Here is a 55,354-nt window from a genome sequence, read left to right as displayed (position 1 = left end):
GCGACAACGAGGGCAACGCCGACGAGTTCGTCCGCAAGGTCAAGAACAAGGAGCCGGGCGTCCGGCTCATGGGCTTCGGCCACCGCGTCTACAAGAACTACGACCCCCGCGCGGCGATCGTCCGCGACACCGCGCGCGGGATCATCGAGAAGCTCGGCGGCGGCGACGAGATGCTCGACATCGCCATGCGCCTCGAGGAGTTCGCGCTGCACGACGACTACTTCGTCGAGCGCAAGCTCTACCCGAACGTCGACTTCTACACCGGCCTGATCTACCAGGCCATGGGCTTCCCGACCGAGATGTTCACGGTGCTCTTCGCCATCGGCCGCCTCCCGGGCTGGATCGCCCACTGGCGCGAGATGATCGACGACCCGGACACCCGCATCGGCCGCCCGCGCCAGGTCTACACGGGCCCGACCGAGCGCTCCTACGTGGGCCTCGACCAGCGCTGAGGGGCTGCAGCGCGTTGCAGCGAACGTGCTGTTCGCTGCTTCTACGCGCACGGAGTCCCCGTTCGCTCGCCCGGTCCGGTGCGCTCACCGCGCCGGGCGGGCGACGGGGGCGTAGTCCCCGGAGGCCGGGGTAGCCGTCCGACATGAGCGACTCCCGCGACCGCGACGACACCGCGATCGTCTGGTTCCGCCGCGACCTGCGGGTCCACGACCAGCCGGTCTTCGAGGCCGCCGCGGCGCGGGCGCGCCGTGCGCTGGCGGTGTTCGTGCTGGACGAGAAGCTGCTCGGGCCGTCCGGCGCCGCGCGGCGGACCTTCCTCTTCCGCAGCCTGCGCGACCTCGACGCGTCCCTGGGCGGGCGGCTGCTCGTCGTGCGCGGCGACCCGGCCGAGGCGATCCCGAAGCTGGCGGGCGCGGTGAAGGCCGGGAGCGTGCACATCGCCGCCGACTTCGGGCCCTACGGCCGCGAGCGCGACGAGGCCGTCGAGAAGGCGCTGGGGGAGCGGGACGTCGACCTCGTGCGCACCGGGTCGCCCTACGCCGTCGAGCCCGGGAAGATCACGAAGTCCGACGGCGAGCCGTACCGGGTCTACACGCCGTTCAGCCGTGAGTGGGCCAAGCGGGAGAAGGGGGCGCCGGCCGACACCGACGCCGCGACCGTCGACTGGATGGACCCGTCGGAGAAGGACGGCGGCCCCCGCGCCGTGACGATCCCCGGCGACGAGTCCGTCGAGGCCGAGCTGCCCGAGGCCGGCGAGCGGGCCGCCCGCGAGCACTGGGAGGCGTTCGTCGACGAGCACCTCGCCGACTACGACGACCTACGCGACCGCCCCGACAAGCCCGCGACCTCGCGGATGTCGGTGTACCTGAAGTACGGCGTGATCCACCCGCGCACGCTGCTCGGCGGCATCGGCACCAGCGGCAAGGGCGCGCAGTCCTACCGCAACGAGCTGTGCTTCCGCGACTTCTACGCCGCGGTGCTGTGGTTCTACCCCCGCTCGGCCCGCGAGAACTTCGACCCCAAGTTCGACCGCATGCCCTACGACACCGGCAAGGAGGCCGAGGAGCGCTTCCGCGCCTGGCAGGAGGGCCGCACCGGCTTCCCGGCCATCGACGCCGCGATGCGCCAGCTGCGCGGCGAGGCGTGGATGCACAACCGCATGCGGATGGCGGTCGCGTCGTTCCTCGTCAAGGACCTGCACCTGCCGTGGTGGCGGGGCGCGCGGCACTTCCTGCAGCTGCTCGTCGACGGCGACCTCCCGTCGAACCAGCACGGCTGGCAGTGGGCCGCGGGCACGGGCACCGACGCCGCCCCGTACTTCCGGGTCTTCAACCCCGTGACCCAGGGCGAGCGCTTCGACCCGCAGGGCGACTACGTCCGCCGCTGGGTGCCCGAGCTGGCCGGGATCGAGGGCAAGAAGGTCCACCAGCCCTGGACACTCGCCGAGCCGCCGGCGGACTACCCGGCCCCGATCGTCGACCACAAGGCCGAGCGCGCCGAGGCCCTGGACCGCTTCAACCGCCTCTGAGACCCTTGACGAGCGAAGGGCACCTCCGCTCGATCTAGTCGAGCGGAGGTGCCCTTCGGTCAGCAGGGGGCGGGTGTCACTGCTGGCCGATGAGGCCCTGCTGCGTCAGGAACTCGCGGGCGACCTGGTCGGCGTCGCGGCCCTGGGACGAGATCTGCCCGTTGAGGTTGAGCATGACGTCGTCGGTCAGGCGCGGCGCGATCTGGTTGAACACCTCGACGACCTGCGGGTTCCGGTCGACGACGTTCTTGCGGATGGTGTTCGACGCGTTGTACTTCGGGAAGAAGTTGCGGTCGTCGGCGAGCGACACGAGGTTCAGCGCCGGGATGCGACCGTCGGTGGTGAACACCTCGCCGAAGAAGCAGGGGTTCGCGTTGGCCGTGGCCTGGTAGATCGCGCCGGTGTCGAGCACGGTCAGCGCCGGCGGGGAGTCGTAGGGCCGGGTGACCCCGTAGGTCTTGAGCAGGTTGGGCAGGCCGTCGTTGCGGCTCGCGAACTCGGCCTCGACGCAGGTGGTGGCCCGCGGGTCGCCGCTGTTGATGAAGTTCGCCCAGTCCGTCGTGGTGCGCAGGTTGTTCTGGTCGGCGAAGGCCCGGGTGGTGGCGATCGCGTAGGTGTTGTTGAACGGCGTCGGGTTGGTCCAGACGATCTGGTTGCGCTCCAGGTCCTGGTCGCGCGTCGCGATGTACTGCTGCTGCGAGTCGGGGATCGGCGTGGTGTTGCCGAGGTTCGCGATCCAGCCGGTGCCGGTGTACGACCAGCCCATGTCGATCTCGCCGGAGAGCAGCGCCTGGCGGGCCGCGGCGGAGCCGGTGATGTTGCAGCGGTCGTTGACGGTCGCGCCGACCGACTGCAGGGAGGCGACGCTCATCTTGCAGAGCAGCAGCTGCTCGTCGAACTCCTGCCCACCGACCGTGTAGGTCTGCCCGGCGAGGTTGATACCGCTGGCGGCGAGGCTGCCGCCCTGGGCCTGGGGCTGACCGGAGCCGGAGAGGCCGCCGCAGCCGGCGAGGACGAACGCGAGCACGGCGATGGTCGCGCCGACCATCCGCCCCGTGGACCGTGTGAGCATCGCGAGATCGTTGCACCACCGGCGGGAGAAGGCGAGGGGGGAGACGATCTCGACCGCTTCGCGTCGCCGGCGGACGCCCCGTCAGCTCCGGGCCCGCCCCAGGGCCTCACGCAGCGACACGCGCGCACCCGTGCGCAGCACCGAGTTCGCGTAGATCCGCCCCCCGAGGGCCAGCACGACGCCCGTGAACGCGATCGTCAGCGCGAAGGCGAGCACGACCTGGCCCACCGGCGCGACCCCCAGCGCCACGCGGGCGGGCATGAACAGCGGGCTGAACGGCGGCAGCAGCGAGAGCACGGTGATCCCGGTGCCGCGCGGGTCGGAGGTCAGCAGGTTGAAGCCGACGACGAACCCGAGCAGCACCGTGATCGTCACCGGCGAGAGCACGCTCTGCGTGTCCTCCTGGCGCGACACCAGCGACCCGGCGGCGGCGAACACCGTCGCGTAGAGCGCGAACCCGAGCAGGTACCAGACGACCACCGACACCAGCGTCGTCACGAGCCCGGGGCCCACGACGAGCACGCCCGCCACCCCGGCGACGGCGAGCCCGGCACCCCCGAGGATCACGAGCTGCAGCAGCCCCACCGCGCCGAGCCCGAGCACCTTGCCCAGCAGCAGCTGCCACGGCCGCACCGACGACAGCACGATCTCGACGACGCGGCTCGCCTTCTCCTCCACGACGCCCTGGGCGACCATCGCGCCGTAGGACTGGATGGAGAAGAACAGCAGGAACGCGCCCGCCAGCCCCAGGCCCAGCCGCGGCCCGGCCTGCGGGTCGGGCGGCTCGACGGCCACGAACACCGGCCCCGACTCGGCCAGCGCCGCGTCCAGCGCCCCCGGGGCCACCCCGCGGCCGGTGAGGAACGCGTCGCGGGCGACGACGGTCGTGGCGTCGTCCAGCACCCGTTCCAGGTCGGCCGGGGGCTCCGACTCGACGAACACCCGTGGTCGCGCGGGCTCACCGCCGACGAGGGCGTCGAGGTCGCCGGCGCGGACCGCGGCCTCGCCCGCCGCGACGTCGGGCTGCGGGATGACCGTGAGCGTGACGCCCTCGGTGGGGGCCGCGCGCTGCAACGGGCCGGCGAGGACGGTCGCGGGGCCCGTGACGCCGACCCGCGCGGTGTCCTCGCCCGCGGTGATGGTGGCGAGCACCGCCGCGTAGGCGCCGAGCAGCACCAGGACGGCGAGGGTGCCGAAGACGAACGCGCGCCCCCGGACCCGCGCGGCGAACTCCCGCCGGGCGATGAGCGCGACGGGGCGCAGGCGTCCGGTCACGCCGCGGCGCCGGGCCGCGGGCGGGCGTCCGGGTGGTGGTCGGCGACGGCGTCGCGGTAGATCTCGGCGAGAGTCGGGCGGCGGCGCCGGAACTCGTGTACCGGGCCCGTGCGCCGCGCCGCGTCGAGCACCGTGCCCAGCGTCGCGTCGGAGGCGTCGGCCAGCGTCAGCACGGTGCCCTCCGCGGTCGTGCGGACCGCGGCGACGCCGGGCAGGACGTCGGCCCACCCCGTCGCCGCCCGCGGGGCGTCGACGACGACCTCGGTCGCCGAGGCCTCGCGCAGCTCCGCGACCGTGCCCTCGGCGACGAGGCGCCCCGCGCGCACGATCCCGACCCGGTCGCAGAGCCGCTCGACGAGCTCGAGCTGGTGCGACGAGAAGACCACCGGCGCGCCCGCGTCCCGGCGCTCGCGCAGGACCTCGCTCATGACGTCGACGGCCATCGGGTCGAGGCCCGAGAAGGGCTCGTCGAGCACGAGGACGTCGGGGTCGGCGACGAGCGCGGCGGCGAGCTGGACGCGCTGCTGGTTGCCCAGGCTCAGGCGCTGGACCTCGTCGGCGCGGCGATCGGCGATCCCCAGGCGCTCGGTCCAGCGCTCGGTGGCCGCCCGCGCCTCGGCGGCCGAGCGCCCGCGCAGCTCGGCCAGGTACCGCAGCTGGGTGCCGACGGCCATGCGCGGGTAGAGGCCGCGCTCCTCGGGCATGTAGCCGATCCGCCGCCGCGATGAGGCGTCGAGCGGGCGGTCGTCCAGGCGCACCTCCCCGGCGTCGGCGGCGAGCACGCCGAGCGCGATCCGCATCGTCGTCGTCTTGCCCGCGCCGTTGGCGCCGACGAAGCCGTAGAGCTCCCCGGGCCGCACCGTGAAGGTCATGCCGTCCAGCGCCACCGTGGACCCGAACCGCTTGGAGATCCCGTCGATCTCGAGCATCGCTCCCCACCTCCGAGCCGGCGGTCAGGATGTCGGAGTCCCCCGATCGCGTCCACCGGGGGACGACCCGCCGACCGGGACCGCATCGTGACCCCGTTCGGGGTAACGAGCCCTGGTGGACCGTGCGACCTCCGGTGGAGGCTGGAGATCCGGCGGGAGGGGGCGGCGTGCGCATCGCGGTGGTGGCGACGGTGACGATGATCCTGCTCCTGGGCGCCGTGCCGCTCGCTGTGCCCGGGGTCCCGCGGCTGCACGGCGTGCCGTCGTTCGTCGCGCTCGGTGTGCTCGTCCTGGCGGGCGTCGCGCTCCTCGTGGGGACGGTGCTCCTCGCGCTCGGACGCCACGCCCACCGGCGCGACGAGGACGCCGCCACGGGTCCGACGCCGGAGGCGGCGCCGCGCCCGGTCTCCCCGGCGGCACCCGCGGCGCCCGGCTGGGTCACCGTCCGCACGCGCTGGTAGCCCTCAGCCCACCGGCCAGGGGTCGGTCAGCGGCGCGCCGGACACCGGGCCGGGCCAGGTCCACACCCATACCGGCAGGCGCCCGCCGGCGGTGTGCGCGACGGCGCGCTGGCGGCGGTACTCGGGCCCCTCGTAGGCGTCGAGCGCCGGCAGTGCGGCCGGCGGGTCGGCGAGCGTCAGCACGGCCCCGTGCGCCCGTCCCGGACCGCCACGGACGAGGGCCGGGTAGCCGCGCCCGGTGTCGTGCACCCGGCCCGGCAGCCACGCCTCGACGGGCGCGCCCGTGACGTGCGGCGCCATCAGCCGCCAGGCGCGCCGGCCCGGCATCAGGGTGCCGTAGACGAACACGCGGTCGGGCCACGACGACGGGTCGGGGGTGCCGTGCTCGACGCTGACGACGTCCCGGACGGGCGGGGCCGGCTCGCCCACGAGGTCCCGGGCGGCGGCCTGGTCGACATCGACGACCGGCACCGGCGCCCCGTCGACGAGCAGCGGGGCCCGCGACGCGGACGGGTCCGGCTCCGCGGCGCGGCGTGGCCCCGGGGCGCCCGCCCAGTAGGTCCAGACGCCGTCGAGGCGCGCGCCGTCCTCGGTCTCCACGTGGCCCGTACGCAGCCGCACGAGGTCGTAGCGCTCGCCCCGTCCCTCGCAGCGGTCGAGCACGGCGACCTGGTCCGGCGTCGCCATCCACACCGCGTGGGTCTCGACCGCGCCCGCCGCCACGGCGAGCGTCGCCGGCCGCGCCCCGTCCCGCGCCCGCAGCCCCGCGGCCCACACCGCGGCCAGGCCCTCCACCCGCGCGCGCAGGACCACCACCGGCCCCGCGAGGCCCAGGTGCTCGCGCAGCCACGTCAGCTTGCCCGGACTGCGGTTGGACCCGAAGGCGAGCACCGGGACCCTCGCCGCCATCGGCGCGGCCCCGTGCCCGGCGAGCCACCGGTCGAGGTCGTCGCCGTCCACGGTCCACCCGGCCGCGGCCCGGTCGGAGGGCTCGAGCCGGTGGCTCGCCCGATGCAGGTGCACGAACGAGAAACCCGGCGCGACCCCGGGATAGGGGTCGGCCGGGTACTCGTCGTCCGGAGAGGGGGTCAAGCCCGCGTCAGTAGCCCCGCTCGCGGTACTCCTCGAGGCGCGAGGCCTCGTCCCCGACCTTCGTCGTGTCGCCGTGCCCGGTGCGCACGATGGTGTCCCCGGGCAGTGAGAAGACCTTCTCCGCCAGCGACTCGATGATCACGTTGAAGTCCGAGTACGACGGCCCCGTCGCACCGGGCCCGCCGTTGAACAGGGTGTCCCCGGAGAACAGCGTGCCGAGGTCGGGCGCGTAGAACACCGTCGACCCGGGGGAGTGCCCCGGCGTGTGGATCGCCCGGAGGTCGATCCCGCCGATGGTGAACGTCTCGCCGTCGTGGATCTCGCCGTCGGGCTCGCGGTCCGGGTAGGTGAGGTTCCAGACCACCCGGTCGTCCGGGTTGAGCAGGATCGGCGCGTCGAACGCCGACGCGATCGCCGGCGCCGCGTTGACGTGGTCGTTGTGCGAGTGCGTGCACAGGATGGCCACGACGTTGCGGTCGCCGATCGCCTTCTTGATCGCCTCCGCGTCGTGCGGGGCGTCGAGGAGGACGACCTCGGACGAGTCGCCGACGATCCAGACGTTGTTGTCGACGTCGAACGAGTTCCCGTCGATCTGGAACTGGCCGGACGTGGTGAGGTGCTCGACGCCCTCGCTCACCTTCTCGGCGGTCACAGGATCACCACCGAACGCAGCACGTCACCGTGGTGCATCTTCTCGAAGGACTGCTCGACGTCGTCGAGGGAGATCCGCTCGGTGACGAACTTGTCGAGCGGAAAACGGCCCTGCAGGGCGAGGTCGACCAGCATGGGGAAGTCGCGGCTGGGCAGGCAGTCGCCGTACCAGGACGCCCGCAGCGACCCGCCGTGGGAGAAGAACGGCTGGAAGTCGGCCTCGAGCTTCATGTCCGGCGACGGCACGCCGACGAGCACCAGCCGGCCGGCGAGGTCGCGGGCCTCGAACGCCTGCTTCCACGTGGCCGGGATGCCGACCGCGTCGACGACGACGTCGGCGCCGAAGCCGCCGGTGAGGTCGCGGATGCCCTGCACCGGGTCGGTGTTCTTCGCGTTGATGGTGTGGGTGGCGCCGAAGCCCTTGGCCCACTCCAGCTTCCGGTCCTCGGTGTCGACCGCGATGATCGTCGTGGCCCCGGCCAGCGCCGCGCCGGCGATCGCCGCGTCGCCCACCCCGCCGCAGCCGATGACCGCCACGGTCTCACCGCGCTTGACCTCGCCGGTGTTGATGGCGGCGCCCGCGCCGGCCATGATCCCGCAGCCGATGAGCCCGGCCTGGGCCGGATCGATGTCGGGGTTGACCTTCGTGCACTGGCCGGAGTGCACCAGCGTCTTCTCCGCGAACGCGCCGATGCCCAGGGCCGGCTTGAGCTCCTCGCCGGTCTCCTTGAGCGTCATCGCCTGGGCAGCGTTGTGGGTGTCGAAGCACAGGTGGTGCTGGCCCTTGCGGCACGCGCGACAGACCCCGCACACGGCACGCCAGTTGAGGATGACGTAGTCGCCGACCTCGAGCCCCTCGACGCCCTCGCCGAGCGCCTCCACCACGCCTGCGGCCTCGTGGCCGAGCAGGAACGGGTAGGCGTCCTCGATGTTGCCCTCGCGGTAGTGCAGGTCGGTGTGGCAGACCCCGCAGGCCTGGACCTTCACCACGGCCTCGCCCGGACCGGGATCGGGGATGACGATCGTCTCGACCGTCACCGGCTTGCCCTTCTCCCGGGACACGACGCCCCGGACCTCCTGCGGCATGTGCTCGCCTCCGTGTTCTCAGGGTGTGGTTCTCAGGGTGTGCTCCGGGTCACCTGTGCCCGGGCGCCCACCTTGGCATGCGCACCCGACCATGGTCACCGCCGTGAGCATGATCGATCCACAGCCTGGTCGTCCGGACGGGGCCGCGCCGGCTCCTCCCACCGGGCGCGGCCCCGCACCCGGGTTCGACGCAGCGAGCCCGGCGCCGGTTCCCGCAGGCACGACGGCGCGGCGGCCACCTCGCGAGAGGTGACCGCCGCGCCGTGGGGGTCGTGCGTCAGGCGTGGAAGATCAGCGCCGAGCCCTGGCCGCCGCCGCCGCAGAGGCTGGCGACCGCGTAGCCGCCGCCACGGCGGCGCAGCTCGTGGGCGGCGTGCACCGCGAGCCGGTTGCCGGTGGCGCCGATGGGGTGGCCCAGGGCGATGGCGCCGCCGTCGGTGTTGACCTGGTCGGAGTTCAGACCCAGCTCGCGGGCCGACTGGATCGCGACGGCCGCGAACGCCTCGTTGATCTCCCACAGGGAGACGTCCGAGGGGTCGATGCCCTCGCGGCGCAGCGCCTTGAACGCGGCGTTCGACGGCTGCGAGAGCAGCGAGTTGTCCGGGCCGGCGACCCAGCCGTGGCTGCGGATCTCGCACAGCGGCTCGAGGCCCAGCTCCTGGGCCTTCTTCGCCGACATGACGACCGTGGCCGACGCGCCGTCGGAGACCTGCGAGCTGCTGCCCGCGGTGATCGCGCCCTCCTTGGAGAACGCCGGCTTGAGCTTGCCGAGGCCCTCCGCGGTGGTGTCGCCGCGGACGCCCTCGTCCTCGGTGACGCTGATCGGGTCGCCCTTGCGCTGCGGCACCTGGACGGCGGTGATCTCGGCCTCGAAACGGCCGTTCTTGGCGGCGTCGGCGGCGCGCTGGTGGGACGCGGCCGAGACCTCGTCCATCTCCTGGCGCGACAGCCCGATCGACGAGGCGAAGCGCTCGGTCGAGGCGCCCATCGACTCGTGGTCGTAGACGTCGGTGAGACCGTCGTGCTCGGTGGCGTCGACGAGCGTGCCCGAGCCGTACTTGTAGCCCGAGCGCGCCTTCGGGAGCATGTGCGGCCCCTGCGTCATCGACTCCATGCCGCCGGCGACGACGATGTCGTACTCACCGGCCTGGATCATCTGGTCGGCGAGGGCGACGGTGTCGAGGCCGGACAGACAGACCTTGTTCAGCGTGAACGAGGGCGTCGACATCGGGATGCCGGCGTCGGTGGACGCCTTGCGGGCCGGGTTCTGGCCGTTCCCGGCCTGGATCACCTGACCCATGATCACGTACTCGACCTGCTCTCCGGTGATGCCGGCGGCCTCGAGCGCGGCCTTGATCGCCGTGGTGCCCAGGTCGCCGGCCGTCATGCCGGCGAACGCGCCGGAGAGCTTGCCGATGGGAGTGCGCTTGCCGGAGACGATGACGGAGCCGGGCATGCGGTGGACCCTCCTGGTCGATGGGTGGCGCGGCGGTGCGCCGGGGACGACCGACCACCCGGGCGGTCGAAGTGGGTGGTCACGGTGCGCGGTGCCCTCGTCACACGAGGGCCGGACGTCTGAACGTACCCGCGGGCCGGGGCCGTCACCCAGGCCCGCGGGCGGAGGATCACCGCAGGATCTGCGGGATCGTTCCAGGTCGAGCGGTCACGGACGCGAGTGCTCCGCGACGGCGGCCAGGAGCGGCGGCCACTCGTGGCGCAGCGCCTGGTTGCCCATGAACAGCCCGAGGTGGCCACCGGGCGCGGTCCGCGTGGTGACCTGGTCGGCCGGCGTGGACACGTGGTCCGCGGCGGCGAAGACCTGCACCGGCGGCGTGATGTGGTCGGTCGCGCCGCCGAGCAGGAACAGCGGGCAGGAGATCCGCCGCATGTCGACGCGCTCCCCGCCGACCACGAGGTCGCCGTGGACGAGCTCGTTGCCCGCGAAGAGGTGCTCGACCAGCCACAGGTAGAACGTGCCGGGCACGTCCTGCGTGTGCTTGAACCAGTCCTCGAACGCCTCGTAGCGCCCGATGGCCACCGGGTCGTCGAGGTTGCGCAGCAGGTCGACGTGCTTGGCGATCTCCGCGTCGGGCCGGATCGCGATGAAGCCGCCCAGCACGAACGCGCCCGGCATGTTGCCGCCGCCCGCCGCGACCATCGCCCGGTAGGGCAGCTGGCCGAAGCGCTGGGTGAACACGCGCGACGACGCCCCGATCGGGGTCTCGCCGGCGTGGAAGTCGATCGGCGCGCCCGCGAGGGTCAGCGTGTTGACCTTGTCCGGGTGGATCGCGGCGTAGATGGTCGCGAGCCACCCGCCCTGGCAGTCGCCGATGAGGTTGACCTTGCCGCCGGCGTGCTCGACGGCCCGGTCCACCACCGCGATGTAGTCCTCGATCGTCGTCCCCGAGGTCGCGCGGGTGGCGCCGACCCAGTCGAGGGTGAACGCGCGGGTCAGCCCGGCCTCGCGGATGACCATCATCTGCGACTGGCGCGGCTGGAAGTCGACGATGCACGAGTCGTGCCCGGCCTGGGGCGGCAGCACGAGGGCGGGCACGACGTCGTCGGTCGAGCCCTGCGAGAAGTCGCGCAGGCGCGCGATGGGCGTCTCGAAGACGATCTCGTGCTCGTTGTGCCACTGCGGGCGCCGGCGGGTGAGCACGTGGCGCCACCAGCGCTGCGCGTCCCGCGTGTTGCGGCCGGGGGTCAGCGCCTGGCGCAGCGCCCGGCGGGCCACGTAGCCCGCGCCCTTGGTCATCTCCGCCACGCCGCGCACGGCGGCCGTCGCGTGGTAGCCGCGCAGATAGGCGGCGGGATCGGGTGAGGGGGCCTCGGTCTGGGCCGCCGTGGGGTCGGCGTCCAGCACGTCGTCGGTGGACTCGAGGTCGTCGGCGAGGGCCGTCATGGCGCACCTCCTCGCGCCCACGCAGGGTGAGCGCTCGATCGCACCCGGCTCTGGGTGCTGCGTGGACCGTACGGGTGCTTGGGATGGTTCGCAACGAGCGTCTACCGCACGGTAGGACCGTTCGGGGCTTCCCCACGGCCCGATCCGCCCAGTTCGATGGCATCGGATCGTGTGGTCCGGCCCACGGCGTGGGTACACGGACCGCCGACAGCGCTGTCCACGACGCAGGGGAGCACGCATGGGAGACATGACCGGACAGGTGGCCATCGTGACCGGCGGCGCCCGGGGCATCGGGCGCGCGATCAGCGAGCGGATGGCCCGGCGCGGCATGAAGGTCGGCGTCGGCTACTCGTCGAACCCGGACTCGGCCGAGGAGCTCAAGGCCGAGTTCCCGGACCAGATCACCATCCACCAGGGCAACATCGGCAACCGCGCCGACTGCGAGCGCGTGTTCGACGAGGTGCTCCAGGCCCACGGCCGCGTGGACGTCCTGGTCAACAACGCCGGCATCACCGCGGACAAGATGGTGGCGAAGATGGAGGTCGACGACTGGGACCGCGTCGTCCAGGTCAACCTCTCGGGCACGTTCTACATGTCGCAGCTCGCGTACCTGCACATGGCCGAGCGGGGCATGGGCCGCATCGTCAACATCAGCTCGGTCATCGGCGAGAAGGGCAACGCCGGGCAGGTCAACTACGCGGCGACCAAGTCCGGGCTCTTCGGCATGACGATGTCGATGGCCCAGGAGGGCGCGCGCAAGGGCGTCACGGTCAACTGCGTGGCGCCGGGCTACGTCGAGACCGACATGGTGGCCGCCGTGCCCGAGCAGGCCCTGGAGAAGATCGTGTCGGGGATCCCGCTCAAGCGCCTGGGCCAGCCGGACGAGATCGCCCGCGTGGTCGAGTTCCTGTCCGACCCCGAGTCGGGGTACATCACGGGCCAGGTCTACTCGGTCAACGGCGGCCTGCACATGGACGCCTGACCAGGCTCTACGCCAGGCGCGCGGTCAGCTCGGCGCACACGTCGTCGAGCGCCGTCGCCGAGGCCCGGCAGACGCCGGGGAACGACAGGAAGCCGTGCACGGCACGGGCGTGGTCGGTGTGCCGGACGGGCACGCCGGCCGCGCCCAGCCGGGCGGCGTAGTCGACGCCGTCGTCGTGCAGCGGGTCGATCCCGGCCGTGATCACGAGAGCCGGGGGCAGGTCGGACACGTCCGGCGCGAGCAGCGGCGAGCAGAGCGGGTCGCCCGGGTCGGCGTGGTCGGCGGGGCCGCCCAGGTAGTGGCGCCGGAACACCTCCATGTCCGCGCGCGTGAGCACCGGCCCGCCCGCGAAGCGCTCCACCGACGGCCGCGTGAAGGTCAGGTCGAGCACGGGGTAGAGCAGGACCTGGGCGTCGATCACCGGCCCGGCCTCGCGGGCCAGCAGGCAGACGACGGCGGCGAGGTTGCCGCCGGCGCTGTCGCCCATGACCGCCAGGCGGTCGGGACGCGCCCCGAGTGACGCCGCCTCGCGCGCCACCCACGACACCGCCGCGTACCCGTCCTCGCGCCCCGCCGGGTAGGGGTGCTCGGGGGCGAGGCGGTAGTCGACCGACACCACGAGCGCGCCGACCCGCGCGGCGACGTGCGCGCACAGCCAGTCGGACTGGTCGAGGTTGCCCAGCGTCCCGCCGCCGCCGTGGAAGTTGACGACGACGGGCAGCGCGCGGGCCGTGTGCGGGCGGTACAGGCGCACGGGGCGCGGCCCGACGGCGGTGTCGGCGACACGGTCGGTGACGAGCACGCCCCGCGGCATCGGACCGAAGACCCGCGAGGTGACGAGGTTGTGCGACAGCCGTCGCGCGCGGGCGCGGGTGATCTCCTCGGGGCCCATGCGGCTGACCGCGACGGCTCCCGACACGTCGGCGAACCACGTGAACACGCGCAGCCGGACGTCGATGTCCATGGCGCCCCCTCCCGGCGACCCTGCTGGAAGCTCGCGCCCCGCCGCGTGGCGGTGATCAGCCGGTGATCACCCCCGACCCGGTGGGAGGCCGACAGCGTGCCCGATCAGCGGCGCCGGGTGCTCCCCGAACGGCCCATCGATCGGGGGCCGTCGGTGACCGGTTCCTGGTCCACGGGGACGAGCGGGTGAGACGCGTGTCGCAGCGACGACACTCCGCGCGGCACCGGCGGGCGGTTGCTCCGGTCGTCGGAACCCGCGCTGACGGGAGCGCGACGACGCGGCCCGTAGCGTCGGGTGGGTGAGCACGCCGCCACCGACGTCGAGCAGCGATCGGCCCGACGCCCGGCAGCTCGAAACCCTCCTCGCCGCGGCCGTCGTGCTCGTCCTGCTCGTCACCGCAGCGGTCGCGGGCGTGGTCGCGGTGACCCGCCGGGGCCCCGACGCCGCGCCGACCTACGCGCAGCCGGTCGCCGCGCCGGTGCCCGCCGACGCCGGTGCGCGGGACACCTGGGCGGCGGACGCGGCCGGGCGCAGCGGCGTGCCCGGCCGCGCGCTCCTCGCCTACGCCGGTGCGGAGGCCGCCGCGCGCGACGAGCTCGCCGACTGCGGGCTGTCCTGGGTGACGCTCGCCGGGCTGGGGCGGGTCGAGTCGGACCACGGCCGGTTCGGGGACACCGCGCTCGACGACGCCGGCCGCCCGCTCGACCCGATCCGGGGCCCCGAGCTCGACGGCACCGGCGGCAACCGGACCATCCGCGACACCGACGGCGGGCGGCTCGACGGCGACACCACGTACGACCGCGCGGTCGGCCCGCTCCAGTTCATCCCGACGACCTGGGACCTCTACGGCGCCGACGGTGACGGCGACGGCGTGCGCAGTCCCGACGACCTCGACGACGCCGCCCTGGCCGCCGCCCGCTACCTCTGCGCCGACGACCGCGACCTGCGCCGCGGCGACGACTGGCGCGCCGCGGTGCTCGCCTACAACCGCTCGAACGCCTACGTCGACCGCGTGCGGCGCGAGGCCCGGGGCGCCGCGGACGCCACGTCCTGAGCGGCCGGTGCCGGGCTCACCGCCGGGCTCACCGCCGGGCGAGCCGCCGCTCGCCGAGCGACCCGGTGCGGTACTCGAGCCCGTAGTGGCCGAAGACGCCCGGCTCGTCCTCGGCGCGCAGCTCGCCGTCGGTGTCGATCGACGGCGCCTCGCGCACGAGCTCCCGGCCGAAGGCGATCTTCACGTGGTCGGGGGTGACGACGGCGCCCTTGAGCGGGGCGAAGGCGAGCCGCGTGCCCCCGAACAGCGAGGAGATCTTCACCGTCGCGAACACCGGCTCGTCGCCCAGGGTGTCGACGTAGACCGCGTCCAGGGTCCCGATCTTCGAACCGTCCGGGTCGACCACCGGGCGATTGCGCCAGTCGCGGATGTTCTCGGCCGGGATCACGGGCCCGAGCCTAGGGCTTCCTCAGGCCGCGAGGGCCCGGCGCACCGACCGCTCGACGAGGATCGGGAGGACGGCGCTGACCCGCGCGCCCGCGAGGCGCTCCCGGGGCGCCGAGACGAGCCGGTACTCACCCGGACCGACGACGTCACACCGGTCGCCTCAGACCGCCGCGGTCACGCCCCGCGCAGCGCCGGCTGCTCCGCGGTGTCCGGGCGGGTGCCGAGCAGCGTCTCGTCGGTGGTCGGCAGCTCGGCGCGGGAGATCCGCCCGCCCCGGGCCAGCGCGCGGCCGATCGGGTAGGCGAGCGCCGACGGCGGCAGGGCGCCCTCCTCGCCGCCGAGGTGCACGCGGACATCGGCGGGCCCGGCGGTCGGGTCCTCGGGCAGGCCGAGGCGGCGCAGCGCCTGCCCGGCGACGGCGCGCGAGCTGTCGTGCAGCCCGGTGCCCGGCGGCAGCGCGGCGAGGATCTCCTCGACGACGAGCGGGTAGTGGGTGCAGCCGAGGACGACCGAGCGGGCCCGGGCGGGCGTGCGCGCCGCGGCGTAGGCGACCGCCTCCCGCACGGCGTCGGCGTCGGCGTGCTCGACGGCGGTGGCGAGCCCGGGACAGGCGACGGACTCGGCCTGGCCGGGCGCGGCGAAGCGCGCGAGGAGGTCGGCCTGGTACTCGCTGCCGGTGGTGCGCTCGGTGGCCCACACGGCGAAGGGCAGCCCGGTGGCGCCCGCGGGCTTGACCGCCGGCACCGTCGCGACCACCGGCCGGTCGGGCTCGAGCGCCTCGCGCAGCGGCACCACCGCGGTCACCGACGCCGTGTTGCACGGCACGACGATCGCGTCGGCGCCCCGCTCGACGGCGAGCCGGCCGGTGTCGAGCACCCGGTCGACGATCCACGACGACGCCTTCGACCCCCACGGCATGCCCTCGGGGTCGAGGTAGAGGTCGAGCGCGAGGTCCGGGCGCAGGTGGCGCAGCCACCCGGCGGTGGGCAGCAGGCCGCATCCCGAGTCGAGGAGCGCGACCCGCGGGGGACGCTGGGGCTGGCCGGCCATCGGCCCCGAGTCTAGGACCCCGCGATCTCAGACCATCGCGGCGCTGCCCACGTCCGGGTGCTCGCGGTGGTAGGCCACCATCGCGCCGACGTGCTCGGCGAACGACGGGCACCGCACGCCGACCTCGTCGAGCAGCGCGGTGGTGGCGGTGACGTCGTAGACCGTGGGGTGGGTCAGGTAGTCCAGGGTCGACGAGGGCAGCTTGAACAGGCGCCCGACGCCCGGCAGGTGGTCGATCGAGAAGCGCGAGAGCGTCGTCGGCACCGGCACCACCTTGAGCCGCTTGCCGGTGTGGGCCGCGAACGCCTCGCACATCTCCAGCACCGAGGGCGGGCGCGGCGCGGCCAGCGCCACCGTCCGGTTCTCCGCCCCGGGGTGGGGCGCGAGCGCGGCGACCGCGTCGACGACGAAGTCGCTCGGCACCAGGTTGAACTGCACCCGCGACGGGTCGCCGGGCAGCGGCATGACCGCGACCCGGCCCTGGCGGGCGATGAGCTGCAGGGCGTAGTAGGGCCCGTCGTACTTCTGGGTCTCGCCGGTCCGGCTGTCGCCGACGACCACCGACGGCCGGTAGATCGTCACCGGCATCCCGGCGTCCCGGGCCTTGGCGACGACCCGCTCCGCCTCGTGCTTGGTGTGCTCGTAGTGGTTGGAGAAGGACTGGCCGAGCTCGAGGTCGTCCTCGGCGAAGATGCCGGGGTAGCGCCCGGAGACGTAGCAGGTGCTGACGTACTGCAGCCGTACGAGCTCGTCGGCGCCGCGGGCGAGGTCGACGACGTGGCGCGTGCCCTCGACGTTGACCGCCCACGCGAGCTCCGGGGCGACCGACAGGTCGTAGACCGCGGCGAGGTGGAAGATCTCCAGCGGCCCGCGGCGCAGCGCCGCGGTCTCCTCCGCGTCGAGGCCGAGGCCCGGGCGGGTGATGTCGCCGACGACGAGGCGAGTGCGTCCGGCGATGGCGGGCTCGGCGGCCTCGAGGCGCTCGAGGGTCCGGCGCGCCTGGTCGAGCCAGCGCTCCTGCACGAGGGCGACGGCCTGCGCGTCGGGGGAGCGGCGCAGCGTCCGGGGCAGGAGCGCGGTGCCCAGGAAGCCGGGGAAGCCGGTGTAGAGCACGGTCGTCGCCAACTCAGGCCTCCGGGATCCCTCGGCGTCAGGGTGCGGGGAGTGGACCACGACGGCGCCGCTCGTGCCGGGCGACCGGCGCACGACCGGCTGTGAGCGCGGTCATGCGCCCCGACGTGTCGGCCCGGGAAGGTGTCGCCGTCGCCGCACCCGGGGAAGACTTCGCGGAACGGCCGGATCGGCAGGAGGGTTCAACCTGATGAGCGCGCAGCGCATCGTGGTGGTCGGCGCCGGGTTCGCCGGCTTGAAGTGCGTCCAGCGCCTCGAACGTGAGCTCAAGGACGAGCTGGCACGCGGCGAGGTGGAGGTCGTGGTGGTCAACCCCCACGACTACATGCTCTACCTGCCCCTGCTCCCGCAGGTGGCTGCCGGGGTCATCACCGCGCAGTCGGTGACGGTGCCCCTACCGCGGGCCATCAAGCGGGCCGCGCGGCTGCCGGGCCAGGTGGTCGGGCTCGACCTCGAGCGCAAGGTCGCCGTGGTCAAGAAGATCAGCGAGGAGGTCGTCGACCTCCCCTACGACCGGCTCGTCATCGCCGCGGGCAGCGTCACCCGCCAGTTCGACATCAAGGGCCTCGAGGAGCACGGGCTCGGGATGAAGAACCTCGGCGAGGCCGCCTACCTGCGCGACCACGTCCTCTCCCAGCTCGAGCTGGCCAACGCCTCGACCGATCCGGAGGAGCGTGCGGCCCGCTGCAGCTTCGTCGTGGTCGGCGGCGGCTACGCCGGCACGGAGACCGCCGCGTGCCTCGAGCTGCTCACCGACGCCGCGATGAAGCGCTTCCCGCGCCTCGACCCGACGCTGGTGAAGTGGACGCTGATCGACATCGCCCCGCGGCTCATGCCCGAGCTCGGGCAGCGCCTCGGTGAGGAGGCCCTCGACCTGCTGCGCCGTCGCGGCATCGGCGTGCGGCTCGAGACCGGCGTCGAGGAGGTCACCGACTCCAGCGTCACCCTCACCGACGGCAGCACGATCCCCACCAAGACCCTGGTGTGGACGGCCGGCGTCACCGCCAGCCCGCTGGTCAAGATGCTCGGCGTCGAGCTCGTCCGCGGCCGCGTCAAGTGCGGCACCGACCTGCGTCTCGACGGCTACGACGACGTCTTCGTGCTCGGCGACGCCGCGGCGGTCCCCGACCTCACCGCGGACCCGCCCGGCTCGACGCTGTGCCCGCCGACCGCCCAGCACGCGACGCGGCAGGCGGTGGTCGCGGCCGACAACGTCGTCGCCTCGCTGCGCGGGCAGCCGCTGCACGAGTACAAGCACCACGACCTCGGGCTCGTCGTCGACCTCGGCGGCACCCAGGCGGTGGCGCACCCGTTGAAGCTGCGGCTCACGGGCATGGTCGCCCAGGCCGTGACCCGCGGATACCACCTGTACGCGCTGCCGCTGATGCGCACGCGGATGCGGGTCGTCTTCAACTGGATCCTCCACCTGTTCGGTGGCGACGACTTCATCCGCATCGGCTTCCTGGCCGGCCGCAAGAACGAGACGTCGTCGTTCGAGGAGACGCGGGACTACCTCTCCGAGGAGGAGATGGCGCAGCGGGCCACGGCGGCCTCGTGAGCGACGCCGGGGGCGGCCCGCCGTGACGGCCGCCGACGAGGACGGGGGCGGGCGGGTCACCGATCTGCTCGCGCGCGACGGCACACGCCTGCGGCGCTGGGACAACGGCGCCGCGGGCGTCCCGGTCGTGCTGTCCAACGGGCTCGGCGCGAGCGCGACGGCGTGGCCGTTCCTGCACGGCGAGGACAGCGGCTACCACGCCACCAGCTGGCACCACCGCGGGCTGGGCGGCTCGGAGCGCCCGGCCGACGAGACGCGCATCGGGGTCGCCGACCACGCCGAGGACCTGCTCGCGGTGATGGACGACGCCGGGATGGACCGGGCCGTCGTCATCGGCTGGTCGGTCGGCGTGGCCGTCGCGATCGAGGCCGCGCGCCGCGCCCCCGACCGGGTCGCGGGCCTGCTCGCCCTCGGCGGTGTGGCCACCGGTGCGTTCCGGGTGCTGCCCCGCGGCCCGCTGCCCACCCCGCTGCCCGAGGGCGTGCACCGGCGCGCCGCGCAGCTCGGGGGCTGGCTGCTGCGGGTGGTCGGGCCACCGGTCGCCGGGGTGATCGACCTGCTGCCCCGCACCATGGACGCGAGCCGCGACGCCTTCGGGCGCGCGGGCCTCGACCCCGCCCAGCTCGACCCGACCGGGACCGCGGCGCCCCTCGTGACCCTCGCCGAGGTCGCGCGCCAGTTCGCCCGCCACGACTGGACGTGGTTCTCGCGGATGGTGCTCGCGGCCGCCGAGCACGAGGCCCCCGCGGACGAGGACCTCGCGACGCTGACGATGCCCGCGACGGTCGTCGCGGGCGACTACGACACCCTCGCCCCGCCCGCGGACATGGCCGCGCTCGCCGCGGCACTGCCCGACGCGCGGCTCGCGCGCCTGCCCGGATCGCACTTCCTGCCGCTGCAGTTCCCCGACGCCCTCGCCGGCGAGCTGGCCGCGCTGGCGGCCCGGGCGGGGCTGCGCGACGGCGACTGACGGTCAGGCCCGGCGCACGATCCGCTCGGCGAGGAAACGCAGCGCGAGGTCGTAGCCGGTGATCCCGGCGCCCGCGATTACGGCCGTGGCCACCGGGGACACGTACGAGTGCGACCGGAACGCCTCCCGTGCATGGACGTTCGACAGGTGCACCTCGACGACGGGCACGGGCAGCGCGGCCAGCGCGTCGCGCAGGGCCACGGACGTGTGCGTGTAGCCGCCCGGATTGATGATCACTCCGCCGTGGCCGGTCATGGCCTCGTGGACGGCGTCGATGAGCACGCCCTCGTGGTTGCTCTGCCGCGCGTCCACCTCGAGGCCGAGGTCGGCGGCGGTGCGGCGGCATCGTTGCACCAGGTCGTCGAGGGTGTCGGTGCCGTAGACCTCGGGCTCGCGGCGCCCGAGGAGATCCAGGTTCGGGCCGTTGACGACCAGGACACGGCGAGGATCGCGCTGCCACTCCATCGGGGGTTCCTAACCACGCTGTTGTCATTCGGGGGTCAAGCGGACGGGTGGGGTGACCGATGAGGGGAGCAGCGCCCGCCGTGCTCACGGCGGGCGGCCTCCCCACCCGGACGGAGTCTGTATGAGGACGGTTCTGATCTGCGACGACCGGCGCAGTGTCCGCGAGGGCCTGACGCGCGTCATGTCCGCGGTGCCCGGTGTCCAGCGCATCGACTGCGTGTCCACCGCGGACGAGCTGCTCACCCGCTACGCCCGCCAGAGCGCGGACGTCGTGTTCGTGGGCACCCAGCGCGCGGTGGCCTCGGGCGCCGAGGCGACCCGTCGCCTCATGGCCGCGCACCCCCAGGCCAACGTCATGGTCTTCGGCGCCCCCGACGACGCCGGCAGCATCGCCGCCGCGATCGCGGGCGGGGCCCGCGGCTACCTGCGCTGGGACGCCTCGCGCCCCGAGCTGGTCGCCGCGCTCGCACACTCGGCCGTCGGCGCGGAGGCCGGCGCGATGCCGATGCAGCGCACCGCCTCGCCGGGCGCGGGCGTCAACCTCACCGAGCGGGAGATGCAGGTCCTGCGCGGGATGAGCCAGGGCAAGAGCAACGGCCAGATCGGCCGCGAGCTCTACCTGTCCGAGGACACGGTGAAGACCCACGCCCGCCGGCTGTTCCGCAAGCTCTCGGCCGCGGACCGCGCCCAGGCCGTCGCCCAGGGCTTCCGCTGCGGCCTCGTCTCCTGACCCCCGCGGTCGGGAGGCACCCCACGACGTCCCGCCGGGTCGGAGGCGGCAGGAGGTCGGGGAGGACACGCTGCGCGGTCACCGGCCGGTGTCGCTCGCTCGACGAGCGACACCGGCCGGTGACCGCCGTGCGGCGGTGTCAGGGACCGACGACGGTCCGGATGCGGTCGTCGCGCACCTCGGTGCGGGTGCGCCGGTGCGCGCCGAAGCGGTGGCGGATGCCGTCGGGGCCGGCGAGCCAGCCCTGGTAGGCGTCGAGGACCACCTCGCGGCGCTCGCCCTCGTCGTCGCGGACGGTGATCGTGTAGCGGGTGTCGCGCGCGAAGCGGAAGCGCGGTGCAGCGGGGGCGGTCGTGGCCATCGCCCGCGATCGTACGGGCACGGATCACCGGTGGGGTTCCCTCGAACGGAGCAGCTCCCGCGAAGGTGACCGAGGTCTCGGCGCCCTACCCTGCCGAGGCCCCCGATGCGCCGACGCGGAAGCGGTGTCGCCCTGTGACGGATCCTGCGCTCGCCCCCGACTCGGCCCCCGACGCGGTCCGGGCGGCGTGGGCCGCCGGGCGCGCGGCGCGCAACGGCTGGCTGACCGTCCCGGACCCGCACCTCGTCGAGGTCGTCGCGGCCCACGCGGCCGGCCGGGGCCTGCTCGACGCCGTCACCCTCGACCTGCAGCACGGGCTGTTCGACCGTGCCCGCAGCGCCGACGCCGTCCGCGCGATCGCCGCGCACGGGCTCGCGCCGCTGGTGCGGCTGCCCGCCGTCGACGAGGCCACGGTCGGGTTCGTGCTCGACCTGGGCGTGCGGGGCGTGATCGCGCCGATGGTGTCCGACGCGGCCGCTGCCCGCGAGCTCGTCGCCGCGTGCCGGTACCCGCCGGTGGGCCGCCGCTCGTTCGGGCCGGTGCGCACGGCCCTGCGTCCCGGCGACGACCCGGTCGCGGCCGCCGACACCGTGCTCGCCCTCGCCATGGTCGAGACGGCCGACGCGCTCGACCGCGCCGACGAGATCGCCGCGGTGCCGGGGCTGGACGGCCTGTTCGTCGGTCCCGGGGACCTCGGCGTCGCGCTCGGGATCGGGGCGGCCCAGGACCGCGAGGAGCCGGCGATCCACGACGCGTTCCGGCGCGTGCTCGCCGCCTGCGCGGCGGCCGGGACGCGCGCCGCGGTGCACGCGACCCGGCCGGAGTACGCGGCCGCCCGGGCCGCCGACGGGTTCGCGCTGGTCACCGTGTGGTCGGACGTGCCCGCGATCCTCGGCAGCCTCGACGGGGTGCGGGCGGCGTTCGAGGCCTGATCGTGGAAGCGGACCGTTCCTGTCCGCCTCGCCGGGCACACTGGCGGCGTGCTCGAGACGTCCGCCCGCCTGCTGCGCCTGCTCTCGCTGCTCCAGGCCCGCCCGGAGTGGACGGGGCCGGAGCTCGCCGAGCGCATGGGCGTCACCACCCGCACCGTGCGCCGGGACGTCGACAAGCTGCGCGGCCTGGACTACCCGGTCGAGGTCGACTTCGGGCCGGGCGGCGGTTACCGCCTCGGCGCGGGCGCGGCGCTGCCCCCGCTGCTGCTCGACGACGACGAGGCCGTCGCGGTGGCGGTGACCCTGCGGACCGCGGCCGGCTCCGGGGTGGCGGGCACGGGGGAGACGGCGCTGGCGGCGCTGGTCAAGCTCGAGCGCATCCTGCCCGCGCGGCTGCGGCACCGGATCGCCGCGATGCCGGTGGCGACGGTGGCGCCCCGCGTCGCGCCGTCGGTGGACGCGTCGGTGCTGGCCGCCGTCGGCGGCGCCTGCCGGGACCGGCGCGTGCTGGAGATCGACTACACGGCCCGCGACGGCACGCCGACCCGCCGGCGCATCGAGCCGATCCACCTCGTCGCGTGGGGGCGGCGCTGGTACCTGGTGGCCTGGGACCGCGACCGCGAGGACTGGCGCACCCTGCGCGTCGACCGCCTCGTCCCGCGCCTCGCCCCCGACGGCCTGCCCACCGGGCCCCGGTTCGCGCCGCGGGAGATCCCCGGCGGCGACCCGGCGGCGTTCGTCGCCGACCGCGTCGCCGACGTCCGGCCCTTCCGCTGCGTGGTGCGCGTCGCGGCGCCGGCGCCGCAGGTGCGCGCCACGATCTGGACCGACCAGGTGCGGGTCGACGAGCTCGGCCCGCAGGAGTGCCGCGTGTCGCTGGCTTCGGACGACGCGCGCTCGGCGGCGCTGATCCTCACCGGCCTCGACGCCGACTTCGTCGTGGAGTCCCCGGACGCGCTGGTCGACGAGCTGCGCCGGGTCGCGGACCGCTACACCCGGGCCGTCGGGCGGCCGGCTCAGCCGGCTCAGCCGATCGTGCCGCCCACCAGCCAGCCGATCCCGTAGGTCACGGCGAGCCCGAGCGCGCCCCCGAGCACCACGCGCGCCACCGCCCGTCGCGGTGTCGCCCCCCCGAGGCGGGCGCCGAGCCAGCCCGCGAGCCCGAGGGCGAGGAGCACGACGGCGACGGTCACCGGCACCCGCCAGGTCGGCGGCGTCGCGAGCACGGCGACCAGCGGCAGCAGCGCGCCGATCACGAACGAGACCGCCGAGGCCCCGGCGGCGCGCCAGGGGCTGGTCAGCTCGTCGGGGTCGAGGTGCAGCTCGGCCTCGAGGTGGGCGCCGAGCGCGTCGTGCTCGGTGAGCTCGATCGCCACCTGCCGCGCGGTCGCGGGCGAGAGGCCCTTGCCCTCGTAGAGCGCGGCGAGCTCCGCGAGCTCCTGCTCGGGGGCCTCGTGCAGCTCCCGGGTCTCCTTCGCGAGCTGGGCCCGCTCCGCGTCGCGCTGGCTCGACACCGACACGTACTCGCCGAGGGCCATCGACACCGCGCCGGCGACGAGACCCGCGATCCCCGCCGTCGCGATCGGACCGCGCTCCACGGTCGCGCCGGCGACGCCGACGACGAGGCCGGCGGTGGAGACGATGCCGTCGTTGGCGCCGAGCACCCCGGCGCGCAGCCAGTTCAGGCGCTGGGACAGCTCGCCGCCGTGCGGTTCCGGGTGGACGGGGGCGTCGGCGGACATGTCCCCAGGCTCCCATGGAGACTGGAACGGTTCCAGAAAGCTGAGCCTCGCCTTGGTAGGGCGTGTCTCCCGCTGCACCGGTCTGCAGGATTCACGGCGATCCGTCGCCGCGAGGCGCACGATGGAGGAGCCGGGCCGCGCGCATCGGGGACGCCCGACCGGCAGGAGGAGGCGCCGTGGACACCGACGATGCCCGCACGGGGGACGACGGCCGGGACGGCCCGGAGGGTCGCCACGCCCGGGACGGGTCGCCCGCTCCGACCGGGCCCGGAGGGCTGCGCGTCGGCGACGCCGACCGGTCGGCCGCCCTCGACGCCCTGGGGGAGCACTTCACCGCCGGGCGTCTCGACGTGGAGGAGTTCGGCGACCGGTCGGCCCTGGCGGCCGGGGCGGTGTACCGCGCGGACCTCGAGACGCTGTTCACCGACCTGCCCGCGCCGCACCCGCCGCTGCCGCACGCGCCCGTGCCCCCGCCCGCGCCGAGCGCCGAGCCGCGCCCTCCCGCGGTGCGCCAGGGGCGCACGCCCGCGGCCGCGCCGGCCGTGGGCATGGGGCTCGCGCTGCTGCTGGTGATGGTGCTGCCGGTGCTCGCGCTCTCGGCGGCGATGACCGGCTCGGTCGGCGGGCTGCTCGTGCTGCCGCTGCTGTTCGTCCTGCTCGGGCACGCCGGGCACGCACGACGCCGGCGGTGGGACGGGCGCTGGGACGGGCGCTGGGACGGCGGCCCGGACGGCCCTGAGAACTCGTCCGGGAGGGACTGGCGCGAGCGCGCGGGATGAGGTTAGGCTTGCCTCATCGCTGCGCGGGTGTTGTGGTGGCGCCCAGCGGCAGCGGCGAGAGGTGGGCCCCGGCTCGAGGGATGAGCCCGGGCCCACCGACCTCACCTGCTTACCACGCTTCCCCGGCCGGCGCCGCCAGCGCGCGCGTCGTCCGCGAGCCCGAGCGCGGCAACGCAGCCGTGCACCGCGCGCTCGCGAAGGCCGGGTTCACCGCCGCCGGCGTCGTGGCGCTGCCCCACAAGACGGCCCTGCTGCACGTCCGGGACCGCGCGGTCGGGTGACCCGCGCCTCGCGGACCGCGTCCGACGTGCCGCCCGCGACCGGTCAGGGAAAGCTGGAGGGTGATGCGGACCATGGAACGGGTCGTGCTGCTCGACGAGTCGGGCGCGGTCGCGGGGTCGGCCGCGAAGGCCGACGTCCACCACGACGCCACGCCCCTGCACCTCGCCTTCTCCTGCTACGTGTTCGACGCCCGCGGCGAGCTCGTCGTCACCCGGCGTGCGCGCAGCAAGGCCACCTTCCCCGGGGTCTGGACCAACTCCTTCTGCGGCCACCCGGCGCCGGGCGAGGCCATGGACCTCGCCGTGCGCCGCCGCGCGCGCCAGGAGCTGGGCATCGAGATCGACGGGCTGCGCCTCGTGCTCCCCGGCTTCCGCTACCGCGCCGAGCAGGGCGGGGTCGCCGAGAACGAGATGTGCCCGGTCTTCGTGGCCAGCACCGCCGGCGCGCCCGGCGAGCCGGACCCGGGCGAGGTCGACGAGGTCCGCACCGTCGCGTGGGCGCCGTTCCGCGACGACGTGCTCGCCGGCAGCTGGCCCGGGATCTCGCCGTGGTGCGCCGACCAGGTCCGCGCGCTCGCGCCACTCGGGCCCGACCCGGAGCACTGGGCGGCGGGCGACCCGGGCGCGCTGCCGCCGGCCGCGTTCCTGGCGGACTGACGACGACGCCGCGCCGGGACCGATGATTCCCCGGCGCCGCGGGGGTTCCACCGGGTGAGGACACGCACCGACACCCGAGGAGGACCCCATGTCCGACGCCGAGCACGCGATCCGCGACTTGGTCGAGCGCTGGGCCCGCGCCGTCCACGCCGGTGACCTCGACACGGTGCTCGCCGACCACAGCGGCGACGTCGTCATGTTCGACGTCCCGCCGCCCCACGACGGCGTGCGCGGGATCGAGGCGTACGCGCAGACGTGGCCGCCGTTCTTCGACTACCAGGCGAGCGGGGCCTGCTTCGAGATCGTGGAGCTGGAGGTCACCGCCGGCGACGACGTGGCCTTCGCCCACGCCCTGCTGCGGTGCAACACCCCCGAGGGGCTCGCCGCGCACCCCACGCAGCGGCTGCGCCTGACCCTCGGCCTGCGCCGGGAGGGCGGGCGCTGGGTGGTCGCGCACGAGCACCACTCGTTCCCCGACGAGACCCCGATCCCCGAGCAGGACGAGGAGGCGGTCCGCGCCGTGCACCGGCGGTGGGCCGCCGACACCGCCGCCGGCGACCTCGAGGCGCTCGTGGCCCCGATCGCCGACGACGTCGTCTCCTACGAGCACGCCGGGAAGATGGCCTACGTCGGCAAGGACGAGGTGCGCGAGGTGTGCCGGGCGGGGCTGGAGTCCTCGCCCGGGCCGGTCGACTGGACGATCCCCGACCTGCGCGTCGTCGCGAGCGGCGACCTCGCCGTGTCGTGGGGGATCGACGAGATCACCCCCGCGGACGGCGAGAGCGTCCGCTCGCGCGGCACGCGCGTCTTCCGGCGCACCGAGGACGGCTGGCGGATGGTCCACCAGCACCTCTCGTTCCCGGCCGAGGCGTGAGCTCCGGATCAGGGTCGGGGCGCGCCCGGGTAGGTCCCGAACTGCCAGTTGTTGCCCTCGGGGTCGCGGATCGCGGTGTCGTGGGAGCCGTAGTCGGTGTCGTGGGGCGGGCGGACGACCTCGCCGCGCCCGTCCTCGCGGACCCGCGCGGCGACGGCGTCGACCTCGGCGGCCTCGGCGACCACGACGTACGCGCTGAACGCGCCGGACGGCGTCGCGCGGTCGTCGGACCCGGGGCGGCGCTGGCCCATCATGATCCCGCCGCCGGCGGGCCAGGCGAGCTCGGCGTGCTGGACCACGCCGTCGTCGTCGGTGTAGGCGACGACCTCGACGAACCCGAGCACCTCGGTGAGGTAGGCGAGCTGCCCGCGGGCGTCGTCGGCGGCGAGGGTGGGCCAGACGGTGGGCGGTGGGGTCTTGGCGTCGGTGGCGTCAGTGGTGTCGGTGGTGTCCATGCCGCTCACGGTGCCTCCCCGGGCGTCGCCGCGTCTTGGACGTTCCCGATCTCCTCGGCGAGCCAGCGGGTGGGCGAGCAGCCGGCGAGCGCGCCGAACTCCCGGGTGAGGTGCGCCTGGTCGGCGTAGCCCCCGTCGGCGGCGATGTCGGCGAGACGCAGCGCCTCCCCGGCGAGCGCCCGGGCGGCGAGGCGGCGCCGCGCGCGGTCGAACCGCGCCATGCGGCCCGCGACCTTCGGCGCCACCCCGAGCTCGGCGCGGAACCGCTGGCCGAGGTGCCGCTCGCTCCACCCGACCTCGTCGGCCAGCGCGCGCACCGGCACCCGGCCCCCGGAGCCGACGACACGCCGCCACGCCCGCCGGACCTCGGGCGCCACCGACGGCTCCCCCGACCCCGCGAGCGCCCGGCACAGCACGTCGTCGAGCGCGGCGAAGCGCCCGGCCCAGCCGTCGGCCTCCCCGACCTGCTCGTGCAGCTCGCGGGCGAGCGCACCGAGGACCGCGTCCCCGTCGACGGTGATGCCGGCGAGCTCCGACGCCGGGCGGCCGAGCAGCGCGCGGGCGGCCAGCGGGTCGAGCACGACGTGCAGCCCGGACTGCCGGCCGTGGTGGACGATCGTCTCCGGCGTCGTGTGCAGGCCGCCGATCGCGACGTCGCGTGTCACCAGCGAGCCGTCGGGCGCCCGCATGGTCAGCGGGGTGCCGAAGGTGACGATGAACGTCAGGTACGGCGAGGGCAGCCCGCGGTGGGTGCCGGGGTCGGCGTGCAGGTCGTAGCCGTGGTAGCCGACGTGGCCGGCCAGGGCGCCCGCCGGGCGCCCGACGCGGGCATCCGCCTCCTCGGCCACCGTGCCAGTCTGGCGTCAGCGGCCGTCGTAGTCGACCGCCACGGACGCGCTGGTGGGGCGGGCCTGGCAGGTCAGGACGCGACCGAAGGCGACCTCGTCGTCGGTCAGGGCGTGCCGGACGGCCATGTGCACGGTGCCTGCGGTCAGCGACGCCGCGCAGGTGCCGCACGCCCCGCCCGCGCACGAGTACGGCGCGTCGACGCCCGCCCGCACCGCCGCGTCGAGGACGGTCTCGTCGGGGCCGCAGTCCACGTCGGTGGTGGTGCCGTCGAGGGTGACGGCGACGGTCGCGGCGGTCGCCCCCTCGACGGGCCCCGCCGGCGCCGCGGCGGTGAACAGCTCGCGGTGCACGCGGTCGGGGTCGACGCCCTGCTCGGCGAGGCCGTCGGTGAGCGCCTCGGTGAGCGCCTCGGGCCCGCAGAGGAACCAGCCGTCGACGTCGTCGGGGCGGTGCACGTGCGCGAGCACCCGGGCGGGGTCGAGGCGGCCGGCCTCGACGGTCTCCCACCGCGCGGCGTCCTCGGGCCGGTCGTCGGGGACGGCGTCCTCCCGCGAGCGCACGTGCACGAGCCGCAGCCGGCCCTCCGCGCGCGCGACCAGCATCGACAGCTCGTCGGCGAACATCGTCGAGGCGCGGTCGCGGTTGCCGACGAGCAGCGTCACCCGCGACGAGGGCTCGGCGTCGAGGATCCCCGCGACGATCGGGAGCACCGGGGTGATGCCGCTGCCCGCCGCGACGGCGACGATCCGCCGGCCCGGAGAGAGCCCGGCGGGCGGCTCCGGGGTGAAGCGTCCCGACGGCGCGGCGACCTCGAGGGTGTCGCCGGCCGCGAGCTCCGAGCCCGCCCACGACGAGAACCGGCCGTCGGGCACCAGGCGCACGCCGATCCGGAGCACGCCCGAGCCCGCGGCGGAGCACACCGAGTACGTCCGGCGGACCTCCTCGCGGCCCGAGCCGTCGGGACGGTCCAGCCACGCGCGCACCGTCACGTGCTGGCCGGCGCGGTGCGCGAACGTCGCGGCGAGCTCGTCGGGGACCGTGAAGGTCACCGCGAGCGCGTCGACCGCGGCCCGGCGGACCTCCTCGACCCGCAGCCGGTGGAAGCCGGGCCGGACCTCGCCGGCCGGCCCGTCCATCCCGTCGGTGAGGCCCCGCCAGGCGCGGTACTCGGCGGGGGTGAGCTCGGTGCCCCACGCCGTCGCGATCGGGATGTCGCGCGCGAGGTAGTCGTCGCGGGTGTTCTCCCACGCGCGCACGTAGCGGTAGAAGGGGATCGTCGGGTGGATGTGGTGCACCAGGTGGTAGTTCTGGTACAGCATCACCGGCGTCATGAGCCACTCGCGCCCCACGCGCACCCGGGTCGCGCGGAACCGGTCGGCGCGCGCGGTGACGCCGAGGTCGTGGTGGGGCAGCCAGTCGAACCACCAGGCGAGCACCCCGATGCCCAGGCGCTGGGGCACGAGGTAGAGCAGCAGCAGCGCGAGCCCGTGCCCCGTGGCCACCAGCGTCACCGCGACGGCCACCACGACCGCGAGGTTCACCAGCGCCCCGACGACCTCGCGGCGCGGGCGGCGCGCCATCCGCGGCCCGTAGAAGCGGAAGTACCAGCCGTCGATGGCGAGCCAGCGCAGCGGTCGCTGCCAGGCCGGACCACCCTCGACCCACGCGTCGGGGTCGACGAGGACGTCCTCGTTGGTGTGCCGGTGGTGCTCGATGTGGATGTAGCGCACCAGCGGGAACGTCGCCCACGCCGCGACGAACGGGATCGACAGGCGCCCGAGGACGTCGTTGACCCACCGCCACCGACCCGCGGCGTGGTGGGTCGCCTCGTGCAGCACCGTGAACATCGTGAAGGTGACCAGCGCCTGCGCCGGCACCGTCGCGGCCAGCCACCACCGGCTGACCTCGCCGTCCAGCGCGGCGAGCGCGAGGACCGCCGCGCCCACCCACAGCGCGAGCGAGGCGACCCAGAGGGCCAGGGTCGGCAGGGCGACGGTCGGCAGCGGGATGCCGGGGTCGGGCACCCCGCGGCGCACGGCCGCGGACTCCTCCTCGCTGAGGACCCGTGCGGGGGCCTCGCGCTCCCGGGCGTCGGCGGTCACGGTGTCCTCCCCAGGACGTCGGGTCGTCGGCGGCGACCACTCCAGTGAACGTCCGGGGCCGGACTGAGTCAATACGCTGTTTTTGTCTCAGAACGGGTCACGCCGTCGCCTCCGGGGCCGTCGGCGCCGGTCCATGGCGCGTCCCCGCGGAGCGCGAGAGGATCCCGCCGACACCCCCGAGCGCAGTGGATGGAGAGAGACCTGCCGTGATCCTCATCAACGTCAAGTGGACGGTGAAGCCGGAGTACGCCGAGCAGTTCCCGTCGCTCGTCAAGGAGTTCACCGACGCGGTGCGCCAGGAGCCCGGCAACATCTTCTTCGAGTGGTCGCGGCACCTCGAGGAGGAGAACACCTACGTGCTCGTCGAGGCCTTCCAGGACGGCGCGGGCGAGGCGCACGTCCAGTCGGAGCACTTCCAGAAGTTCGTCGAGCAGGCGCCCGACTGGGTCTCCCGGAAGCCGAAGATCATCAACGTGCAGGACGTCCCGCAGGACGGCTGGGGCGAGATGGGCGAGATCGCGCCCCGCTGACCCCCTCGCGCGGACCGGTCGGGGTCAGACCCCGACCGGCTCGCGCTCCGCGGCCCCCGCCCGCGTCAGCAGGCGCCAGGCGCCGAGCGCGGTGACGGCGAGGACGACGGCCCCGAGCACCGCGGCGCCCTGCATCCCGGCGGTGAACGCCTCGCGGGCCGCACCGACCACGGCGCCGTCCCCGCCCGCGTGGGCCAGTGCACCGCCGAGCGTCTCCTGGCCGGTGCGCGCGGTGAAGACGCCGGCCGCGATGCTGCCGAGCACCGCGGTGCCCAGCGCGCCCCCGAGCTCGTAGCCGGTCTCCGAGATCGCCGACGCGGCGCCGGCGCGGTCGGCGGGGGCGGCGGCGAGGATCAGGTCGTTGGTGAGCGCCTCGGCCAGCGCCACCCCGCCGCCGAGCAGCACGAACCCGCCGACCACGGCGCCCAGCCCGCCGAGCACCCCGACCAGCAGGAGGCCCACGCCGGCCAGTCCGAGCCCGACGCCGACCAGCGCGGGACCGGCGAACCGGCGCACCAGCCGCGTGGCGACGAGCGCCCCGGCGACCCCGGCGATCGAGCCCGGCAGCATCCACAGCGCGGCCTCGAGCGGCCCGAGCCCGAGCACCAGCTGCAGGTGCTGCGGCAGCAGCACGAGCAGGCCCACCAGGGCGAACACGCCGAGCAGGTTCGTCGTGACCGACACCGTGAACGGGCGCCGGGCGAACAGGCCCAGGTCGATGAGGGGGTGGGCGAGGCGGCGCTGCCGGCGCACGAAGACGACGCCGGCCGCGACGCCGGCCACCGCCGCGGCGACGGCGAGCGGCGTGACGCCCTCGGTCGCGACGGTCTTCACCCCGGCCACCACCGGCACCATCGCGGCCAGCGACAGTGCCGCCGAGGGCAGGTCGAACGGCCCCGGGTGCGGGTCGCGGCTCTCGGGCAGCACCCGGGGGCCGAGCGCGAGCAGCAGCAGGATCACCGGGACGTTGATCAGGAAGACCGAGCCCCACCAGAAGTGCTCGAGGCAGGAAGCCGCCGACCACGGGCCCGGCGGCGGCCCCGCCCGAGAACGCGGCGGACCACACGGCCACGGCGGTGGCCCGGCGCCGCGGCTCCGGGAACGCGGTCTTGATCAGCGAGAACGTCGAGGGCATGAGCGTCGCGCCGCCCAGGCCGAGCAGGGCGCGGGCGGCGACGAGCGTGCCGGCGGTCGGCGCGAACGCCGCGGCCACGGACGCGAGGCCGAAGGCCGCGGCGCCCCAGAGCAGCAGGCGGCGGCGCCCGATGCGGTCGCCGAGCGTGCCCATGGTGACGAGCAGGCCGGCGAGCACGAAGGAGTAGGCGTCGACGATCCAGAGCTGCTCGGCGGCGCCGGGGTCGAGGTCCTCGGTCAGGGCGGGCAGGGCCGTGCCGAGCACGGTCATGTCGATGCTGATGAGCAGCACCGGCAGCACGAGCACGGCGAGCGCGACCCACGGCGACCGGCGGGACATCGAGCCCTCCTCCTGAGTAGACCGTCCAGACGGTGCAGTTTGCGGCGGAGCCGAAACTACACCGGCTGGACGGTCTACTGTCAACGCCGTGCCTCGCCCGTCACAGCGCGACCGCATCCTCGACGCGTACACCGACCTCGTCGTGAGATCGGGTCCCGAGACGGTCACCCTCGACGCCGTCGCGGCCGCGGCCGGCGTCTCCAAGGGCGGGCTGCTCTACCACTTCGGGTCGAAGGAGGCCCTGCTCGACGGCCTGCTCGACCGCGCGAGGGAGCTCAACGACGCCGACCTCGCCACCGCGCGGACGGCGCCCGAGGGCATCGCCCGCTACTACCTGCGCACCTCGGTGACCGACCCCGCCGGCGACAGCCCCGTCTTCCGCGCCCTGGTCGCCCTGGTCAAGCTCGCGGCCACCGAGCCGCGCGCCGCCGACGCCACGCGCCGCTGCTTCGCCGTCTGGCGCGAGGCCATGGCCGAGGAGCTCGGCGACCCCCTCACCGCCGACATCGTCGCCGTGGTCGGCGACGGCATGTACCTGCGGGCCATCGTCGGCGACACCAGCGAGGGGCTCACCGGCGCGCTCGAGGAGGTGCTGCGCCGCGCCGGACCGCGCTGACGCCGGTCGTCGTGCCGTTCGTCCGCCCCCGGTGGCGGGCCACCGCGGGGGGGCGGGCCGCACGCGCGCTCGGCGGTCACCCGGGCGCGCCGTGGCGCGCGGGGAGTGCCGGCTCGGCCTGCGGGGCGTTTCCGCTGGTCGACGCGTCGTGACGGTGGCCGAGGACACGGTGTCGACCGCCCGCCGCGCCCGCACCCTGGAGACGTGGAGCAGCACGAGGAGCCCGGCGAGCTGTGGGACCGGTCCGGCGACCCCGCCGACCGGCCGTTCGACCCGGACGCCGAGCGCTGGGCCGGCATCGTCCGCGCCCTCGCGCTCGAGGACCCGCGCTTCGTGCGCCGGGTGACCTCCCCGGGACCGGGCGGCGCCGCCGTCGGCGACCTCATGATCGTCGTCGGGCTCGTCGCCACCGTGCTGCTCGGGGTGCTGCCCCTCGGCGTCGGGCTCCAGACGGGGATCGTGGCGCTGGTCGTCGTCGGCGCGGCGGGCACGCTGCTCCTGCCGGTCGGGGCCCCGCTGGCCGTGCGCGCGTTCCTGCGCCACGTGCGGCCCCTGATGCCGTAGCGCCGGACGCGCCCCTCAGACCGCCACGGCGTCGACCCGCCGCCGCAGGCTCGGCAGGTCGCGCACCACGATGCTGCGCCCGTCCTTCTGCAGCACGCCCTCGGCGACCAGCCGCGAGATCTCCCGGCTCGTCGTCACCCGGGTCAGGCCCACCATGAGCGCGAGCTCGTCCACCGGCGGGCGCACGCTCAGGCGCGCCGAGGTCCCCAGCGCGCCGTCGCCGTAGGCCTCGACGAGGTGCCCCAGCAGCAGGACCACGCGCTCGTGGGCCGGCAGGCCGTCGAGGAAGACGTGCAGGTGCAGCACCCGCTGCTTGCGGGCGACGCGGCGCACGACCTCCACGAGCAGCTCCGGGTCGTCGCGCGCGGCCTCCACGAGGACGTCGCGACCGATCGCGAGCACCTCGCACGCCGTCAGCGCGGTGGCCGACACCGGGTTCACGCCGCCGTCGAAGCAGACGCCCTCGCCGAGGCTCGCGCCCGGCTCCGCCCAGGAGATCACGCGCGTCGTGCCGTCCGGACGCAGCATGTGCACGCGCACCCGGCCGCTGGCGATGACGTGGAACGACGAGGACGGCTCGCCCTGGCGGTAGAGGTGGTCGCCCGCGCGGACGGGGCGGGGGACGCCGAGGGCCTCGATGCGCCGGCTCACCGCCCCGCTCTCGGCCAGGAGGAACGGGGAGACCGTCGGGTTGGGCACGACGCTGTGCGGGGCCATCGGCGTCCTCGATCCGTTCCACCGGAGGGCCGGCGGGGGTGAGGGGAGATTACGCACCGGACGGGCGCCCGGAAAGGGACGATCCGGACGCCCGTCCAGGAGCGTGCTCAGGCCGTCGCGGCGGCCGGCGAGGTCGTCTCGATCGAGGCGGCGTCCGTGTCGGGCAGGGCCAGGGTGCACAGCAGGCTCACCAGCGACAGGCCCGCGAGCAGGATGCCGATCGCGAGGCTCGACCCCAGCGAGGCCACCAGCGCCGTCGCGATCAGCGGCACCACCCCGCCGCCGAGGACACCGGCGAGGTTGTAGGCCATGCCCGCGCCGGTGTAGCGGTAGTGGGTCGGGAAGAGCTCGGGCAGCTGGGCGCCCTGCGGCCCGTAGGCGATGCCGACGACACCGAGCACCACCGCCAGGCCGAGGCCGAACGACCACGCCGTCGCGATGTCGAGGATCGGGAAGGCGATGATGCCGGCGACGACGGACAGCGAGTTCCCGATGATGATCATCTTCCGGCGCCCGACGCGGTCGGAGAGGATCGCGCCCGCGATCGTCGTCCCGGCGAAGACGAGGCCGCCGATGATGCCCATGGCGAGCACCGTGGTGCGCGGTAGTCCGAGGTTCTGGGTGCCGTAGCTCGTCAGGTACGTGACGCCGATGTAGAAGAACGCGAACACGGCCATCGTCGAGCCGGCGGCGAGCAGCACGCGGCGCGGATGGGTGGTGAGCACCTCCGCCACCGGCATGCGCGTGCTGACGTTCTTGTCGCGGGACCGGAACGCGGCGGTCTCCGTGATCGCCAGGCGCACGTAGAGCCCGACGGCGACGAGCAGGACGCTGGCGATGAACGGGACGCGCCAGCCCCAGGCCAGGAACGCCTCGTTGCTCATGGTCAGCGCCGTGGTGAGGAACGTGGCGCTGGCCAGGGCGAACGCGAGCGACGGGCCGAGCTGGGGGAACAGCGCGTACCTGCCGCGGGTCTTGCCGGGCGAGTTCTCCGCGGTGAGCAGCGTCGCGCCGGCCCACTCGCCGCCGACCGCGAGGCCCTGCAGGATGCGCAGGATCACCAGCAGGATCGGGGCCAGGATGCCGATCGTGCCGGTCGTGGGCAACAGGCCGATGGCGAGCGTCGACAGGCCCATGAGCAGCAGCGTCGTCACCAGCGTGCGCTTGCGGCCGAGCTTGTCGCCGAAGTGCCCGAACAGCACCGAGCCGAACGGGCGCGCGACGAACGCGACGCCGAACGTCGCCAGCGCGAGCGCGGTGCCCGCGGCGGCGCCGAGCTCGGGGAAGAAGACCTTGTTGAAGACGAGCGCGGCGGCGGTGCCGTAGATGAAGAAGTCGTAGAACTCGATCACCGTGCCGGTCATGCTCGCGATCGCGATGCGACGCATCGGTGGTGGCGCGCTGGTCAACGGAGGCCTCCTGAACGTTCGTACGGGCACTGGGAGTGTCCGGTCCAGGACGGCGGCGGTCTGTATCACACACTACAGACGGACGTCGTGTCGTGTGCTTGGTGAAGCACGTGCGGCGCGTGACCGGCGGGGCTCCACCGTTCGCCGTACGCTGCGCCCGGTGACCATCCTGGTGGCCGTCACGGACGACGGCCCGGGCACCGCGGCGCTCGAGGAGGCCGTGCGCGAGGGCGCGCGGCGCGGCACCGGCGTCGTGGCCCTCAACCTGCGTGCCGGCCCGCTCGAGCCCCCGTCCGCCGAGGGCGCTCCCGGCGTCACCGTCGTCGACCGCCTGCTCGGCGTCGAGGACGGCGATGCGGTCCTCGAGCGCCTGGAGGCGGACGCCGACATCGACCTGCTCGTCATCGGCGTCCGCCGTCGCAGCCCGGTGGGCAAGGCCCTGCTCGGCGACGTCGCGCAGCGCCTGCTGCTCGAGGCCGCCGTGCCCGTGCTGGCCGTGAAGGACGGTTAGGCCCCCTGCGGGCGCGCTCCCGCGTGGTGGATGTCGCCCACCAGCGCGGTGAGCACGTCGTCGAGGGCGACGACGCGGTCGGGGTCCGTGTCGTCGCCGGCGTCCCCGTCGCCCACCAGCGCGAGGTGCGCCCCGCTGCGCCGCATCCCCGCGAGCGCGTCGGCCAGCGTGCTCTCGGCGGCGAGCGTGGCGAGCGGGCGCACCAGCCGCTCGGGGACCGGCCTGTCGCGCGGCGGGGCCGGCGGGCCGAGCAGGTCCTTGACGTGCACGTAGCCGTGCCAGCCCCGCTCGTCGCGCAGCGGCAGCCGCGAGAACCCGTGGGCGTGGGCGAGCGCCTCGAGCTCGGCCACCGTCGCGTCCGGGCGCGCGGTGACGACGTCGTCGACGGCGACCGTCGCGAGCCTGGCCTCGGCGAACCCGAGCGCCCCGTGCACCAGCGCCGCCTCGTCGCGGTCGAGCAGGCCGTGGGCGCGCGACTGCTCCACGAGGTCGGCGACCTCGTCGCGGCTGAACGCGCTGGCCATCTCGTCGCGGGGCTCCACGCGCATCGCGCGCAGGGTGACGTTGGCCAGCCCGTTGAGCACCCAGAGGAACGGGCGCAGCACGGTCACGATCGCCACCAGCGGCGGGGTGAGCACCAGCGCCGCCCGGTCCGGCACGGCGAGCGCGATGTTCTTCGGCACCATCTCGCCGACCGTGACGTGCAGGTACACGACGATGAGCAGCGCGATCGCGAACGCCACCGGGTGCACCGCGGCCTCGGGCAGGCCGAGGGCGGCGAACGCCGGCTCGATGGCCGCGGCCACCGCCGGCTCGCCCAGCGCGCCGAGGCCCAGCGAGCAGATCGTGATGCCCAGCTGCGCGCCGGCCATCATCAGCGACACGTTCTCCATCGCGCGCACGGTGATCCGCGCGGCCCGTGACGTCGACGCCCGCGGCTCCAGCGAGGCGCGGCGCGCGGAGATCAGCGCGAACTCGGCGCCGACGAAGAACGCGTTGACCGCCAGCAGCACGACCGCCGTGGCGATCCCGGCCCCGATGCTCACGCGGTCACCGCCTCGAGGTCGAGCCGGACCGCCGTGACGCGCCAGCGCTCGGTGGCCTCCACGGTGATCCGCACCGGGCACTGCTCGACCTCGCCGAGCTCCTCGCCGGCGCGGGTCGCGGTGACGGTGACGGTGTCGCCGTCCTCGGGGACGCGACCGAGGTGCTCGGCGAGCAGGCCCGCGAGCGTGTCGTACTCGGGCGAGGACGGCAGCGTCCAGCCCAGGAGCGCGGACGCCTCGTCGGGGCGCAGGCGCCCGTCGGCGCGCCAGGAGCCGTCGGCGAGGCGCTCCCCGGGCGGGGTGCCGCGGTCGTGCTCGTCGCGGACGTCGCCGACGATCTCCTCGACGAGGTCCTCGAGCGTGACCAGCCCGGCGAGGTCGCCGTACTCGTCGACGACGAGGGCGAGCGGCACGTCGCGGGCGCGCAGCAGGGTCAGCAACCGGTCGAGGTCGACGGTCTCGGGGACCACCTCGACCGGGCGGACGCCAGCTCCTCGGTCGGCTCCACGCCGACGCCGCGCACGAGGACGTTCGAGGTGTTGTTGAGCAGCACCACGAGCGGGCGGGTCACGGTGGTGAACGCGCGCATGACGCCCTGGACGGCGCGGGAGGTGCGCAGCGGCTGGCTGATCGCGAGGTTCTTCGGCACGAGCTCGCCGAAGATCATCGTCACCGCGGTGGAGAGCACCAGGGCCACGGTCAGCGACACCGCCGACGCCGCGGCCCCGGACAGGCCCAGCGTCGTCAGCGGGCCGCGCAGCAGGCGCGCGATCGCGGGCTCGGCGAGGAAGCCGATCGCGAGGTTGGTGACGGTGATGCCGAGCTGGGCGGCGGAGAGCTGCGTGGACAGCGAGCGCAGGGCGGACAGCACGCCCCGGGCGCGGCGGTCGTGCTCGGCCTCGCGCTCCACCGTGGCGCGGTCGACGCCCACGAACGCGAACTCGGCCGCGACGAACACGCCGCAGGCGACGACGAGCGCCGCCGCCGCGAGGATCAGGAGGGCCTCGGTCACGAGGTGACCCGGGGCTCGGGCCGTCGGGGTCGCCGTCGGCGGCGGGTCATGGGCTCCTCGTCGAGGTGGACGAAACGGTCACCCGCGACAACGTACGGCGGGCCCGGCGGGTTCCTGCCGGCGACCGCGCCTCCCCGCGAGGAATGCTCGCGGGCGACGGTCGGGCACCGTCGCGTCGCTACAGTGGCGGCGATGTTGCGTTCGCCGGAGGCCCGTCTCACCGTCGCGGGCGCCGCGGTGGTGGGCGTGGCGTTCGGGATGGGACGGTTCGCCTTCGGGTTGACCCTGCCGGCGGTGCGCTCGGACCCGGCCCTGTCGGCCGGCGGCGTCGACGACGCCGTGCTCGGGCTGATCGCCTCGGGCTCGTTCGCCGGCTACCTCGCGGGCCTCCTCCTCGCACCCGTGCTCAGCCGGACCGTCGGGCCCCGGGCGTCGACCACCGTCGGCGGCACCTGCGGCCTCGTCGGGGGGACGCTCGTCGCGCTCGCGCCCTCGGTCGGTCTGCTCGCAGCGGGCGTCGTGCTGACCGGGAGCTCGGCGGGGTGGGTGTGGGCGGCCTACTCGGACCTCGCGACCGCCGTCGTCGATCAGGCACGCCGCCCCCGGGTGATCGCGGTGATCAGCACCGGGACCAGCGGGGGCCTCGTCGTCGTGGGACTCGTCGGTCTCGCCGCGACGGGGGTCCCGGGCTGGCGGGCGGTGTGGGCCGCCATCGCGTTCGCCTCTGCGCTCGCCGGTCTGCTCAACCTGCGGTGGACGCCACGGGTGCCGCCACTGCGCGGCGGGACCTCGGGCCGGCCCCCACTGCGGATCCTGGCCGTCCCCGTCGCCTACTCCGTCGCCTACCACGTCGGCACCACGACCTTCTTCACCTGGGCGGCCGACATGCTCCGCCGCGCCGACGTCGCCCCCGGCGTCGCACCGACGCTGTACGTGCTGATCGGCCTCGGCGGGCTCGTGGCGCTGGGCACGGGAGGGGCGTGTGCGCGCTTCGGCAACGAGCGGGTCGCCGCCGCGTGCCTGGTCTCCGTCTCGGTGGCGCTCGTCGTGCTCGGGACGGGGGCCGGGTCCTGGGTGGTGGCCCTCGCGGCGGCGATCGTCTTCGCGCCCGGCTACATGGCGGGCGCGGCGATGATGGCCGTCTGGACCGCGGCCCTCGTGCCCGACCGGGCCGGCGAGGCGCTGACGGTGGTCGTCACCGTCGGAGCGGTCAGCGCCGTGATCGCCCCGACGCTGGTGGGCCTGCTCATCGGCGCGGTCGGGCTGCCCGCCGTGCTCGTCGGCCTCGCGGTGGGGCTCGCCCTCGTCGCGGTCGGGCTGCTCACGGCTCGAACCGGTACCCCCGCCCCGCCTCCGTGACGAGGTGCCGCGGCCGCGAGGGGTCGGGCTCGAGCTTGCGGCGCAGGTGGGCGAGGTAGACGCGCAGGTAGTGGCCCTCGGTGCCGTAGGCCGGGCCCCACACCTCGCGCAGCAGCTGCTGCTGGGTGACGAGCATCCCGGGGTGGCGGGCGAGGTGCTCGAGCACGCCCCACTCGGTGGGCGACAGGTGCACCTCGGCGCCGTCGCGCACCACCTTCTTCGCGACGAGGTCGACGGTGAAGCTCGCGGTCTGCACCACCGGCGCCCCGTCCGGCGTCACCACCGCGGCCCGGCGGACCGCCGCCCGCAGCCGCGCCAGCAGCTCGGGGACGCCGAAGGGCTTGGTGACGTAGTCGTCGGCGCCGGCGTCGAGCGCGGCGATCTTGTCGGCGGAGTCGGTGCGCGCCGACAGCACGATCACCGGCACCGCGCTCCAGCCGCGCAGGCCCTCGAGGACCTCCAGCCCCGGGATGTCGGGCAGCCCGAGGTCGAGGACCACGACGTCGGGCGGCGGGTGCTCGGCCGCCGCCCGCAGCGCCCCCGCCCCGTCCGCGGCGAGCACGACGGTGTGGCCGTGCGCGGAGAGGTTGATCCGCAGGGTGCGGCGCAGGTGCGGGTCGTCGTCGACGACGAGGACGCGGCTCATCCGGGCGCCGACGCCACGACGGGCCGGGCGGCCGCCGGCAGCGACAGCACCATCGTCAGCCCGCCGCCCGGGGTGTCCTCGGCCTCGAGCGACCCGCCCATCGCCTCGGTGAAGCCCCGCGCGACGTGCAGGCCGAGCCCGACGCCGGGGGCGGCGCTGCGGTCGCCGAGGCGCTGGAACGGCGCGAACAGCCGGTCGCGCGCCTTGCGTGGCACGCCCGGCCCGGTGTCGACGACGCGCAGCTCGACGCGGTCGCCGTAGGCGCTCGCCCGGACCGCCACCTCGCCCTCGCCCCCGTGGCGCAGCGCGTTGTCGACGAGGTTCGCGACCACCCGCTCGGCGAGCCCGGCGTCGGCGAGCACGTCCGGCAGGTCCTCGGCCACCTCGACGACCACCCGGTGCCCGTCCCCGTGGCCGCCCGCCAGCGCCGCGGCCACGACCTCGTCGAGACCCACCGGCGCGCTCACCGGCGTGACGCCGCCGGCGGCGAGGCGGGAGGAGTCGAGCAGGTTGTCGACGAGCCCGGTGAGGCGGTCGGCGGACTCCTCGACGGTGGCGAGCAGCTCCTGGCGGTCCCCGGTCGACATGCGCAGCGTCGGGTCGCGCAGGCTCCCGGCCGCCGCCTTGATCGCGGTCAGCGGGGTGCGCAGGTCGTGCCCGACGGCCGAGAGCAGCGCGGTGCGCAGGCCCGCGGCGTCGGCGCGCCGCTGCGCGTCGGTGGCCTCGGCGGCCATGCGCCGATTGCGCAGGGCGAGCAGCGCCTGGCCGCTGACCGTCGCGAACAGCGCGCTCTCCGGCGCGGTCAGCGTCCGTCCGGTGCCGACGAGGTGCACGCCCTCGTCGATCTCGACGTCCACGTCGGCCTCGGCCGGCCGGCCGCAGGGCGTGCTGCCGGTGCACGCGGTGACCTCCCAGCCCTGGCCGCCACGCTCCATCAGCGCCACCGTCGCGAGCCCGAACGCCTCCCGCACCCGCTCGAGGAGCCTGGGCAGCGGGTCGGACCGCGAGAGCACCACGCGCGCGAACGACGTCAGCAGCGTCGCCTCGGCGCGCGCCGTCGCCGCCTGGGCCGCACGCCGGTCGGCGCGGTCGACCACGGCGGCGACGAGCGTCGCCACCACCACCATGGCGACGATGGCGAACGCGTTCTCCGGCTCGGCGATCGAGAGCGTGTAGAGCGGCGGGGTCAGGAGGACGTTGAGCAGGACCCCGCCGCCCACGGCGGCCACGAGCGCGGGCGCGAGCCCGCCGATCATCGCCGTCACCACGGTGGCGAGGAAGAACAGCACGACGTCGGTGGACAGGTCGACCGACTCGCGCAGCACGACGCCGACCACCGTCGCGAGCACCGGCAGGAGCACCGCGGCCGGCCAGCCGAACGCGTGGCGCCGGGCGGGCAGCGACAGCCGCCGGCGCGGCGCCCGGCCTCGATGGTCGAGCTCGGCGGCGCTGCGTCTCCCGGCCGCCTCGGCGTGGGTCACGAGGTGGACGTCGATGCTGCCGGACCGGGCGATGGTGCGGGCGCCGATGCCGGGGTCGACGGCCCGGGCCCAGCGCGACCGTCGCGACGTGCCCAGCACGAGCTGGGTGGCGTTGGCGGCGCGGGCGAAGTCGAGCAGCGCCGCCGGGACGTCGTCGCCGACCACGGTGTGGAACGACGCGCCGACGTCCTCGGCGAGCCGGCGCAGCTCGACCCCGGAGCCGCCGCCCGCCAGCCCGTCCCCGCGCAGGACGTGCACGCAGAGCAGGTCCGCCGACCCTGCGCGGCGGGCGATGCGCGCCGCGCGGCGCAGGACCGTGGCGCTCTCGGGCCCGCCGGTGACCGCGACGACCACCCTCTCGCGGGCCTCCCACACCTCCTCGGTGCCCTCGTCGTGGCGGTGGCGCTGGAGGGCGACGTCGACCTGGTCGGCGACCCACAGCAGCGCGAGCTCGCGCAGCGCGATGAGGTTGCCGGTGCGGAAGTAGTTCGCGAGCGAGGCGTCGATCTTCTCGGGCCGGTAGATGTTGCCGTGGGCCATGCGCCGGCGCAGGGCCTCGGGCGTGATGTCGACCAGCTCGATCTGGTCTGCGGCGCGCACGACGGCGTCCGGGATCGTCTCGCGCTGGCGCACGCCCGTGATCCGCTCGACGACGTCGCCCAGCGACTCGAGGTGCTGGACGTTGACGGTCGAGATCACGTCGATGCCGGCGGCCAGGAGCTCCTCGACGTCCTCCCAGCGCTTGGCGTGCCGCGAGCCCGGCGCGCAGGAGTGCGCGAGCTCGTCGACCACGCACACCTCGGGCGCGCGGGCCAGCACGGCGTCGACGTCGAGCTCGGTCAGCTCCGTCCCGCGGTGGTGCAGGACCAGCCGCGGCAGCACCTCGAGGCCCTCGAGCAGCTCGGCGGTCCGGACGCGCCCGTGCGTCTCGACCAGCCCGACGACGACGTCGGTGCCCCGCTCGATGCGGCGCCGGGCCTCGTTCAGCGCCGCGTAGGTCTTGCCGACACCGGGCGCCGCGCCGAGGTGGATGCGCAGCTCACCCCGTCCTGAGGTCACGTCCTCATCCTGCACCGACGAGTGCGGCGTTGAGCTCCGGCACGTTCACCCGCGGCTCACCCAGGAACCCGAGGGCGCGCCCCTCGGTGGCGCCCGCGACCAGCGCCCGCACCCGGTCCTCCGGCAGCCCGGTGACCCGGGCGACGCGCGGCACCTGCTGCGCCGCGTACGCGGGGCTGATGTGCGGGTCGAGACCTGACGCGGAGGCGGTGAGCGCGTCGGGCGGGATCGTCGCCGGGTCGACGCCGTCGCGGGCCGCGATCACGGCGCGGCGCTCCTGCACGGCCGTCGCCAGGTCCTCGGCGCGGGGCCCGAGGTTGGAGCCGCCGGAGGTGGTGGCGTCGGCGGGGCCGAGCCCGGCCACGGCGTCGTCGGGGGCCGACGCCGAGGGCCGGGTGTGGAACCACGGGTCGGCGGCCGGGTCCGCCGGCACCGGGTCGATCCCGATGAGCGACGAGCCGCCGCCCGGCAGCACCGAGCCCTCGGCGTCGGCGTGCAGCCCGGGCAGGCGCGAGACACCCCAGACCACGGCCGGGTAGACGACACCGCAGAGCACGGTGAGCACGAGCAGCACGCGCACCGCGGCGCCGAGCTGGCGGCGCAGCTGCGCGCCGGTGACGGCCGAGGGCGCCGCCGCCTCGGTCTCGGGCTCCTGGACAACGGTCATGATCAGCCGATCCCCGGCACGAGCCGGACGACGAGGTCGATGAGGAAGATGCCGACGAACGGGACGGCGATGCCGCCGAGCCCGTAGACGAGCAGGTTGCGGCGCAGGAGCCGGTCGGAGGTCGACGGCCGGAAGCGCACGCCGCGCAGGGCGAGCGGGATCAGCGCCACGATCACGAGGGCGTTGAAGACGACCGCCGAGAGGATCGCCGACTCCGGGGTCGCGAGCTGCATGACGTTGAGCGCGGCGAGCTGCGGGAAGATCGCCAGGAACATCGCCGGCAGGATCGCGAAGTACTTGGCGAGGTCGTTGGCGAGCGAGAACGTGGTCAGCGCTCCCCGGGTGATGAGCATCTGCTTGCCGACCTCGACCACCCCGATGAGCTTGGTGGGGTCGGAGTCGAGGTCGACCATGTTGCCGGCCTCCTTGGCCGCGGCCGTCCCCGAGTTCATGGCGACGCCCACGTCGGCCTGCGCGAGCGCCGGCGCGTCGTTGGTGCCGTCGCCGGTCATGGCGACCATGCGCCCGCCGGCCTGCTCCCGGCGGATGAGCGCGAGCTTGTCCTCGGGGGTGGCCTCGGCCAGGACGTCGTCGACGCCGGACGCGGCGGCGATCACCCGCGCCGTCACCGGGTTGTCGCCGGTGATCATCACGGTCCGGATGCCCATCGTGCGCAGCTCCGCGAACCGCTGCGCGATCCCGGGCTTCACGACGTCCGAGAGCTCGACGATCCCCAGCGCTCGTGCCCCGTCGGCGACCGCGAGCGGCGTCCCCCCGCGCTCGGCAATCTCGGTCGCGATCGCCTCGAGGCGGGCGCGGTCGGTCTCGTCGCCCAGCCAGGCCAGCACCGCCGAGGTGGCGCCCTTGCGCAGCTCGCGGTCGTCCCCGTCGGCCAGGTCCACCCCCGACATCCGCGTCGTCGCGCTGAACGGCACGAACGCCGCCGCCGCCTCGGTCGCGGTGGCCTCCGGCGAGAGCCCGTGGTCGCGGGCGATGAGCTCGACGATCGAGCGCCCCTCGGGGGTGGTGTCGGCGAGGCTCGCGAGGCGCGCGGCCGCCGCCAGCTCGCCGACGTCGACCCCGGGCAGGGCGTGCAGCGCCGTCGCGCGCCGGTTGCCGTGGGTGATCGTGCCGGTCTTGTCGAGCAGCAGCGTCGACACGTCGCCGGCGGCCTCGACCGCACGCCCCGACGTGGCGAGCACGTTGCGCTGCACGAGCCGGTCCATGCCCGCGATGCCGATCGCGGAGAGCAGCGCGCCGATGGTCGTCGGGATGAGGCACACGAGCAGGGCGACGAGGACGACGAGCGTCTGCTGCGCGCCCGAGTACGCCGCCATCGGCTGCAGCGACACGACGGCCAGCAGGAACACGATCGTCAGCGCCGAGAGCAGGATCGTCAGCGCGATCTCGTTCGGCGTCTTCTGCCGCTGCGCACCCTCGACCAGCGCGATCATCCGGTCGACGAACGACTCGCCCGGCCTCGCGGTGATCCGCACGACGATGCGGTCCGACAGCACCGTCGTGCCGCCGGTGACGGAGGAGGAGTCGCCGCCGGACTCGCGCACCACGGGCGCGGACTCGCCGGTGATCGCCGACTCGTCGACGGTCGCGATGCCCTCGACCACCTCGCCGTCGCCCGGGATCACCTGGCCGGCCTCGACGACGACGCGGTCGTCGACGCGCAGCTCGGTGGCGGGCACGGTCGAGCCGTCCTCCCGGTGCGCGACGGTGTCGGTGCGCGTCGACCGCAGCGCGTCGGCCTGGGCCCGGCCGCGACCCTCGGCGACGGCCTCGGCGAGGTTCGCGAAGACGACGGTGAACCAGAGCCAGATCGCGATCAGCCACGCGAACACGCTCGGGTCGACGATCGCCGCCACGGTGACGACCACCGAGCCGACCCACACCACGAACATCACGGGGTTGTGGACCTGGTGGCGCGGGTCGAGCTTGCGCAGGGCTGTGGGCAGCGACGCGAGCAGCTGCGCGGGCCGGAACACGCCGGCCCCGACGGCCCGGGCAGGGGTGTGGGGACGTTCCAGGACGGCCGTCATGCCAGTCCCTCCGCGATGGGGCCCAGGGCCAGGGCGGGCAGGAAGGTGATCGCCGCGACCAGCACGACCGTGCCGGCGACGAGCACCGAGAACAGGGGCGTGCCGGTCGAGAGCGTCCCGGAGGACGCCGCGACGCGCGGCTGACGGGCGAGCAGCCCGGCCAGCGCGAGCACGGCGACGATCGGCAGGAAGCGGCCGAGCAGCATCGCGATGCCGAGCGCGGTCTGGAAGAACCCGCTCGTGACCGTGAGGCCGCCGAACGCCGAGCCGTTGTTGTTCGCGGCCGAGGCGAAGGCGTAGAGGACCTCGGACAGCCCGTGGGGACCCGCGTTCGTCATCGCGTCGCCCGTCGACGGCAGGGCGATGGCCAGACCGGTGCCGAGCAGCACCAGCGCCGGCATGGTCAGCGTGACGACCACGGCGCACGTCACCTCGCGCCGTCCGAGGCGCTTGCCGAGGTACTCGGGTGTGCGCCCGACCATCAGACCGGCGAGGAACACCGCGATGATCGCGACGACGAGGATTCCGTAGAGCCCCGTGCCGACGCCGCCGGGCGTCATCTCCGAGAACAGGATGTTCAGCAGGGTCCCGCCGCCGCCGACGGCCGAGTAGCTGTCGTGCAGCGAGTTGACCGCGCCGGTGGACGTGCCGGTGGTGGTGTTCGCGAAGAGCGCGGAGCCGGGGATCCCGAACCGGACCTCCTTGCCCTCGAGGTTCGCCCCCGCGAACGCGGCGCCGGTCGCCTCCGCCGTCCAGATCACCGCGAGCACCGCGCCCCAGAGCCCGGCCATGACGGCGAGCAGGGAGACGCCCTGGCGCATCCCCGACGGGTCGAGCTCCGCTCCGCTTCGTCTCCCGCCCGAGCCCACCAGGCGGCCGAAGGTGCGCGTGAGCGCCACCGGGATCACGAGCATCAGGAAGATCTCGAGGATGTTCGACAGCGGGGTCGGGTTCTCGTACGGGTGCGCCGCGTTGGCGTTGAGGATGCCGCCGCCGTTGGTCCCGAGCTCCTTGATCGCCTCCTGCGAGGCGGCCGGGGCGATCGCCGCCGTCGAGACGGTGCCGTCCGGGCCGGTGAGGTCGACGCCCGCGCGCAGGCTCATGACGACGCCCGTCGCGACGAGCGCGACGGCGGCGACCGTCGCGATCGGCAGCAGGACGCGCGTGCAGCCGCGGACGATGTCGACCCACGCGTTGCCGAGCCGGTCGGTGCGGCTGCGGACGAAGCCGCGCACCAGCGCCACGGCGACGGCCATGCCGACCGCGGCCGAGACGACGTTCTGCACGGTCAGGCCGGCCAGCTGGACGGCGTGGCCCATGGTCGTCTCGGGGACGTAGGACTGCCAGTCGGTGTTGGTGACGAACGAGATCGCGGTGTTGAACGCGACCCCCGGCTCCACCGCCCCGCGGTCGAACGACCACGGCAGCAGCGTCTGCAGGCGCTGCAGCAGGTAGAGCAGCACGATCCCGGCGAACGAGAACGCGAGGACCGCGACGGCGTAGGTGCTCGCCCGCTGCTCGGAGCGGGGGTCGACGCGCGCCACCCGGTACACGAGGCGCTCGACGCGCCAGTCGCGCTCGTCGGTGTAGACGCGGGCCATCCAGTCCCCGAGGGGACGCCAGGCGGCCGCGAGGAGCACGAGCAGCACGAGCAGCTGCAGGGCGCCGGCCATCAGGACCGCTCCGGGCGCAGCAGCGCGATCACGAGGTGGACCAGCAGGCCGAGCGCGACCAGTCCGCCGACGACGTTCGCGACCACCTCACCGTTCACAGCCGGTCCAGCCCACGGACGGCGAGCAGCAGGACCGCGAAGACCGCGATCACCACCGCCGCGTAGAGGACGTCGAGCACCGGGTTCCCCTTCGTCGAGCGCCGCCTCGGTGGCGGCGCGCCGACCGTCGAGGTTCCGCGCGCCCACGGCCCGCGGCCGTCGCGTTGACGCGTCGTTGACGCCGCGGGGCCCCGGTTTTCACGCCCTCGCCCCACCGTGTGATCGGCGCCATGGCGGCCCCGTGACTGCGCCCACGGAAGCCTGCTCGCCGGCCGCCCGGCGACCACGCACCACGCCTCGCTCGACGTCCTCGCCGAGACCGATCCGAGCATCGAGGTCCGCCGCGACGACCGCTTCGTCGACGACGGCGACGTCGTCACCAGCTCCGGGGTCTCGGCCGGCATCGACATGGCGCTGCACCTCGTGGCGCGGCTGGTGAGCCCCGAGCGCGCCCGCCAGGTCCGTCGCGGGATCCAGTACGACCCGGAGCCGCCCGTCTGACTCCTCAGTCGCCGGTGAGCTCCCGGAGCACCGCCATCGCGTCGTCGCGGCGGTCCCAGGGCACGAACAGGTGGTCGTGGTGGAAGCCCGCGACGGCGTTGGTGCTGATCCCGGCGTCGGAGAGGGCACGGGCGATGACGGCGAGGAAGCCGACCGCCTCGAGCGCCGAGTGCACGCGCAGGGTGATGCCGGCGCAGGGGAACGTGCCGCGCAGCCCGTGCGCCGCGGCGTCGTCGGCCCGCACGACCGCCGACAGGCCCTCGTCCTCGCGGATCGTCGCGAGCGGGTCGAGGCCCGAGGGCAGCGCCGGCGCCGTCACCCAGACGTAGCGCTCGGGGTGCAGGAGGGGCGCCATGCCCGCGAGCAGGCGGTCGAGGTCGGTGTCACCGGGCACGGAGGCCATGGTGCCCCCGGACACAGCGAAGGACCCCGGGCGAGCCCGGGGTCCTTCGGTGGACGGCGTCAGACCCGCTGCACCTCGACGAAGTCGGCGTACACGATGACGTTCGCCAGGTAGTGGCCGGAGTTCCGGTCGAAGCTCCCGCCGCACGTGATGAGCCGCAGCTGGGGGTTGGCGGTGTCGTTGTAGACGGCGTCGGTCGGGAACGAGTCCTTCGGGATGGTCTCGACCCGCGACACCTCGAACACCGCCCGCTGACCGTCGGCACGGTCGACGAACACCTGGGCGCCGGCGACCACCTCGTCCAGCTTGTTGAAGATCCCCGGCTGACCGCCGCCGTTGACGTGCCCCAGGATGATGCTCGGGCCCATCTCACCGGGCGTCGGGCTCTGGTCGAACCACGACGCCTGCATCGGCTGGTCCACCGGTGGCACCTCGAGGCTGCCGTTCTCCTGCAGCCCCGTCGGCACGAGGCTCGACTCCGCCGAGATCGACGGCACGGTGACCTTGGTCGGGTTCGACGCCGCCAGCGGGTCGGGGGAGGAGAACGCCGACGGGCCGGACGAGTTCGCCCCGACGATCAGGGCCAGGAGGACCAGGATCACGACCAGGCCGATCGAGATGTTGGTCATCGACGGCCCGGACTTCGTCCCCTTGTCCGTGTCCTTGTCGGTGATGGCCATGGTCAGTTGCCCGTGTCCACGCCGCCGGAGGGGACGCGCTTGACCTGCGTCGCGTACACCTCGCCGACCGGGCGGTACTTGTACCAGTAGTGGCTCACCGAGCTGCTGAAGTAGCAGACGGTGCGGGCGTGGCCGCCGTAGTGGCCGCCGTAGTGGCCGCCACCGTGACGGTAGCCCGAGTCGTAGTTGTCACCCTGGTCCGTCGTGGTGAGGGTGGCCTCGCTGCGGTCGAGGTCGCTGTCGGTCTGGCCCGGCGTCGATCCGTCGGTCGGCTCGGCGCGGAGGTTGAGCAGGCCGGCGCCGCCGGCCGACCCCGAGGCGCCGGACCCGCCGGGGCCGACCAGGATCCCCCCGGACCCGCCGTTGCCCCCGCTGGTGCCCCCGCTGCCGTCGGAGAGGCCTCCGGTGCCGTCGCTGAGGCCTCCGGTGCCGCCGGGGGTGCCCCCACCGGTGCCCCCACCGAGGCCGCCGTCGAGGCCGCCGTCGAGGCCGCCGTCGAGGCCGCCGTCGAGGCCGCCGTCGAGGCCGCCGTCGAGGCCGCCGTCGGTGCCGCCGTCGGTGCCGCCGTCGGTGCCGCCGTCGGTGCCGCCGTCGGTGCCGCCGTCGGTGCCGCCGTCGGTGCCTGCGTCGACGACGTCATCGAGGGGCGTGTCCTCAGCAGCGTCGGTCAGGGGGTCGAGCACGGGGTCGAGGATGGGGTCGAGCGGGTTGGTGTCGGTGCCGGTGTCCGTGGAGCTGTCGGGCGAGCCGTCGTTGTGGCCGTCGTTGTGGCCGTCGCCGTGGTCGTCGCGGTGGCCGTCGCGGTGCGGGTGGTAGTTGACCTCGACGCAGGAATTGCCCGAGTAGTAGTCGGTCGCGGACGCCGACCCCACGCCGAGCGACCCGATGAGCAGGACCCCGGCCCCGAGCACCAGGAACCGGCGTCCCTTCTCCTGACTGATCATGCCTCTCTCCGTCCCCGGCCCTCGCCGGCCCGATCCCTGCACTGACCCGTCGCCCCGTCGACGTTGTCCGTGTCGGGTGTCACCCGTTGGTTGTTACTCGCTGGAAGCTTTGTGACGAAAGCGTTAGCTCAGGCGTCGGACAGCGCCTTCGTTCCCGGAGCCGAGTCACGTTCCGTCGACCGGTCGAGGCCCGCCTCGCCCTCCTCGGCGGCGACGACCACGACCGGCTCCGGTGCGGCGTCCACGGGCTCCCGCGCGTCCGGCACGTCCACCAGCCCGTCGTCGGCCACGGGCTGCATGGCGAGCGGCGTCGGCGGCTCCTCGCGGCGTCGACGTCGGAGACGCCCGACCCGGTCGCGGGCCCACCGCAGGACCTGCTCGGCGCGCTCCGGCGGGAGGAACGCCAGGTACAGGGTCACGATGGTCATGCTGAAGAAGCCGACGGCCAGGGTGAGCTCGATCGACAGGTGCAGGAGCACGCCGATCGCGAGCACGTAGGGCCGCGCCACCTTGTTCCACACCAGGACGCCGACCGCGAGCTCCCCGGCGAGCGTGCCGTAGGTGGCGAGCTGGGCGAGCACCAGCGAGTCGGTGACGAACGACGGGACCGGCAGACGGCTGACCTCGCCGATCCGCACCGCGTACGACACCGCCGTGCCGTCGCGCCAGTGCGCGCCGCCCGCCTTCTCCCAGACGGTCGAGATGTAGATGACGCTCAGCTGGATCTGGGCGAGCCGCAGGGCCCAGGGCGCGCGCCGGGGGAAGCTCCAGAGGTTCGCGCGGTCGCTGCGCCACCGGTCCACCGACACCGCGGAGCCGGCCGGCATGAGGAGCACGTAGAACGAGACGATCCGCAGCAGCGCGTCGCCCGCGTTGAAGGCGAGCGGGGCCGAGCGCGTCACCGACATCATCACGACGAAGACGATCAGCGCCGCCAGCCGCGTGCGGAACCCGACGGCGAGTGCGACGGCGGCGAGCAGGCCGACCACCCACAGCACCCAGATCGCCGGCGTGCCCAGGACGAGGCTGAACATCGTCCAGCTGCCGAAGGGCAGGTCGCGGGCCGTGATGACGCCGCGGTCGCCGAAGAACGGCTCGAGGACGGGGAGGAGCGAGACCATCCAGAGGGTCGCGAGGACGCCGAAGACGATGCGGATGACCTCGACCGGTGCCGTCGACTGCGGCGCGAACCAGAACCGGTTCCACCCCGCGCGTGCCCGCGCCCACCGCCCGCTCATCGCCGGCTCGCGGGGGTCGTGAAGAACGGGATCTCCCGCCACTCACCGGCGTCGGGGCCCGGGCCGGGAGGCAGGTTCTGCCGGGTCTGGCGGACCAGCGTCACGCGAACCGGCTCGTGCCCGGCGGCGCGGTCCTGGTCGGCGATCCAGCCGGCGAACGCGACGCGCTCCCGTTCCGCGCCGCGCTTGCGCCACATCTGCTCGGCGTACTTGCGCCAGCGGTAGTCCCAGTACTCCGCGATCCCGATGCCGCCCTCCATCGGGTAGACGCCGACGGTCCCGTCCGCGCGGTCGACGCGCGCGACGACCTGGTTGGTGGTGGTCGGCGGGCTGGGGGAGAACACGCCCCACCCCTGGTCGACGCCGGAGGCGAGCAGGAAGGGCCTCGTCACGTCGCGCAGTTCCTCGCGGAGCTGGGACCTCGGCGCGACGCTCGCGAGCATCCCGAGGAGGACCAGCACGATCAGCACCGAGACGCCGAGGCGCTTCCGGCCGCTCATCTCCGGGGCGTCGTCCCGCGCCTCGTCCAGGTCCTCGGACGGCCGGGGTGGGCCCTCCGTCTCCTGGGTCGTCGTCACGATGTCCCCCGAACTCTCGACCGGCGTGCTCGCTCTCACACATCGCCGTGACGGGCTGAGTGTTACCGGGCAGGCAAGTAGGCCGCTCATCTCAGTGACCGATGAGGTGTCGGGACTACGGTGTCGGCGTGCTCGCGCGCCAGGGACACCGGCTCGTCGCGCTGCTCGTGCTGCTGGCCGGGGCGCTCGTGCTCCTCGTGCCGGCGGCCGGGGCGCACGAGTCGACGCCCACCGGCATCACCCGCCTCGAGCTCGACCTCGGTGTCCGGGCCCTGGCGCTGACGATCACCGCGCCGCCCGGAGGCGCGGGTCGCCTGCCGGTCGTCGTGCTCCCGCGGGGTGACGCCCCGCCCGGCGAGGTCACGCTCGCCGCCGTCCGGCCGGGAGCCGCACCCGGGGGGCGCGTCGCCGTGCCCGTCGCCCCGGTCGGGCAGCCGCAGGAGGCCCTGCTCGCCGTCGACGGTCCCGGCGCGTGGGAGGTCCTCGTCGCCGACGGCGCCACGGTCGCCCGGGTGCCGATCACCGTCGCCGCGCCCGCGGGCACACCCGGCTGGGTGTGGGCGGTGCGGGTCGGGGCGCTGGTCGGGGTCGTCGCGCTGGTCGCCGCGCTGAGCCCCGGTGTGCGGCAGCGACCCCGCCTCGCGGTCGGTCTCGGGGCGGTAGCCCTGGTCGGCGTGACGGTGGCGGTGACCGCGGTGGCGACGGCCCCGGCAACCCCGACCACCCCGACCGCCGCGACCACGGCCGCGTCGGCACCGACCGCCTCCGCCCCGCTGCCCGCGACACCACCGGCCGGCGGGCACGCCGGCCACGCGGCCCACGGCGCGGCCGCCGCTCCCGCCGACGCACCCGCCCCCGTCCCCACGACCGCCGGCAGCGTCGTGCTCACGGCCACCACCACCTCGCCGGCGACCGCGGGCCGCCCCGTCGACCTGCAGCTCGGCCTCACCGACTCCGCCAGCGGCGCGGTCGTCGACGACCTCGCCGTCCACGACGAGGCCCTCGTCCACCTCGCGGTGATCGGACCCGACCGGGGGCTCACCCACGTCCACCCCGTCCGGACCGCGCCCGGCCGCTACGTCGTGCGCCTGACCCCGGGGACGGCGGGGCGCTACGGCGTGTTCGCCGAGATGGAGCGGGCGGGCGACGGCGGGCACCACGTCGCGCGGACCGCGATCGACGTCGGCGGACCCGCGCCCGCCGCGGCGGCGCCGTCGGCGGGACCGGGAGCGCGTCAGGTCGACGGGATGCAGGTCGACGTGGCCGTGGCCGACGCCGTGGCCGGGAACCCGACGCGGGTCGTGGCGCGGTTCTCCGAGAACGGCCGGCCGGTCACCGACCTGCAGGGATGGCTCGGGATGGCCGCGCACCTGATGCTGCTCGGCCCGAGCGTCGCCGGTGCGCCGGATCCCGTCGACCCCGCGTCGGCGTTCGGGCACGTCCACGACATGGGCGTCGCGGGACCCGCGGGCACCTACGGGCCGGAGGTCGCCTTCGACCACACCTTCCCGCGCGCCGGGCGCCACCAGCTGTGGGTGCAGGTGCAGCGCGACTGGCGGATCGTCACGGTGCCGGTGACCGTCGACGTGGCGCCAGGGTCGACCCCGTCACCGTGACGGCGCGGCGAAGTGCCGTACGAGCCGACGGTGGCGGTGGGCGAAGAACGCCGCGAGCACCGGGCGCAGGAGCGGGCCGGCCCACCGCAGGACGGCGCGGGGCTCGTAGGTGACGCGGTCGGTGACGGTCGCGCCGCCGTCCGCGCCCGGCACGACCGTCCGCTCGTGCTCCCAGCGGCGCATGCTCGCCATCGTCGACTGCTCGAGGAACCGCCGACCCGGCTCGAGCTCGGTGACGACGAGGTCGTCGTAGTCGATCGGCACGAGCCCGCCGAGTCGCAGCCACGCCCGCCCGACCGGCTCGCCGGGGCGCACGGCGTCGATCGTCAGGTCCCCGGCGTCGCGCGGGAGCGCCATCGTCAGCCACGGCCGCATCTCGTCGTTGATGCCGTCCGGTGTCACGATCCGGGCCCACACCGCGGCCGGCGACGCGGGGATGCGCGAGGTCCGGTCGAAGCCCCAGGCGCGCGGCACGGGGCGGAGTCTGCCTCAGGCGTAGAGGGCCTCGGCGTTGCCGGCGAGGGTGAGCCGGCCGAGCTCGCCGTCGCCCATCGCCTCGGCCATGCGGGCGAGCTCGCCGGTGCGGTCGCCCCACGGCTCGTCGCTGGCGAACAGGACGCGGTCGTGCCCGAGGCCGCGGCGCTCGATCTCGGCGGCGAGCCACCGGGGTGCGAAGCCGATCGCCCAGCTCGTGTCGGTGTAGACCTGCTTGCCGGCCGCGATCCAGTCGAAGAACCGGCCGCCGATCAGCTTGATGTGCCCGCTCATGCCGCCGCCGAGGTGCACGAGGTGCAGCTTCACGTCGTCGGCGTAGCGCTCGACGAGCTCGCCGACCTCGTCGATGTCCGACGCCGCACCCGGCGAGGTGTGGACGTGCACGACCCGCCCGTGCTCGCGGGCCGCGGCGAAGATCGCGTCGAGCTGGGGCCGGCAGGCCTCGTCCGACGCGCCGCCGCCGAGCAGGAAGCTGATCTTGATGACGCGGACGTCGGGCTCGGCCGCGAGCCGCAGCGCCGCCGCGGTCTGCTCGGCGTCCTGCGGGCGGGGGGAGGCCCAGATGCCGGCCCGGATGCGCGGGTCCTTCTGCGCGGCCTCGAGGCAGAGCTCGTTGAGGGCGAAGGAGGCGCTCGCGTCCGGGACGCCGTAGTTCGGGATGGCGACGGCGAGCTCGGTGCCCTCGGCGTCGAGGTCGGCGCGCAGGTCGTCGATCGTCGCCCGGGCGGTGATGTCGGGGTTGACCGGCGGCCCGCCGTAGAAGGGGTACGCGGGCAGGACGCCGAGGTGGCGGTGGGCGTCGTGGACGGCAGGGACGACGCGGTCGGGGAGGGCCATGCCGCGAGTCCAGCAAGTGCGTGTTGCCGGGTGGTTGCGTCCGGACTCCTGGCGTGTGACGCGGCTCGTGCTCCGGGCGCCCGTCGCTCGTGAGAGCGTGCCTGTCCGTGCGCACGGTGCAGGTGGTGGGGATCGGTCTGGGTGACCCGGGGCAGCTGACGCTCGACGCGGTCGAGGCGCTCGGCGGCGTGGACGTGGTGGTGCTGCTGCACAAGCCGGGGCCGGCGGACGAGCTGACCGCGATCCGCGCGCAGATCGTCGAGCGCTTCGCCCCGCAGGCCCGCGTCGTGGAGCGCGACGACGCGGTGCGCGACCGGACGTCCCCCGACTACGAGGGCGCCACCGAGCGCTGGCGCGACGAGCGGGCCGCGCTCTACGAGCAGACGCTGCTCGACGAGGTGCCCGACGGCGGCTCGTGCGCGCTGCTCGTGTGGGGCGACCCGGCGATCTACGACGGCACGGTCGAGATGCTCCACCGCCTCGACGCCCGCGGCCGCGTGGCGCTCGACTGGCGGGTGGTCCCGGGGCTCGGCGCGCCGTCGGTGCTGGCCGCGGCGCACCGGACGACCCTGACCCGCACCGCCCGGGCCGCCACGATCACCCCCGCCCGCCGAGTGCTCGACGACAGCGTCGACTCGGGGGAGGCGGACCTCGTCGTCATGCTCGACGGCTCCCGCGACCACGGCCTGGCGCACCTGCCCGACGACGCCGAGGTCTACTGGGGCGCGTACGTCGGGACGCCCGACGAGGTGCTGATCGCCGGCCGTGTCGGCGACGTCCGGGAGCGGATCCTCGCCGCCCGCGCCGAGCACCGGGAGCGGAAGGGCTGGCTCATGGACACCTACCTGGTGCGCCGGCGCTGATGGAGCTCGAGGCGGTGTACCGCGCCTACCTGGACTGTCTGAACGAGCGCGGGTTCGACCGCCTCGGCGAGTACGTGCACGGCGCGCTGGAGTACAACGGCGCTGCGCTGACGCTGGACGACTACCGCGAGCTGCTGGCCGGGGACGTGGCGGCGATCCCGGACCTGCGGTACGTGGTGGACCTGCTGGTCGTCGACGGCGAGCACGTGGCCTGCCGGCTGTGGTTCGACTGCACGCCGCGGGGCACGTTCCGCGGGCTGGCGGTCGACGGCCGGCGGGTCGGGTTCGCGGAGCACGTCTTCTACCGCTTCCGCGAGGGCCGGATCGCCCAGGTGTGGTCGGTGATCGACACCGACGCGGTGCGGCGGCAGCTGGAGAACTGAGGACCCGGCCTGGTCAGAAGGGTGGCGGGTCGGGGTCGGGGTCGATCCGTGTGGCGGCCCGTTGCGGGTTCTGGGCGTCGCGGTGGGCCTGGCGCAGCAGGTCGTAGAGGCCGGGGGTGTGGGGCGGTCGG

Annotated in this window: 58 protein-coding genes and 2 pseudogenes (1 of these 60 cut by a window edge); 22 read left to right on the top strand and 38 right to left on the bottom strand. The window is 74.9% G+C overall.

What is annotated here, in order from left to right; genetic code table 11:
- Positions 1-452: the 3' end of a citrate synthase gene (locus tag PGB27_RS25775; protein ID WP_274203304.1), read on the top strand. Its footprint begins 853 nt before the window's first position; the window shows 452 of its 1,305 coding nt (coding positions 854-1,305); the start codon falls outside the window, past its left edge; the stop codon is at positions 450-452.
- A gap of 143 nt (positions 453-595) precedes the next feature.
- On the top strand, positions 596-1,981 hold the full coding sequence (locus PGB27_RS25770; protein ID WP_274203303.1) for a cryptochrome/photolyase family protein: 1,386 nt from the start codon (positions 596-598) through the stop codon (positions 1,979-1,981).
- Positions 1,982-2,057: 76 nt separating this feature from the next.
- Here PGB27_RS25770 and PGB27_RS25765 read toward each other — a convergent pair whose 3' ends face one another.
- The 3 genes from PGB27_RS25765 to PGB27_RS25755 all read right to left on the bottom strand — a co-directional run bounded on the left by PGB27_RS25765 (position 2,058) and on the right by PGB27_RS25755 (position 5,257).
- A complete protein-coding gene (locus tag PGB27_RS25765; protein ID WP_274203302.1) occupies positions 2,058-3,053 on the bottom strand; it encodes a glycine betaine ABC transporter substrate-binding protein in 996 nt (331 codons plus the stop codon).
- 81 nt (positions 3,054-3,134) lie between these two features.
- Positions 3,135-4,328 carry an ABC transporter permease gene (locus tag PGB27_RS25760; protein ID WP_274203301.1) on the bottom strand — a complete coding sequence of 398 codons (1,194 nt, stop codon included), beginning with the start codon at positions 4,326-4,328 and terminating at the stop codon, positions 3,135-3,137.
- Positions 4,325-5,257: an ABC transporter ATP-binding protein gene (locus PGB27_RS25755; RefSeq protein ID WP_274203300.1), complete on the bottom strand. Its 933-nt coding sequence runs from the start codon at positions 5,255-5,257 to the stop codon at positions 4,325-4,327. The genes PGB27_RS25760 and PGB27_RS25755 overlap by 4 nt, the downstream gene beginning before the upstream one ends.
- A gap of 167 nt (positions 5,258-5,424) precedes the next feature.
- Between PGB27_RS25755 and PGB27_RS25750 the strand changes: the two genes are divergently transcribed.
- The gene (locus tag PGB27_RS25750) at positions 5,425-5,718 is read left to right on the top strand and encodes a hypothetical protein (protein WP_274203299.1); all 294 of its coding nucleotides are present in this window, start codon (positions 5,425-5,427) and stop codon (positions 5,716-5,718) included.
- Positions 5,719-5,721: 3 nt separating this feature from the next.
- On the opposite strand, the gene PGB27_RS25745 is transcribed toward PGB27_RS25750, so the two are convergent.
- The 5 genes from PGB27_RS25745 to PGB27_RS25725 form a co-directional block, all read right to left on the bottom strand.
- The gene (locus tag PGB27_RS25745) at positions 5,722-6,810 is read right to left on the bottom strand and encodes a gamma-glutamylcyclotransferase family protein (RefSeq protein ID WP_274203298.1); all 1,089 of its coding nucleotides are present in this window, start codon (positions 6,808-6,810) and stop codon (positions 5,722-5,724) included.
- 7 nt (positions 6,811-6,817) lie between these two features.
- Positions 6,818-7,462, bottom strand: a complete 645-nt coding sequence (locus PGB27_RS25740; RefSeq protein ID WP_274203297.1) for an MBL fold metallo-hydrolase — start codon at positions 7,460-7,462, stop codon at positions 6,818-6,820.
- On the bottom strand, positions 7,459-8,547 hold the full coding sequence (locus tag PGB27_RS25735; protein WP_274203296.1) for an S-(hydroxymethyl)mycothiol dehydrogenase: 1,089 nt from the start codon (positions 8,545-8,547) through the stop codon (positions 7,459-7,461). Before PGB27_RS25735 ends, PGB27_RS25740 begins: the two co-directional genes overlap by 4 nt.
- 277 nt (positions 8,548-8,824) lie before the next feature.
- A complete protein-coding gene (locus PGB27_RS25730; RefSeq protein ID WP_274203295.1) occupies positions 8,825-10,003 on the bottom strand; it encodes an acetyl-CoA C-acetyltransferase in 1,179 nt (392 codons plus the stop codon).
- A gap of 207 nt (positions 10,004-10,210) precedes the next feature.
- Entirely contained in the window at positions 10,211-11,449 is a 1,239-nt protein-coding gene (locus tag PGB27_RS25725; protein WP_274203294.1) for an alpha/beta fold hydrolase, read from the bottom strand.
- Positions 11,450-11,687: 238 nt separating this feature from the next.
- On the opposite strand from PGB27_RS25725, the gene PGB27_RS25720 reads away from it, so the two are divergent.
- Positions 11,688-12,431: a 3-oxoacyl-ACP reductase family protein gene (locus tag PGB27_RS25720; protein WP_274203293.1), complete on the top strand. Its 744-nt coding sequence runs from the start codon at positions 11,688-11,690 to the stop codon at positions 12,429-12,431.
- Between the two features lie 7 nt (positions 12,432-12,438).
- Here the strand turns inward: PGB27_RS25720 and PGB27_RS25715 are convergent, their stop codons facing one another.
- Positions 12,439-13,395: an alpha/beta hydrolase gene (locus tag PGB27_RS25715; protein ID WP_274203292.1), complete on the bottom strand. Its 957-nt coding sequence runs from the start codon at positions 13,393-13,395 to the stop codon at positions 12,439-12,441.
- Positions 13,396-13,693: 298 nt separating this feature from the next.
- On the opposite strand from PGB27_RS25715, the gene PGB27_RS25710 reads away from it, so the two are divergent.
- The gene (locus PGB27_RS25710) at positions 13,694-14,449 is read left to right on the top strand and encodes a lytic murein transglycosylase (RefSeq protein ID WP_274203291.1); all 756 of its coding nucleotides are present in this window, start codon (positions 13,694-13,696) and stop codon (positions 14,447-14,449) included.
- Between the two features lie 28 nt (positions 14,450-14,477).
- On the opposite strand, the gene PGB27_RS25705 is transcribed toward PGB27_RS25710, so the two are convergent.
- The 4 genes and pseudogenes from PGB27_RS25705 to PGB27_RS25695 form a co-directional block, all read right to left on the bottom strand.
- On the bottom strand, positions 14,478-14,837 hold the full coding sequence (locus PGB27_RS25705) for a PRC-barrel domain-containing protein (RefSeq protein WP_274203290.1): 360 nt from the start codon (positions 14,835-14,837) through the stop codon (positions 14,478-14,480).
- A gap of 21 nt (positions 14,838-14,858) precedes the next feature.
- Positions 14,859-14,948 (bottom strand): annotated as a pseudogene (locus PGB27_RS29510) (three-helix bundle dimerization domain-containing protein); the annotation flags it as partial.
- A gap of 62 nt (positions 14,949-15,010) precedes the next feature.
- Positions 15,011-15,886: a glutamate racemase gene (locus tag PGB27_RS25700; RefSeq protein WP_274203289.1), complete on the bottom strand. Its 876-nt coding sequence runs from the start codon at positions 15,884-15,886 to the stop codon at positions 15,011-15,013.
- A gap of 27 nt (positions 15,887-15,913) precedes the next feature.
- Positions 15,914-17,011 carry an SDR family oxidoreductase gene (locus tag PGB27_RS25695; RefSeq protein WP_274203288.1) on the bottom strand — a complete coding sequence of 366 codons (1,098 nt, stop codon included), beginning with the start codon at positions 17,009-17,011 and terminating at the stop codon, positions 15,914-15,916.
- Between the two features lie 196 nt (positions 17,012-17,207).
- Between PGB27_RS25695 and PGB27_RS25690 the strand changes: the two genes are divergently transcribed.
- Together PGB27_RS25690 and PGB27_RS25685 are read left to right on the top strand one after the other, a co-directional pair.
- Positions 17,208-18,575 (top strand): NAD(P)/FAD-dependent oxidoreductase, encoded by a 1,368-nt coding sequence (locus PGB27_RS25690; RefSeq protein ID WP_274203287.1) that lies wholly within the window; start codon positions 17,208-17,210, stop codon positions 18,573-18,575.
- Between the two features lie 22 nt (positions 18,576-18,597).
- Entirely contained in the window at positions 18,598-19,545 is a 948-nt protein-coding gene (locus PGB27_RS25685; protein ID WP_274203286.1) for an alpha/beta fold hydrolase, read from the top strand.
- Between the two features lie 3 nt (positions 19,546-19,548).
- Here PGB27_RS25685 and aroQ read toward each other — a convergent pair whose 3' ends face one another.
- A complete protein-coding gene (gene aroQ / locus PGB27_RS25680; RefSeq protein ID WP_274203285.1) occupies positions 19,549-20,010 on the bottom strand; it encodes a type II 3-dehydroquinate dehydratase in 462 nt (153 codons plus the stop codon).
- Positions 20,011-20,131: 121 nt separating this feature from the next.
- Between aroQ and PGB27_RS25675 the strand changes: the two genes are divergently transcribed.
- Positions 20,132-20,740, top strand: a complete 609-nt coding sequence (locus PGB27_RS25675) for a response regulator transcription factor (protein ID WP_274203284.1) — start codon at positions 20,132-20,134, stop codon at positions 20,738-20,740.
- A 139-nt stretch (positions 20,741-20,879) separates the two neighbouring features.
- Here the strand turns inward: PGB27_RS25675 and PGB27_RS25670 are convergent, their stop codons facing one another.
- Positions 20,880-21,101, bottom strand: a complete 222-nt coding sequence (locus PGB27_RS25670) for a hypothetical protein (RefSeq protein WP_274203283.1) — start codon at positions 21,099-21,101, stop codon at positions 20,880-20,882.
- A gap of 134 nt (positions 21,102-21,235) precedes the next feature.
- Here PGB27_RS25670 and PGB27_RS25665 point away from each other — a divergent pair, with 134 nt between their 5' ends.
- Positions 21,236-22,033, top strand: a complete 798-nt coding sequence (locus PGB27_RS25665) for an HpcH/HpaI aldolase family protein (protein WP_274203282.1) — start codon at positions 21,236-21,238, stop codon at positions 22,031-22,033.
- A 48-nt stretch (positions 22,034-22,081) separates the two neighbouring features.
- The gene (locus PGB27_RS25660; protein WP_274203281.1) at positions 22,082-23,098 is read left to right on the top strand and encodes a helix-turn-helix transcriptional regulator; all 1,017 of its coding nucleotides are present in this window, start codon (positions 22,082-22,084) and stop codon (positions 23,096-23,098) included.
- Here PGB27_RS25660 and PGB27_RS25655 read toward each other — a convergent pair.
- Complete coding sequence (locus PGB27_RS25655) at positions 23,059-23,775, bottom strand: VIT1/CCC1 transporter family protein (protein ID WP_274203280.1); 717 nt, start codon at positions 23,773-23,775, stop codon at positions 23,059-23,061. The two genes, PGB27_RS25660 and PGB27_RS25655, sit on opposite strands and share 40 nt — an antisense overlap.
- 176 nt (positions 23,776-23,951) lie before the next feature.
- On the opposite strand from PGB27_RS25655, the gene PGB27_RS25650 reads away from it, so the two are divergent.
- The 4 genes from PGB27_RS25650 (at position 23,952) to PGB27_RS25635 (ending at position 26,366) form a co-directional block, all read left to right on the top strand.
- Positions 23,952-24,554 (top strand): DUF1707 SHOCT-like domain-containing protein, encoded by a 603-nt coding sequence (locus PGB27_RS25650; protein WP_274203279.1) that lies wholly within the window; start codon positions 23,952-23,954, stop codon positions 24,552-24,554.
- Between the two features lie 80 nt (positions 24,555-24,634).
- Positions 24,635-24,835 carry a GNAT family protein gene (locus tag PGB27_RS25645; protein ID WP_274203278.1) on the top strand — a complete coding sequence of 67 codons (201 nt, stop codon included), beginning with the start codon at positions 24,635-24,637 and terminating at the stop codon, positions 24,833-24,835.
- 72 nt (positions 24,836-24,907) lie between these two features.
- Positions 24,908-25,492 carry an isopentenyl-diphosphate Delta-isomerase gene (gene idi / locus PGB27_RS25640; protein WP_274203344.1) on the top strand — a complete coding sequence of 195 codons (585 nt, stop codon included), beginning with the start codon at positions 24,908-24,910 and terminating at the stop codon, positions 25,490-25,492.
- Between the two features lie 88 nt (positions 25,493-25,580).
- A complete protein-coding gene (locus tag PGB27_RS25635) occupies positions 25,581-26,366 on the top strand; it encodes a YybH family protein (protein WP_274203277.1) in 786 nt (261 codons plus the stop codon).
- 8 nt (positions 26,367-26,374) lie between these two features.
- Here the strand turns inward: PGB27_RS25635 and PGB27_RS25630 are convergent, their stop codons facing one another.
- From PGB27_RS25630 to PGB27_RS25620, 3 genes are read right to left on the bottom strand one after another with little or no spacing between them, the layout of a single operon-like run.
- On the bottom strand, positions 26,375-26,821 hold the full coding sequence (locus PGB27_RS25630; RefSeq protein ID WP_274203276.1) for a VOC family protein: 447 nt from the start codon (positions 26,819-26,821) through the stop codon (positions 26,375-26,377).
- A 5-nt stretch (positions 26,822-26,826) separates the two neighbouring features.
- Complete coding sequence (locus tag PGB27_RS25625) at positions 26,827-27,669, bottom strand: AraC family transcriptional regulator (protein WP_274203275.1); 843 nt, start codon at positions 27,667-27,669, stop codon at positions 26,827-26,829.
- A gap of 15 nt (positions 27,670-27,684) precedes the next feature.
- On the bottom strand, positions 27,685-29,772 hold the full coding sequence (locus PGB27_RS25620) for a fatty acid desaturase (protein ID WP_332843876.1): 2,088 nt from the start codon (positions 29,770-29,772) through the stop codon (positions 27,685-27,687).
- A 206-nt stretch (positions 29,773-29,978) separates the two neighbouring features.
- Between PGB27_RS25620 and PGB27_RS25615 the strand changes: the two genes are divergently transcribed.
- Positions 29,979-30,302, top strand: a complete 324-nt coding sequence (locus PGB27_RS25615; protein WP_274203274.1) for a putative quinol monooxygenase — start codon at positions 29,979-29,981, stop codon at positions 30,300-30,302.
- 24 nt (positions 30,303-30,326) lie between these two features.
- Here the strand turns inward: PGB27_RS25615 and PGB27_RS25610 are convergent.
- Positions 30,327-31,728 (bottom strand): annotated as a pseudogene (locus tag PGB27_RS25610) (MFS transporter).
- 136 nt (positions 31,729-31,864) lie between these two features.
- Here PGB27_RS25610 and PGB27_RS25605 point away from each other — a divergent pair.
- Together PGB27_RS25605 and PGB27_RS25600 are read left to right on the top strand one after the other, a co-directional pair.
- Complete coding sequence (locus PGB27_RS25605) at positions 31,865-32,392, top strand: TetR/AcrR family transcriptional regulator (protein ID WP_274203273.1); 528 nt, start codon at positions 31,865-31,867, stop codon at positions 32,390-32,392.
- A 204-nt stretch (positions 32,393-32,596) separates the two neighbouring features.
- Complete coding sequence (locus PGB27_RS25600) at positions 32,597-32,956, top strand: DUF3040 domain-containing protein (protein ID WP_274203272.1); 360 nt, start codon at positions 32,597-32,599, stop codon at positions 32,954-32,956.
- Between the two features lie 15 nt (positions 32,957-32,971).
- Here PGB27_RS25600 and PGB27_RS25595 read toward each other — a convergent pair whose 3' ends face one another.
- Positions 32,972-33,673 (bottom strand): Crp/Fnr family transcriptional regulator, encoded by a 702-nt coding sequence (locus PGB27_RS25595; RefSeq protein ID WP_274203271.1) that lies wholly within the window; start codon positions 33,671-33,673, stop codon positions 32,972-32,974.
- Positions 33,674-33,780: 107 nt separating this feature from the next.
- Positions 33,781-35,037, bottom strand: coding sequence for an MFS transporter (locus tag PGB27_RS25590; RefSeq protein WP_274203270.1), 1,257 nt, complete (start codon positions 35,035-35,037; stop codon positions 33,781-33,783).
- 205 nt (positions 35,038-35,242) lie between these two features.
- Between PGB27_RS25590 and PGB27_RS25585 the strand changes: the two genes are divergently transcribed.
- The gene (locus PGB27_RS25585; protein ID WP_274203269.1) at positions 35,243-35,593 is read left to right on the top strand and encodes a universal stress protein; all 351 of its coding nucleotides are present in this window, start codon (positions 35,243-35,245) and stop codon (positions 35,591-35,593) included.
- On the opposite strand, the gene PGB27_RS25580 is transcribed toward PGB27_RS25585, so the two are convergent.
- From PGB27_RS25580 to PGB27_RS25570, 3 genes are read right to left on the bottom strand one after another with little or no spacing between them, the layout of a single operon-like run.
- Entirely contained in the window at positions 35,590-36,639 is a 1,050-nt protein-coding gene (locus PGB27_RS25580) for a hemolysin family protein (RefSeq protein ID WP_274203268.1), read from the bottom strand. The genes PGB27_RS25585 and PGB27_RS25580 overlap by 4 nt on opposite strands.
- The gene (locus PGB27_RS25575; protein WP_274203267.1) at positions 36,636-37,109 is read right to left on the bottom strand and encodes a transporter associated domain-containing protein; all 474 of its coding nucleotides are present in this window, start codon (positions 37,107-37,109) and stop codon (positions 36,636-36,638) included. The genes PGB27_RS25580 and PGB27_RS25575 overlap by 4 nt, the downstream gene beginning before the upstream one ends.
- On the bottom strand, positions 37,073-37,651 hold the full coding sequence (locus PGB27_RS25570) for a CNNM domain-containing protein (protein WP_274203266.1): 579 nt from the start codon (positions 37,649-37,651) through the stop codon (positions 37,073-37,075). Before PGB27_RS25570 ends, PGB27_RS25575 begins: the two co-directional genes overlap by 37 nt.
- Positions 37,652-37,843: 192 nt before the next feature.
- Here PGB27_RS25570 and PGB27_RS25565 point away from each other — a divergent pair, with 192 nt between their 5' ends.
- The gene (locus PGB27_RS25565) at positions 37,844-39,010 is read left to right on the top strand and encodes an MFS transporter (RefSeq protein WP_274203265.1); all 1,167 of its coding nucleotides are present in this window, start codon (positions 37,844-37,846) and stop codon (positions 39,008-39,010) included.
- Here the strand turns inward: PGB27_RS25565 and PGB27_RS25560 are convergent.
- The 11 genes from PGB27_RS25560 to PGB27_RS25510 form a co-directional block, all read right to left on the bottom strand.
- Positions 38,973-39,656: a response regulator gene (locus PGB27_RS25560; protein ID WP_274203264.1), complete on the bottom strand. Its 684-nt coding sequence runs from the start codon at positions 39,654-39,656 to the stop codon at positions 38,973-38,975. The two genes, PGB27_RS25565 and PGB27_RS25560, sit on opposite strands and share 38 nt — an antisense overlap.
- A complete protein-coding gene (locus tag PGB27_RS25555; protein ID WP_274203263.1) occupies positions 39,653-42,196 on the bottom strand; it encodes an ATP-binding protein in 2,544 nt (847 codons plus the stop codon). The genes PGB27_RS25560 and PGB27_RS25555 overlap by 4 nt, the downstream gene beginning before the upstream one ends.
- Positions 42,197-42,200: 4 nt before the next feature.
- Positions 42,201-42,863, bottom strand: coding sequence for a potassium-transporting ATPase subunit C (locus PGB27_RS25550; RefSeq protein ID WP_274203262.1), 663 nt, complete (start codon positions 42,861-42,863; stop codon positions 42,201-42,203).
- A 2-nt stretch (positions 42,864-42,865) separates the two neighbouring features.
- The gene (gene kdpB, locus PGB27_RS25545; protein WP_274203261.1) at positions 42,866-44,914 is read right to left on the bottom strand and encodes a potassium-transporting ATPase subunit KdpB; all 2,049 of its coding nucleotides are present in this window, start codon (positions 44,912-44,914) and stop codon (positions 42,866-42,868) included.
- Complete coding sequence (gene kdpA, locus PGB27_RS25540) at positions 44,911-46,587, bottom strand: potassium-transporting ATPase subunit KdpA (RefSeq protein ID WP_274203260.1); 1,677 nt, start codon at positions 46,585-46,587, stop codon at positions 44,911-44,913. The genes kdpB and kdpA overlap by 4 nt, the downstream gene beginning before the upstream one ends.
- The gene (gene kdpF, locus PGB27_RS25535; protein WP_274203259.1) at positions 46,587-46,685 is read right to left on the bottom strand and encodes a K(+)-transporting ATPase subunit F; all 99 of its coding nucleotides are present in this window, start codon (positions 46,683-46,685) and stop codon (positions 46,587-46,589) included. Before kdpF ends, kdpA begins: the two co-directional genes overlap by 1 nt.
- A gap of 505 nt (positions 46,686-47,190) precedes the next feature.
- Positions 47,191-47,580 (bottom strand): ACT domain-containing protein, encoded by a 390-nt coding sequence (locus PGB27_RS25530; protein WP_274203258.1) that lies wholly within the window; start codon positions 47,578-47,580, stop codon positions 47,191-47,193.
- Positions 47,581-47,648: 68 nt separating this feature from the next.
- Positions 47,649-48,269, bottom strand: a complete 621-nt coding sequence (locus PGB27_RS25525) for a class F sortase (RefSeq protein ID WP_274203257.1) — start codon at positions 48,267-48,269, stop codon at positions 47,649-47,651.
- Between the two features lie 2 nt (positions 48,270-48,271).
- Positions 48,272-49,213 carry a hypothetical protein gene (locus PGB27_RS25520; protein ID WP_274203256.1) on the bottom strand — a complete coding sequence of 314 codons (942 nt, stop codon included), beginning with the start codon at positions 49,211-49,213 and terminating at the stop codon, positions 48,272-48,274.
- Positions 49,214-49,341: 128 nt separating this feature from the next.
- Positions 49,342-50,451: an HTTM domain-containing protein gene (locus PGB27_RS25515; RefSeq protein ID WP_274203255.1), complete on the bottom strand. Its 1,110-nt coding sequence runs from the start codon at positions 50,449-50,451 to the stop codon at positions 49,342-49,344.
- Positions 50,448-51,029, bottom strand: a complete 582-nt coding sequence (locus tag PGB27_RS25510) for a hypothetical protein (protein WP_274203254.1) — start codon at positions 51,027-51,029, stop codon at positions 50,448-50,450. The genes PGB27_RS25515 and PGB27_RS25510 overlap by 4 nt, the downstream gene beginning before the upstream one ends.
- 128 nt (positions 51,030-51,157) lie before the next feature.
- On the opposite strand from PGB27_RS25510, the gene PGB27_RS25505 reads away from it, so the two are divergent.
- On the top strand, positions 51,158-52,645 hold the full coding sequence (locus tag PGB27_RS25505; protein WP_274203253.1) for a hypothetical protein: 1,488 nt from the start codon (positions 51,158-51,160) through the stop codon (positions 52,643-52,645).
- On the opposite strand, the gene PGB27_RS25500 is transcribed toward PGB27_RS25505, so the two are convergent.
- Complete coding sequence (locus PGB27_RS25500; RefSeq protein ID WP_274203252.1) at positions 52,637-53,119, bottom strand: SRPBCC family protein; 483 nt, start codon at positions 53,117-53,119, stop codon at positions 52,637-52,639. The genes PGB27_RS25505 and PGB27_RS25500 overlap by 9 nt on opposite strands.
- 15 nt (positions 53,120-53,134) lie before the next feature.
- Positions 53,135-53,977, bottom strand: coding sequence for an amidohydrolase family protein (locus tag PGB27_RS25495; RefSeq protein ID WP_274203251.1), 843 nt, complete (start codon positions 53,975-53,977; stop codon positions 53,135-53,137).
- Between the two features lie 107 nt (positions 53,978-54,084).
- Here PGB27_RS25495 and cobF point away from each other — a divergent pair, with 107 nt between their 5' ends.
- Positions 54,085-54,840: a precorrin-6A synthase (deacetylating) gene (gene cobF / locus PGB27_RS25490; RefSeq protein ID WP_274203250.1), complete on the top strand. Its 756-nt coding sequence runs from the start codon at positions 54,085-54,087 to the stop codon at positions 54,838-54,840.
- Positions 54,840-55,223, top strand: a complete 384-nt coding sequence (locus PGB27_RS25485) for an ester cyclase (RefSeq protein ID WP_274203249.1) — start codon at positions 54,840-54,842, stop codon at positions 55,221-55,223. Before cobF ends, PGB27_RS25485 begins: the two co-directional genes overlap by 1 nt.
- The last annotated feature ends 131 nt before the right edge of the window (positions 55,224-55,354 follow it).

The sequence above is a fragment of the Actinomycetospora lemnae genome, from assembly GCF_028737315.1.
Taxonomy (GTDB): Bacteria; Actinomycetota; Actinomycetes; order Mycobacteriales; family Pseudonocardiaceae; genus Actinomycetospora; species Actinomycetospora lemnae.
Note: the sequence above shows the minus strand (reverse complement) of the source record. Positions and strands in the feature narration are given on the sequence as shown.

Bases quoted from the DNA above. Each gene is read 5' to 3' on its own strand.
- PGB27_RS25770 (WP_274203303.1), top strand. From the start codon at position 596: ATGAGCGACTCCCGCGACCGCGACGACACCGCGATCGTCTGGTTCCGC.
- PGB27_RS25765 (WP_274203302.1), bottom strand. From the start codon at position 3,053: ATGCTCACACGGTCCACGGGGCGGATGGTCGGCGCGACCATCGCCGTG.
- PGB27_RS25755 (WP_274203300.1), bottom strand. From the start codon at position 5,257: ATGCTCGAGATCGACGGGATCTCCAAGCGGTTCGGGTCCACGGTGGCG.
- PGB27_RS25735 (WP_274203296.1), bottom strand. From the start codon at position 8,547: ATGCCGCAGGAGGTCCGGGGCGTCGTGTCCCGGGAGAAGGGCAAGCCG.
- PGB27_RS25730 (WP_274203295.1), bottom strand. From the start codon at position 10,003: ATGCCCGGCTCCGTCATCGTCTCCGGCAAGCGCACTCCCATCGGCAAG.
- PGB27_RS25725 (WP_274203294.1), bottom strand. From the start codon at position 11,449: ATGACGGCCCTCGCCGACGACCTCGAGTCCACCGACGACGTGCTGGAC.
- PGB27_RS25720 (WP_274203293.1), top strand. From the start codon at position 11,688: ATGGGAGACATGACCGGACAGGTGGCCATCGTGACCGGCGGCGCCCGG.
- PGB27_RS25715 (WP_274203292.1), bottom strand. From the start codon at position 13,395: ATGGACATCGACGTCCGGCTGCGCGTGTTCACGTGGTTCGCCGACGTG.
- PGB27_RS25700 (WP_274203289.1), bottom strand. From the start codon at position 15,886: ATGGCCGGCCAGCCCCAGCGTCCCCCGCGGGTCGCGCTCCTCGACTCG.
- PGB27_RS25690 (WP_274203287.1), top strand. From the start codon at position 17,208: ATGAGCGCGCAGCGCATCGTGGTGGTCGGCGCCGGGTTCGCCGGCTTG.
- aroQ (WP_274203285.1), bottom strand. From the start codon at position 20,010: ATGGAGTGGCAGCGCGATCCTCGCCGTGTCCTGGTCGTCAACGGCCCG.
- PGB27_RS25675 (WP_274203284.1), top strand. From the start codon at position 20,132: ATGAGGACGGTTCTGATCTGCGACGACCGGCGCAGTGTCCGCGAGGGC.
- PGB27_RS25670 (WP_274203283.1), bottom strand. From the start codon at position 21,101: ATGGCCACGACCGCCCCCGCTGCACCGCGCTTCCGCTTCGCGCGCGAC.
- PGB27_RS25655 (WP_274203280.1), bottom strand. From the start codon at position 23,775: ATGTCCGCCGACGCCCCCGTCCACCCGGAACCGCACGGCGGCGAGCTG.
- PGB27_RS25645 (WP_274203278.1), top strand. From the start codon at position 24,635: ATGAGCCCGGGCCCACCGACCTCACCTGCTTACCACGCTTCCCCGGCC.
- idi (WP_274203344.1), top strand. From the start codon at position 24,908: ATGGAACGGGTCGTGCTGCTCGACGAGTCGGGCGCGGTCGCGGGGTCG.
- PGB27_RS25635 (WP_274203277.1), top strand. From the start codon at position 25,581: ATGTCCGACGCCGAGCACGCGATCCGCGACTTGGTCGAGCGCTGGGCC.
- PGB27_RS25630 (WP_274203276.1), bottom strand. From the start codon at position 26,821: ATGGACACCACCGACACCACTGACGCCACCGACGCCAAGACCCCACCG.
- PGB27_RS25595 (WP_274203271.1), bottom strand. From the start codon at position 33,673: ATGGCCCCGCACAGCGTCGTGCCCAACCCGACGGTCTCCCCGTTCCTC.
- PGB27_RS25590 (WP_274203270.1), bottom strand. From the start codon at position 35,037: ATGACCGGCACGGTGATCGAGTTCTACGACTTCTTCATCTACGGCACC.
- PGB27_RS25565 (WP_274203265.1), top strand. From the start codon at position 37,844: ATGTTGCGTTCGCCGGAGGCCCGTCTCACCGTCGCGGGCGCCGCGGTG.
- PGB27_RS25560 (WP_274203264.1), bottom strand. From the start codon at position 39,656: ATGAGCCGCGTCCTCGTCGTCGACGACGACCCGCACCTGCGCCGCACC.
- PGB27_RS25550 (WP_274203262.1), bottom strand. From the start codon at position 42,863: ATGACCGTTGTCCAGGAGCCCGAGACCGAGGCGGCGGCGCCCTCGGCC.
- kdpB (WP_274203261.1), bottom strand. From the start codon at position 44,914: ATGACGGCCGTCCTGGAACGTCCCCACACCCCTGCCCGGGCCGTCGGG.
- kdpA (WP_274203260.1), bottom strand. From the start codon at position 46,587: ATGGCCGGCGCCCTGCAGCTGCTCGTGCTGCTCGTGCTCCTCGCGGCC.
- PGB27_RS25525 (WP_274203257.1), bottom strand. From the start codon at position 48,269: ATGGCCATCACCGACAAGGACACGGACAAGGGGACGAAGTCCGGGCCG.
- PGB27_RS25520 (WP_274203256.1), bottom strand. From the start codon at position 49,213: ATGATCAGTCAGGAGAAGGGACGCCGGTTCCTGGTGCTCGGGGCCGGG.
- PGB27_RS25515 (WP_274203255.1), bottom strand. From the start codon at position 50,451: ATGAGCGGGCGGTGGGCGCGGGCACGCGCGGGGTGGAACCGGTTCTGG.
- PGB27_RS25495 (WP_274203251.1), bottom strand. From the start codon at position 53,977: ATGGCCCTCCCCGACCGCGTCGTCCCTGCCGTCCACGACGCCCACCGC.
- PGB27_RS25485 (WP_274203249.1), top strand. From the start codon at position 54,840: ATGGAGCTCGAGGCGGTGTACCGCGCCTACCTGGACTGTCTGAACGAG.